We start from the raw sequence: 56,835 nt of genomic DNA, 5'->3' as shown, positions 1-56,835 counted from the left end.
GGCGCGCGTCGTCGGCTTCGCGGATATAATGACCGTTGAGGTTCTCGAGCTTCTTCAGGTCGAAGCGCGAGGGCGACTTGCCGACGCCCGACAGGTCGAACCATTCGACGGCCTGCTCGCGGCTGATGATCTCGTCGTCGCCGTGACCCCAGCCGAGCCGGAACAGGTAATTGTCGAACGCCTCGGGCAGGATCCCCATCTCGTCGCGGTAGGCCTCGATGCCGACCGCGCCGTGACGCTTCGACAGCTTGGCGCCATCGGGACCGTGGATCAGCGGGATGTGCGCGTAGATCGGCTCGGGCCAGTTCATGGCGCGGTAGATCGGCAGCTGGCGGAACGCGTTGTTGAGGTGATCGTCACCGCGGATGACGTGCGTGACGCCCATGTCGTGATCGTCGACGACGACCGCGAGCATGTAGGTCGGCGTGCCGTCGGAGCGGAGCAGGACGAGGTCGTCGATCTCTTCGTTCTTGACCGTGACGGCGCCCTGGACGCGGTCCTCGATCGTGACGGCACCTTCCTGCGGCGCGCGCAGACGGACGACGTGGGGAAGGTTCGGCGCTTCGCTCTCGGGGCGATCGCGCCACGGACTGCGGATGCGGAGCGGCTTCTTCGCGGCCTGTGCCTCGGCGCGCATCGCGGCAATCTCGTCGTTGGTCATGTAGCAGCGATAGGCGTGGCCGTTCGCGACCATCTCGTGCGCAACCTGAGCGTGACGCTCGGCACCCGCGAACTGCATGACGACGTCGCCGTCCCAGTCGAGCCCGAGCCAGCGCATCCCGTCGATGATCGCGTCGATCGCCGGCTGGGTCGAGCGGACCCGGTCGGTATCCTCGATCCGTAGCAGGAATTTACCCCCGTTTGCTTTTGCGAACAGCCAGTTGAACAGCGCGGTGCGCGCGCCGCCAAGATGCAGGAACCCCGTCGGCGACGGAGCGAAACGGGTAACCACGGGTGCGGCCGCATTGGCGGTGCCCGTATCAGATATTGCGCCCAACCGCGGGTGCTCCCAGACTGTAAGAACGATGAAAAAACGATGGCTATGACAGCCGTCGCCGCCCCTAGCATGCGTCCTTGGCGGCGACAAATGGGCGTGCCGCGATGGGGGGCTGTCGTCGGGCTGGCTGTGGAACGCTGGCTCGAGGCGGAGCGCGACCAGCTGGTGCTGTGGCTGCCGGTGATGCTGGGCGGGGGAATCGCGTTGTGGTTTGCGCTGCCGGACCCGGCGGCGTGGTGCGTGACAATATTAGTGTTGGTCGCGGGTGGGCTAGCGTGTCTGGCGGTGGGGCATGGCGGGCGTGCGGCGCGGTCGCTGGCGATCGGGTCGCTGACGGCCGCGCTGGGGCTCGGGCTTATCTGGGCTCGATCAGAGTCGGTGGCCCGGCCGGTGTTGGGCGGACCGACGATCGCGAGTTTCTCGGCCAAGGTGGAGGCGATCGAACCGCTGGTTGCGCGCAAGCTGGTCCGGCTGACGCTGCTGCCGATCGGGAAGGGAGTGGAGACCGACGGGCAACCGGTCGCCCTGCCATACCGTGTCCGCGTCAATCTGGCGGAAGCGGATGCGCCGAAGCTGCTGGGAACGGGAGCGGTCGTGCATCTGCGGGCGCGGCTGATGCCGCCGCCGCTGCCCGCCGTGCCGGGCGCCTATGATTTCGCTCGGGTCGCGTGGTTCAGCGGGATCGGCGCGACTGGGCGGGGCTTCGCACCGGTGGTCGTCACGACGCCGAGCGAGTCGGGTGCCGGCATCCGCGTCGCGCTGTCGCATCACATCGTCTCGCGATTGGACGGTAGCGCGGGCGGTATCGCGGCGGCGCTCGCGACCGGCGACGTCGGTGCGATCAGCGAAGAGGATTCGGAGGCGATGCGCCGCGCGGGACTCGCGCATCTGCTGTCGGTGAGCGGGTTGCATATTACGGCTGCGGTAGCGGCGACGATGCTGATCGTGTTGCGTCTACTGGCGCTAAGTCCTTGGCTGGCGTTGCACGCGCGGTTGCCTCTGATCGCTGCGCTGGCGGGAGCGGCGGCGGCAATCGGCTATACGTTGCTGACGGGCAGTCAGGTTCCGACGATTCGGTCGTGCGTCGCTGCGCTGCTCGTGTTGGCGGCGCTGGCGATGGGGCGCGAGGCGATGACTTTGCGGCTCGTGGCGGCGGGCGCGGCGTGTGTCATGCTCGTGCTGCCCGAATCGGCGGCGGGGCCGAGCTTCCAACTCTCGTTCGCGGCAATCACTGCGATAATGGCGCTGCACGAGCATCCTTCGGTTCGCGCGTTTTTCGGGCCCCACGAGGAGGGACGACCGCCCCGTCTCGCTCGCGGCGTAGCATCGCTGTTGCTCACTGGCCTGCTTGTCGAGTTCGCGCTGATGCCGATCGCGGTCTATCATTTCCACAAGGCCGGGCTGTACGGCGCATTCGCCAACATCGTCGCGATCCCGCTGACGACATTCGTGGTGATGCCGCTGGAAGCGTTGGCGTTGCTGCTCGATGCGGGCGGGCTCGGTGCACCGATCTGGTGGCTTGTCCAGCGGTCGCTGGATGCGCTGCTATGGCTCGCGCATATCGTTGCCAGCGCGCCAGGATCGGTGCGGTCCTTGCCCGCGATGCCGACGGCGGCGTTCGCCTTGATGATCGTCGGGGGCATCTGGATCGCCTTGTGGCGGACGCGGCGGCGGCGACTCGGGGTGGTCCCGCTGGCGATCGGGGCGGTCTGGGCGCTGACGACGCCGGCCCCGGACGTTCTCGTGACCGGTGACGGACGCCATGTCGCGGTACGGACGGCGGCGGGGCTCGCAATGCTGCGCGATAGGGCTGGCGACTATACGCGCGACATGCTGGCGGAGAACGGCGGGGTGGACGGCGAGCCGCTGTTGCTGGCGGATCAACCCGATGCGCGGTGCAGTCGCGACCTGTGCGTCACTGATATCGCCGCCGGGGGACGTACGTGGCGGGTTCTTGCGACACGCAGCGCCTATATGGTGCCGATCGCCGAGTTGATTGCCGCCTGTCGTAAAGCCGACGTCGTCGTTAGCGAACGTGGCCTGCCGAAGCGGTGCGTACCGCGGTGGCTGAAACTGGATCGCCGCGTTTTACGGAGGACGGGCGGCGTCGCGCTGACCTTGGGGACGGGGACGGTCGTGACGATACTGAACGCGGGCGACCGCCACCCCTGGCGCGATCCGCCGATCCTCGAACGCACTCCATATTCTTTCAAGCCGCAGCAAGGCGGGTTTAGGGGCTCAGCATCCGCGTTTCGAGCAAATGGAAGACGCTGATGCGTAAAATTGATCACAAGGCGCTAAGGTGGTGCGATTCGGGAGACCGCGGCCATTCAACAAACGAGAGCGTCATGTCGGCTTCCTCTGTGCCCGGGAAGAAGGGTAGTCTGGTCCAGACACAACCGCTTTGTGCCTTCGCGTGAACACAATCATCCGTAGCCGTAGGCATTGTAGTGAGATGAATGTTCACGCGGAGACGCGGAGAAGTTTTGCAGGGCAGAGTAAATTTGGCGGGCGGTTGTCTGGGTCTCGTTCCGAAGGCATTTGGAACAGCGGCGTTCTTCTCGGAGCGGAACGCCTCTGCGTCTCTGCGCCTCTGCGCGAACCAATCTTCTGTTGCGCCGAGGGTTGTCGATGACATGTTCGCGCAGAGGCGCGGAGGCGCAGAGATTATAGATTTGGGCCGCAAGCGCCGTTTTTTAATGAAATGTAAAATCGTCTTCCGAATACCATGCCGAATTAAAAATAGACGTCCACGCGACTCACGGCATTGTGTGAAGACTGCATCAAAACACTTGCGCTATCTTCAACGCTATTGCGCAAGTTGCCGGGCCTGTTGAACAATTCTATTGCCCGGTAACCGACGCAACGAGGAATCCGTCCTGCCGATCGGCATCCTGCCTCGCCGGTGCGACCGGAGAACGAGGCCGACGGGCCGGGCGACCATATCGGCTACCCCTCCGCGCCTCAGTCGTAGCGGCGGAGGATGCCGGAGAGTTTGCCTTGGACGCGGACTTGGGCGGGGGCGTAGCGTTGGGGGGCGTAGGCTCGGTTTGCCGGGTCGAGGCGGACCATGGCGCCTTCGCGACGGAAGTATTTTAGAGTGGCTTCGCTGTCTTCAATCAGGGCTACCACGATCTCTCCGTCCCGGGCGGTCTCGGTGCGGCGGATCAGGGCGTAATCGCCGTCGAGGATGCCGGCTTCGACCATCGAATCGCCTGAGACTTCCAGCGCGTAGTGTTCGCCGGTGCCGAGGAGTGCGGCGGGGACGGCGAGCATCGTGCTGCCTTCGAATGCCTCGATCGGGACGCCGGCGGCGATGCGGCCGTGGAGGGGAATCTCGATGACGTCGTTGGCCGGTTGCGGGGTCGCGGCGGCGGGGGCTGCCTTGACGTTCGACGGCTTGGATGGGGTCTTCTTTTCCGGGCGCTCGGGCATGCGGAGCACTTCGAGCGCGCGCGCGCGGTTCGGCAGGCGGCGGATGAAGTTGCGCTCCTCGAGCGCGCTGATCAGACGGTGGACGCCCGACTTCGACTTGAGATCGAGTGCGTCCTTCATCTCCTCGAACGACGGCGAGACGCCGGTATCGTTGAGGCGATCGTTGATGAAGCAGACGAGTTCGTGCTGCTTGCGCGTGAGCATGGCGGTTCTCCGTCCGGAACAGACTGGGAACTTCTATGGAACATAATTAACGCCGTCAAGCGCTCGCTTCACGCGATCACGAGGATTTCCGCCGATTCGCCTGTCTTTGCGACGGGGGCGTTACCGGGGCGGACGATCAGGCAGGTCGAACGGGCGAGCGTGAGCAGCATCGAGCTGTCCTGGATCGTCGAGGCATAGGCTTTGCCGTCGCGCAGTTCGGCGCGGAGATAATCGGTGCGGGCGTTGTTCGCAGGCAGGTCTTCGCCGAGCAGCGCGTGGGTCGACTGAGGGAGCGGATCGCGTGCGCCGGCCATGTGCGCGACGACGGGTTTCACGAACAGCGTCGCGGTGACGAACGCGGAGACCGGGTTGCCTGGGAGGCCGAGCACCATCATCTCGCCGATCCGGCCGGCCATCATCGGCTTGCCGGGGCGCAGCGCGATCCGCCAGAAATCGATGGTGCCGCCAGCGGCTTCGATCGCCGGGCGGACGAGGTCGTGATCGCCGACCGACGCGCCGCCGGTGGTGACGAGCAGGTCTGCCTGCACGCTGGCGAAGGCATCGCGGAGGATTTCGAGATTGTCGGGCAGGATGCCGAGGTCGATGATGTCGACGGGCATGTCGGCGAGCATTGCGGCGAGCATGATGCCGTTCGATTCGGGGAGCGCGACGCCGTCGGTGGTCGAGCCGGGGGGGACGAGTTCGTCGCCGGTGGCGGCGACGGCGACGCGGACGCGGCGGTTGACGGTGAGGCTGCCGTGGCCGCCAGTCGCGGCGATGGCGATGCGTGCGGGACTGAGGCGGTCGCCGGCGGCGATCAGGCGGGTGCCGGTGGAGAAGTCGAGGCCCTTGCGGCGGGTGTTGCGGCCGAGCGTCGGGGGGCCTTCGCCGGCTAGGATCAGGGTTTCGCCGTCACGCTCGGCTTCTTCCTGTACCATGACGGTGTCGGCGCCGTCGGGCATTGCTGCGCCGGTGAAGATGCGGGTGGCTTGGCCGGTGGCGACGTGGCCTGCGAAGGGGCGGCCGGCGGCGCTTTCGCCGATGACGGTCCAGGGGCCCGGGAGGTCGGCGTAGCGGATCGCGTAGCCGTCCATGGCCGAGAGGTCGGCCGCGGGCTGCGTGCGGCGGGCGAGGATGTCTTTGGCGGCCCAGCGGCCGGCGGCCTCGCGTAACGTCACGGTGTCGTGGCCGACGCGGGGGGCCATGGTGAAGAGGCGGGACTGGGCTTCGGCTACGGGGACTAGGGTCATGCTTTTGGCTCTGATATTAGGTGGTTTTCCTGCCGGAAGTGCAGGAAGTTCACACGCTGGGAGACTTTTCGCGGGAGTCGTTCTGGGGTTCGGGTTTGGAACGGTTTCGTCCGGTAGAAGGTCCGGCGGGAGGGGGCGAGTTTCGGGTGTGTCTGGCGCTTTGCCATGGGTTTGGGATGTAGGACAGATGTTGTTGGGACTGCGGCCGGTGGCAGGGCGGTTCGTCGCAGCTCCCCCTCCTTGTTCTCCCGCGAAGGCGGGAGCCCAGGCTGGGTCCCCGCCTTCGCGGGGAAACAAGAGTTGGGCGGAGGGCGGTTGCTATAATGTTGGCCTTCCCGATTGGGCCCCGGCCTTCGCCGGGGTGGAGCCAGTTCGCTGGTGTGGTGCTGGTAGGTTGGTGCCGCTGCTTTCTTTCGGGTCGGCGAGGGGATGCGGGTGATCGCCTTCGCGCCCTTCGAACCTCTAGCCAGCGCGGGTTCATCCTTTGCGAGGCTTTGTTTGGGGGAAAGAGACACCAGATCAGCATGATGACACGGAATCAGCCTCGGGCGAGAGACAGGATCGGGGCGGCGGTGGGCGCTGTCCTGTTGCCGGGAGTGCTGGGCTATGCGCTGCTCAACGGGCTGGTGGTGACGATGCCGGCGGCGGTGAGCGATGCGTTGAAGGTGTTCGATGCGGCGCCGCCGCCGCCACCGCCACCTGAGGAGAAGGTCAGGCCTCGGCCTTCGCCTAGCCGCAAGCCTGAGGGGGCTGCGTCGCCGCCTAATTTGAAGTCGAAGGCTACCGAATTGGTGGCGCCGCCTCCGGTGGTGCCGGTCGTGGTGCCGCCGCCGGTCGTGGTTGCGGAGAAGGCGGGGGTGGGGGCGCAGGCGACGGCGGGCGCTTCGGATGTTCGCGGGCCGGGGACCGGAAGTGGCGGAGTCGGGAATGGCACCGGGAGTGGGGGATATGGCGACGGCGATGGCGGCGGGGGCGAGGAGACGCCGCCGCGATGGCGTAGGGGGCGGTTGAAGGACTCGGACTATCCGCGCGAGGCGGCCGAGACGGGGATCCGGGGGCGGGTTTCGGTGCGGTATCTGGTCCAGACCGATGGCCGGGTTTCGCGGTGCCGGGTCACGCGGTCGAGCGGGAGCCGGGAGCTCGATGCGCTGACGTGCCGGTTGATCGAGGAGCGGTTTCGGTATGATCCCTCGCTCGATGCGGCGGGGCGGCCGGTGGAGTCTACGATCGTGGAGGATCACGAGTGGGCTATGGGTGGGGATTGAGTTCAGCTGAGCGCGTTCTGCTTGGCGTGCCCTCACCCTCGCCGCCTTTGGCGTCTTTCCCTCTCCCCGTTGGGGAGAGGGTTTGGTTACGCGGTCCAGTTGCCGGATTTGCCGCCCGACTTTGCGCGGACGCGGATGTCCGAGAGGACCATCGTCTTGTCGATCGCTTTGGCCATGTCGTAGATCGTGAGGAGCGTTACCGTGGCAGCCGTCAGAGCTTCCATTTCGACGCCGGTCTTGCCTTCGGTCGAGGCGGTGGCGGTGGCGGTTACGCCGGTTTCGTCCACCACGAGTTCGATTTCCACCTTCGTCAGCGGGAGCGGGTGGCAGAGGGGGATGAGGTCGCTGGTGCGCTTGGCGGCCATGATGCCCGCGACGCGCGCGACGGCGAGGACATCGCCCTTTTTTGCGGTGCCGGCGCCGATCGCCGCGGCGGCTTCGGCGGACATGGTGATGCGGCCGGAGGCGATGGCTTCGCGGGCGGTGACCGCCTTGCCGCCGACGTCGACCATGCGGGCCGCGCCGGCTTCGTCGATGTGGGTGAGGCCGGTCATCCGACGAGAGCGCGCGTTGCCGCTTCGACGTCGTTCTGGCGCATGAGTGCTTCGCCGATCAGGAAGCAGTGGATGTCGTGTTCGGCCATCGCGTCGAGTTCGGCGCGCGTCGTGAGCCCGCTTTCAGCGACAAAGGTGCAGTCCTTCGGGGCCTTGCCGACGAGGTCGTAGGTGCGCTGGAAGTCGACCGAGAAGTCGCGCAGGTCGCGGTTGTTGACGCCGATCAGGCGCGACTTGAGCCTCAGTGCACGCTCCATCTCGTGCGCGTCGTGGACTTCGACCAGCACGTCCATGCCGCATTCGAGCGCGGACGCTTCGATCTCGGCCATCTGGATATCGTCGAGTGCCGCGACGATGATCAGGATGCAGTCGGCGCCGATCGCGCGTGCCTCGGTCGACTGCCAGGGGTCGACCATGAAGTCCTTCCGCAGGACGGGGATCGAAACGGCGTCGCGCGCCGCCGTCAGGTAGGCGTCGGAGCCCTGGAACCACTTTTCGTCGGTCAGCACCGAGAGGCACGCGGCGCCGCCCGCTTCGTAGGCGCGGGCGTGGGCTACGGGATCGAAATCGGCGCGGATGAGGCCTTTCGACGGACTCGCTTTTTTGACCTCGGCGACCAGCGCGTAGCCGGTCTTGGCGTCGAGCGCGGCGCGGAAGCCACGGGGCTTCGACATGCGGGCGATGCCGGCGTCGATGTCGGCGAGCGAGGTCGTGGCCTTGCGCGCGGCAACTTCGGCGCGCTTGGTCTCGAGGATACGGTCGAGCATGGTCATGTCAGTAGGCGATCCAGCGGGCGAGCAGCGCGTCGGCGCTGCCGGTGTCGAGGGCGGCGGCGGCTTTGGCCGCGCCGTCGACGAGAGTGGGGACGGTGCCGGCGACCATCAAGGCGGCGGCGGCGTTGAGCAGGACGGCGTCGCGGTAGGCGCCGGTCTCGCCCTTGAGCAGGCGGCGGAGCGCGTCGGCGTTGTGGTGCGCGTCGCCGCCGCGGATGTCGGTGATGGCGTGGCGCGTAAGGCCGGCGTCTTCGGGGGCGACGTTGGCGGGCAGCGTTACGGTGCCGACCGAGGCGACGATGCTGGGGCCGGCGCCCGACAGTTCGTCGAGGCCTTCTTCGCCGGAGACGACGAGCGCGGCTTCGGTGCCGAGCTGCTCGAGCGCTTCGGCGTAGAGCGTGACGTAGTCGGGGCGGGCGATGCCGATGAGTTGCCGGGTGGTGCCGGCCGGGTTGGCGAGCGGGCCCATCAGGTTGAAGATCGTGCGCTTGCCGATGCGTTGCCGGATCGGGGTGATGCGCTTCATCGCCGGGTGGTGGTTGGCGGCGAACAGAAAGGCGATGCCGATCTCGTTGAGGCTTGCCTCCGCAGTGGCGCCGGCGCGGTCCATGTCGAGGCCGAGGACTTCGAGCGTGTCGGCGGCGCCGGCCTTGCTGGAGGCGGCGCGGTTGCCGTGCTTGGCGACGGGGACGCCGCACGCTGCGACGACCAGCGCGACGGCGGTCGAGACGTTCAAGGTGTGGTGGCCGTCGCCGCCGGTTCCGCAGACGTCGATCGCGCCGGCGGGGGCGTCGATCGGGATCATCCGGTTGCGGAGCGCGCGCGCGGCTTCGGCGATCTCGATGCTGGTTTCGCCGCGGGTCGCGAGATCGGTGAGGAAGGTGGCGATCGCGTCGTCGCTCGCGCGGGCGTCGAGGATGTCGGCGAACGCCTCGCGGGCGGATTCGCGGGAGAGGGGGGAGCTGGGGTCTGGGAGAACGGTGGTGGTGATCACAGCTCCAGGCCTTCGCGCGGTATCACCGGGATCCCGGCCATCTTCAGGAAATTGGCCAGCATCGCGTGGCCGTGTTCCGTAGCGATGCTTTCGGGGTGGAACTGCACCCCGTGGATCGGCAGCGTCTCGTGGCGGAAGCCCATCACCGTGCCGTCCTGCGCGGTCGCGTTGACGACCAGCGTGTCGGGGACCGCGTTGACGATCAGCGAGTGGTAGCGCGTGGCGATGAACGGCGAGGGCAGGCCAGCGTAGAGCCCGGTGTCGTCGTGGACGACGGGCGAGGTCTTGCCGTGCATCAGGCCACCGCGTTCGACCTTGCCGCCGAAATGCTGGCCGATCGCCTGGTGGCCGAGGCACACGCCCAGCAGTGGCTTGCCGGCATCCGCGCAGGCGGCGACGAGCTCGAGGCTGACGCCCGCCTCGGTCGGCGTGCAGGGGCCGGGGGAAATAAGGAACGCGTCCGCGCCCGACGACAGAGCCTGCCCGGCGGAGATCGCATCGTTGCGGACGACTTCGACCTCGACACCCAGTTCCATCAGATAATGGACGAGGTTCCAGGTGAAGCTGTCGTAATTGTCGACGACGAGGATCATGGCGCCGCCATAGCCGATGCGTCACGCCGCGCAACGGTGTTGCCGCAAACCGAGGCCGTTGGACGGGCCGTCGCAATTCTGTCGTGCTGCAGTCGCGAGAGCCGGGCACCGCTCCTATATGAGCGCTATCATTCAGGGCGGAGCAATGCCGCGTGCTGGACGTTATCCTTTCAAAGGAGCTTAACCGATGTTTCGTACCGCCGTCCTCGCTGCACTGATCGCACTTCCCGCCATGGCCTCGGCGCAGGACGCACAAGTCGACACGCCGCCGCAGCGTATTCGCAGCGTGACGCTGACCGGCGACCAGAAATGTCCGAAGTCGAGCGGCGGCGAGATCGTCGTCTGTTCGACGCTCGACCAGCCCTATCGCATCCCGAAATCGCTGCGCGACGACAAGCCGGTCGCGGCTCAGAACCAGAGCTGGGTCAACCGCGCGGCGACGATGGATCAGGTGGGGCGTGTGGCTGGCGGATTGCCGGATACGTGTTCGGCGGTCGGCACGGGTGGCCAGTCGGGCTGCTTCATGCAGCGCAACCAGGCGTATGCGGCGGAGCGTCGTGCGTCGGCTACCGAGTCGAACCCGCAGCCGTAAGTCTGTCGTTCTCCGGTGAAGGCAGGGACCAAGACTGGTTCCCTGCCTTCACGGGTAGCCACTCTGCCTACTGACCGAAGCCCGGTGCCTTCGCCCGGCTGACCGCTTCGCGTGCGGCGGCGAGGATCGCGCCGGCCTTGGCTTCGCATTCGCGCTGTTCGTATTCGGGGATGCTGTCGGCGACGATGCCGGCCCCCGCCTGCACGTGGATCGTGCCGTCCTTCACCACCGCCGTTCGCAGCACGATGCACGAGTCCATCGAGCCGTCGGGGGAGAAATAGCCGACCCCGCCTGCGTACGCGCCGCGCCGTTCGGGTTCCAACTCGGCGATGATCTGGCAGGCGCGGACTTTCGGTGCGCCGCTGACGGTGCCGGCGGGGAAGCCGGCGAACAACGCGTCGAGCGCGTCCTTGTCGGGCGACAGCGTGCCGACGACGTTCGAGACGATGTGCATGACGTGGCTGTAGAATTCCACGCCGTAGCTGGCGGTCACCTTCACCGAGCCCGGCGACGCGGCGCGACCGACGTCGTTGCGGCCGAGATCGAGCAGCATCAGATGTTCCGCGCGCTCCTTGGGGTCGGCGAGCAGGCTGATGCGGTTCGCTTCGTCCTCGGCGGCGGTCTTGCCGCGCGGGCGGGTGCCGGCGATCGGGCGGATCGTGACTTCGTCGTCGCGGACGCGGACGAGGATCTCGGGGCTCGATCCGATCAGCGCGAAGCCCGGCAGGTCGAGGTGATACAGGAAAGGCGACGGGTTGATGCGGCGTAGCGAGCGGTAGAGCTCGAACGGCGGCAGTGCGAACGGCGTACTGAAGCGTTGCGCGAGCACGACCTGGAAGATGTCGCCGGCGAGGATGTAGTCCTTTGCCGCGGCGACCATCTCGCCGTAGCGGCCCTCGGGAAGCGCGGGCGTGTAAGTCGGTTCGGCGACGTCGGCGCGGATCGGTGCGGGGACGGGCGTGCTGGCGAGCTTGGCGGCGACCGCGTCGAGGCGCTCTTCGGCTTCGGTCACGATCAAGTCGGCATCGCGTGCGGGATCGGGCCAGGCCGGCGCGACGAGGTACAGCGCGTCGGTCAAGCGATCGAACACCAGGATGACGGTCGGTCGTACGAAGATCATGTCGGGCAGGCCGAGCGGATCGACCGGCGGCTGCGGCAGAGTCTCGACCAGGCCGATCGTCTCATAGCCGAAATAGCCGACGAGGCAGGCAAGCGCGCGCGGTAGTTCGGGCGGAACCTCCGCACGGCATTCGGCGACCAACGCGCGCAACGCGTCGAGCGTAGGCACGGGGCACGGCGCGAACGTCTCGCGATCGGTGGCCCAGTGACGGTTGATCTCGGCGCTGTGGCCGTGCGCGCGGAACAGCAGGTCGGGCGCAAGGCCGATCAGGCTGTGGCGACCGCGGATCGCGCCGCCCTCGACCGATTCGAGCAGGAAGTCGCCACGCCCCGGCTCGATCAGCTTCAGCGCCGCGGCGACCGGCGTCTCGGTATCGGCGACCTGACGACGCCAGACGAGCGCGGGACGCCCTTCGGCCAAAGCTTCGCGCGCGCTCTTCATACGATCAGTTCCCGGCAGCGCCCTGGCCGAGCAGGTCGGCACGGACGCGGGCGATCGAGGTTGCGTTGGTCTTCACGCCGACGTCGGCGCGGACCGCCTTGGCGAACTGCTCGACATATTCGCGACCGACCGAGCGGGCGATGTTGCCGCGCGCGGCCTTGATCGCAGCCTGATTGCCGGCTGCGTTGCCGCTGGCGATGCTGTCGAGCTTGATGATGAACCAGCCGCTGTCGTCGGGTGCGGCAAGCGTCTTGGCAGTGTTCGGCGCCATGCTGAACATCAGCGCGAGGGCCGGCGGGGCACCGCGCGGATCGGCGGCGATCTGCGCGCGCGACGCGGTCAGCGGACGCGCGGCGGGAAGCGGTAGCTTGGTCTGCGCGAGCGACTGCTGGATCGGCATCCCCTTGTTGATACGGGCGAGCACGTCAGCGGCGACCTTCCGCGCAGCCTGGCGTGAGCGATCGGTGGTCACGTCGCGGAGCACGTCGGCGCGAACCTGTGCCAGCGGGCGCGGGGTGGCGGGAACGACGCGGCCGAGCGCGACGACCGCGAAGCCGCCATCGGTGCCGAGCTGAACGAGCTGCGGCCCGTCGCCATCGGCGGCCTGGAACGCGGCAGCGACAAGCGGCGCGATCGCGGGATCGGGCTTGCTGGCGGCATCGTCGGGGTTGACGCCGTTGGCGATCAGCGCCGGCGTGGTGACGGCGGCGAGCTTCTGGTCGGCGATCACTTCGTCGAACGTCGCGTTCTTCGAAAGCGAGTCGTCGATCTTATCATGGACGTCGGACAGCGCGGCCGCGGCCTTCTGGATGCCGAGTGCAGCAGCGATCTCGCCACGGACCTCGTCGAGCGAGCGACCGGCGACGTTCTCGATCTTGTCGACCTTGGCGACCGTCCAGCCGAGCTGCGTGCGGACCGGGCCGATCACCGCGCCGCTGGGGGCGGCGAACACGGCATCGGCGACCTGCGCGGAGGCGGTGCCGGCATAGGCAGCCTTCTCGACGCCGGCCTGAGTCGAGGCTTCGAGGCCTGCTGCACGGGCAGCGTCAGCGAGGCTGGTGCCGGCCTTCACCTTGGCGGCAAGCGCGGTGGCACCGGCCTGGTCGGCGATGACGACCTGCGTGATCGTGCGCTTTTCGGTCGCCGCATAGCGGGCGCGGTCCTGCTGGTAGGTCTTGGCGATCTCGGCGTCGGTCGGGACGGCCTGCGCCTTGACCCGGTCAGGCGAGACGATCGCGTAGCGGACGATGCGACGCTCGGGCACGGTGTAGCGTGCGATGTTGCGCTTGTAGAAGGTGGCGAGGTCGGCATCGCTCGGCGCGGGGCCCGCTGGGACGACCGCGGCGGGGATGAAGCCGATCGTGCCGGTGCGCTTTTCGAGCAGCAGCGATGCGTAAGGGAGCGCGAGTTGGCTGGCGACCTGGGTCGCGCCGGTGCTCGGAATGGTAAGCTGTTGCGCGAACGTGTCGCGGACGATGTCGCTGCGAATCTGCGCGTCGGTCAGCTTCCGCTGGGCGAGCACCTGACGGTACAAATTCTCGTCGAACTTGCCGGTCGGTCCCTGCAACGCGGGGATGCTGGCGATCTGGCCGTCGACGGCGCGCTTGCTGACGACCATGCCCTGCGCACGGCCGAACTGTTCGAGCGCCATGCTGGAGACGATCCGGTCGAGCGTGCCGTCGAGCCCGCCCTGGTTGACGAAGGTCGCCATGTCGAGCGTCGGCTGTTCCTGGCGGAAGCCTTCGAGCTGCGTCTGCGCCGGCGTCTTGAGTTCGTTTACGGTGACCTCGGCCTTGCCGACCTTGGCGACGTCGCCACCGGTGATCCCTGCGCCACCGGTCATTGAGCTCAAGCCCGTGATGTCGCCGGCCGCGAACGCGAGTGCGATGACGCCGAGCACGATGAAGGTGATGACCACGCCGACCTTCGAATGGGTAAGGCGACGAAAGAAAGCGAGCATGGACAGCCGATCGACAGGGATGGGAACGCGGTTGCTTTACGGGGGCGAGGGCGGCTCTTCAAGTCGGGCGGTTGCACAGTCCTTCGGGTCGTGTCGTCCCGTGCGGGCTTGTGCAGGGCGGTCGCGTCGCTATCGCTGGGCAAAACATGCGGGAGATCGTGATGCGGCGGAAGCTTGTAGCCGGAAACTGGAAGATGAACGGGTCGCGGGCGATGCTCGTCGAACTCGAGGCGATCGCGGCGGCAGCGCAGGCAGCGCCGGGGATCGACGTGTCGGTCGCGGTGCCGTTCACGCTGATCGATGCGGCGTCGCAACGCGTGCCGGGGTTGGCGATCGGTGCGGAGGACGTGCACGAGGCGGATTCGGGCGCGCATACCGGCTGCGTCTCGGCGGCGATGGTCAAGGAAGTCGGCGCATCGTTCACGATCGTCGGTCATTCGGAGCGACGCGCTGATCAGCACGAGACGAGCCACGACGCGTGGGCGAAGGCGGCGGCGGCGCGGCGGCAGGGTTTGCAGGTCATTCTGTGCTGCGGCGAGACCGAGGCGGAGCGCGATGCGGACCGTGCCGAGCGTGTCGTGCAGGCGCAGATCGAGAAATCGGTGCCGGACAATGCGGACGGGAGCTGGTTCACGCTCGCTTATGAGCCGCGTTGGGCGATCGGCACGGGACGCACGCCGACGCTGGACGAGATCGCGGCGATCCATGCGATTGCGCGCGCCAAGTTGCGGATGCTGATCGGTGACGCGGCGGCGGGCGTGCGGATCCTGTACGGCGGGTCGGTGACGGGGGCGAATGCGGCGGCGATCCTGTCGACGCCGAACGTCGATGGTGCGCTGGTCGGCGGTGCGAGCCTGACCGCGGAGAAGTTCGTGCCTATCATCGAGGCGGCGGCAACACTTTGAGGGCTTGCGCGATTGTTTGTTAAGTCCCGATAAACATTATCGACTTATGCTTAACGGACGATTCGGTGGTCGGATTGGCGTGACGCTGCTTTCGTGCGAGGTTGGTATGACCAGATGGTATTCCGGTTACGTTGGGGCCTCGGCGGCGATTTGCGCCGTCCTTTGCTCGACGCCGGTACGGGCGGAGACGCCGCGCGAGTTGCTGACGCAGGCTGGATTCGTCGACCGCGATCGCAGCGTCGCGCTGGCGCGGATCGACCGGGCGGCGGCAGCGGCGGGGCAGGCGCTGAGCCGATCGCCGAACGATGCCGAGGCCGCGATCATGCAGGCGATGGCGAACGGGTACCGCGCCAAGCTGCTCGGTAACCGGGGTCAGGCGATCGCCGCGCGGAAACAATATGAGGCGCTGGTCGTCCGTTATCCGCGCAACGCCGAGGCGCAGGCTGCGTTGGGCGCCTGGCATGTCGGCGTGATCGCAAAGCTCGGACGGTTCGTCGGGCGTGCGGTTGCGGGGGCGCAGAAGGCAGTCGGGTTCGAGGCTTTGGACAAGTCGGTGGCGTTGGGTGGCAACCGCGCGATGTTTGCCGGGCTGGCCGGGTTGTTGCGGTTGGAGCTGGATCCGAACGATGCGCGGGGACGGGCGCTGGTCGAGACCGCGAGCAGGGCACCGACGCCGACCGCTATCGACGGGTATGTGCGGAAAGCTGCGGTAGCGGTGCTGGTGCCGTTGCGGGCTGGCGATGCGAATGCGACGAAGGCGCTGGCGGACAAGTTGCTGCCGTTTGGGCAGTTCGCGACGGGGTGATCCAGTTACGCCATCACAGCCGTCATTCCCGCGGAGGCGGGAACCCATACTGGCTATCGTATCGGTGTGATCACTGACACCTGAGATTATGGATCCCCGCCTGCGCGGGGATGACGGGGTGTTTGGCGTTCCCTTTATTTAGCGCGAGTACCGCTTGGCCAACATCGCGAACGCGGCGCGGAGGGCATAGGCTTCGCCACCCTTCGGTCGCCCTGGCTTGGCGGACGGGCGCCATGCGAAGACGTCGAGATGCGCCCACGCCGCGGTCTTGGGCACGAACCGGCGGAGGAACAGCGCGGCAGTGATCGCGCCCGCGAATCCACCATCGGGTGCGTTGACCATGTCGGCGATGTCCGACTTCAGCATCTCGTCGTAGCCGTTCCAGAGCGGCAAGCGCCACATCTGGTCGTTCTGTTCCAGTCCGGACGCGAGCAGGTCCGCCGCTAGCGCTTCGTCGTCGGTGAACATTGGCGGCAGGTCGGGGCCGAGCGCAACGCGTGCCGCACCCGTCAGCGTCGCAAAGTCGAGGATCAGTTCGGGGTTGCTCTCGCCCGCCTTGGTCAATGCATCGCCGAGCACGAGGCGGCCTTCGGCATCGGTGTTGGTGTTCTCGACCGTCAGGCCCTTGCGCGTGGCGAGCACGTCGCCGGGGCGGAAGGCGTTGCCGGCGATCGAGTTTTCCACCGCGGGGATCAGGAGATGGAGACGGACCGGGAGCTTGGCGGCCATCACCAGGCTCGCGAGTGCCAACGCATGTGCCGCGCCGCCCATGTCCTTCTTCATCAGTCGCATGCCGGCGGACGGCTTGATGTCGAGCCCGCCGGTGTCGAAGGTGACGCCCTTGCCGACCAGCGCGATGCGCGGGTGAGACAGGTCGCCCCATTCGAGTTCGATCAGCCGTGGCGCGCGGTCCTTACTGGCGGCTTGGCCGACCGCGTGGATCATCGGGTAGCCGGTCGCGAGCGCATCGCCGCGCGTGGTCGTGACGGTCGCGCCGTGGCGTTTGGCGAGCGTCTCGGCGGCCGCTTCGAGATCGGCGGGGCCCATGTCGGAGGCGCCGGCGTTGACGAGGTCGCGGACGAGCGCGGTGGCTTCGGCGAGACGGATCGTCTCGTCGATATGCGCGGCGTCTTCGGTTAGCAGAACGCGAGGGCCGATCGCGTCGGGCTTCACGTACCGCGTGAACTGGTGCTGCGCGAGCATCCAGCCGAGCCCGGCCGCGCCGACCGGGCCTTTCGCGAGACGGTATGTGCCTTCGGGTAGCGACGCGCCGAGCGAGGCGATCCGCCAGGGCGACGTCACCGCTTCGTTGCAGACCAGCAGCATCGACCAGTCGTCCGCGGTCTCGCCGGGCAGCACCGCGCGGTCGCCGGGCTTGCCGGTCAGCCGATGCGCGGCGATGGTCGTGCGGATGCGCTGCGACTGCTTGGCGAGCCAACCCTCATAGGCGTCGGGGTGGACGACGTGGATCGTCCGCGCGGGCTGGCCGCGGTCGGGTTGGAGCATCGAAGCGAAGTCGGTCATTGTGCGGGCGCCACCAAAAGTTGTTCGTATCGGCCGTTCGCGCCGGGCTCGGCATAGGTGCTGAGCGAGAGCGTGCGGTCGGGATAGGTGATGCGGTAGGTGCGGTTGACGAAGCCGCCGCGCAAGCGGGTCTTGCCGGATTGTGCAAACGCGGTGGGTTCACCGAGCGCGCTCAGGCTCGTCTTATAGTCGGCGAGCGCGACCGGCTTGAAGTAGTAGTTCGCGTCTTCCGTGAGCCCCTTGCGGTCGAGCGTGCCGGTGCGGAGCTGGTCGTAGACCGCTCGGGCTCGGGCGAGCGCGGCGGTGTCTTCGGCATTGGCGGAGGCGGGTGGCAGGACGATTTTTGCAACTCCCGCGGCGATGCGGCCCGTTGCGTCGCTGAACCAGCTGTTGGTGAGGACGACGATCGCCGCCTTGTCATCGGGATAGACGGTGTTTTCGGACAGGAAGCCGACCGCTTCGCCGCTGTGCTCGACATAGCGGCGGCCGTTCGCGCTGCCGGTGAAGACGCCGAGGCCGTAGCCGTTGCTTGATCCATCGGCGAGTTTCACCGGGGTTTCCTGCGCGGCCCAGTCGTCGGCGGGGAGCGTGGTGCGGTTGAGGCGGGCGACGTCCCATTTGGCGAGGTCTTCGGCGCTCATCGAGAGTTCGCCGGCGGCGTAGAGCCAGCCGTCCGCGCTGGGTGTCTCCGGGCGGACCGGGCCTAGGGCGAAGCGGCCATAGCCTTGCGGGTAGGCCTTGCCGATCGCCTTGTCCTGGTCGAGCGCGCGGATGTCGAGCGTCTTGAATATGCGTTGCTGAAGGAAAGCGAGCAGGGGTTGGTTTGCAACCTTTTCGACGATCAGGCCGGCGACGACATAGCCGGTGTTGGAATATTGCCACTGCGTGCCGGGGGCGAAATCGAGTGGTTTCTTTGCCCAGCGATCGACGATCTGCTGCGGCGTGACGGGCTTGGCCATCGCCGCGAAACTGTAGTCTTGTGGCCAGTAATCCTGGAGGCCCGAGGTGTGGCTGAGCAACTGGCGGATCGTGATGCGGTCGCCGCCGGTGATGCCGGGGATGTATTTCGCGACGGTGTCGTCGAGGCTGAGCTTGCCCTCGTCCTCGAGCAACAGGATCGCGGCGGCGGTGAACTGCTTCGAGATGGAGGCGATCTGGTAGGGGAGCTTCGGGTCGGCGGTGGCGATCGCCTCGGACGGTTTGCCGTACGCCTTGGCGAACACGATCCGGCCGCCGCGGACGACCGCAATCGAGGCGGAAGGCACGCCGGTATCGCCGAGCGCGCCGGTGACCAGCGTGTCGATCTGCGCGGTTTCGGCGGGGGTAAGCGATTGCGCGATGGCGGGGGCGGGGAGCAGCGCGGCGACGGCGAGGAGGCGTAGGATCATGGCTTGCAACGAAGCAGAACCGGCCTGTGCGCGCAACGCCCGCAATTTTAATTTCGCGCCGGTTGAAGGGGTTACGCTAGGGCAGAAATGTTGACGGAACACGCCGTGTTACACGCACGTTTCATCGTCCGACCGGGAGCCTTTTCACGTCTTAGGGGACACAACCATGCTGTATACCATCGCCGTCATCCTGCTGATCCTCTGGCTGGCAGGCTTTGCCTTCCATGTCGCAGGCGGACTGATCCACATCCTGCTGGTGATCGCGGTCATCGTCGTTCTGGTGAAGCTGTTCACCGGTCGCAACGTCGTCTGAATTTGGTTCTCCTGCGGACGCAGGAGCCCAGGGTTACGGGCGATATCGCTTGGTATCCTGGGCTCCCGCCTTCGCGGGAGAACTGTTAGGCGACGGGACGCCGTAGAGGTCGTGATCGTCGGCGTCTTCGATCGTGACCGGGACGATGTCGCCTACCGTCAGGTGGCCCGCGTCGCGGAGGAAGACTTCGCCGTCGATCTCGGGCGCATCCGCCTTCGAGCGACCCGTCGCGCCTTCCTCGTCGACCGCATCGATGATCACGTCGAGCGTGCGGCCGATCTTGGCCTGCAACTTGGCCGCGGAGATCGCCGCGGTCTTTTCCATGATGCGGGCGTAGCGCTCTTCCTTGAGTTCTTCGGGCACGTGGTCGGGGAGCAGGTTCGCCGCCGCCCCTTCGACAGGCTCGAAGCGGAACGCGCCGACGCGGTCGAGCTGCGCTTCGTCGAGCCAGTCGAGCAGATACTGGAAATCTTCCTCGGTCTCGCCCGGGAAGCCGACGACGAAGGTCGAGCGGATCGTGATGTCGGGTGCGATCGTCCGCCAGTTGTGGATGCGCTGGAGCACTTTCGCATCGTTGCCGGGGCGCTTCATCCGGCGCAGCACCGATGGTGCGGCGTGCTGGAACGGGATGTCGAGATACGGCAGCACGAGGCCCTCCGCCATCAGCGGGATGACGTGGTCGACGTGCGGGTATGGGTAGACGTAGTGCAGGCGGACCCAGGGCGCGATCTTGCCGAGCTCGCGCGAGAGGTCAGTCATGTGCGCGCGGACTTCGCGTGCCTCGCCGCGTGCCATCGGGCCGCCAGTCTTAACCGGCCAGCTGGCGTGGCGCAGGTCTACGCCATATGCAGACGTGTCCTGGCTGATGACCAGCAACTCCTTGGTGCCGGCTTCGACGAGCTTCTCCGCCTCGCGCAGGATCGCGTCGGGGCGGCGGCTGACGAGATCGCCGCGCAAGCTTGGAATGATGCAGAACGAGCAGCGGTGGTTGCAGCCCTCGGAAATCTTCAGATAGCTGTAGTGGCGCGGGGTCAGCTTCAGGCCGGCGTCGGGGATCAGGTTGAGGAACGCGGACGGCGGCATAGGTGCCGCCTCGTGGACCGCGCCGACGACCTGCTCGTATTCGTGCGCGCCGGTGATCGCGAGGACCTGCGGGAAGCGCGCGCGGATCGCGTCGGCTTCCTTGCCCATGCAGCCGGTGACGATGACGCGGCCGTTCTCGGCGATGGCCTCGCCGATCGCCTCGAGGCTTTCCTCCTTGGCGGAGTCGAGGAAGCCGCAGGTGTTGACGAGCACGATGTCGGCGCCGGCGTAATCCGGCGACATCTGATAGCCGTCGCCGCGCAGCTGCGTGAGAATCCGTTCGCTGTCGACGAGGTTTTTCGGACAGCCGAGCGAGACCATGCCGATCTTCGGCGGGGAGGGGAGTGTTGTTGCCATGAAGCCCGCGCACATAGGCGCAAAGTTCGGTTTTTTCTAGGCGGGCGAATTTGCTTCGGCCATGGATGGGCGGATTGCGCGGGAAGGAACCGATATGCTGGCGATTGGACTGATGTCGGGGACGTCGCTCGACGGGATCGATGCCGCGTTGATCGAGACCGACGGCGAGGCGTTCGTGCGGCCGATCGCGTTTCGTGGCGAGCCCTATTCGGATGCGGCGCGGGCGCAGTTGGCGGAAGCCACGCGGATGGCGCTGACGTTCGACAAGCCGCGCGCCAGTCCGCCGGTCGTCGCTGCGGGGGAGCTGATCACGCGCGCACACGTGTTTGCGGTGCACAAGTTGCTGGCGGATGCGGGCGTCGCGGCGGCCGACGTCGATGTGATCGGCTTTCACGGGCAGACGATCGCGCACCGGCCGGATCGGCGCTGGACGTGGCAGATCGGCGACGGGGCGGCGGTCGCGCGGGCGACCGGGATCACGACGGTGTCGGACTTTCGCTCGGCGGACGTGGCCGCGGGCGGGCAGGGGGCGCCGTTGCTGCCGGTGTATCATGCGGCGTTGGCGGCGGGGCTCGAGGGGCCGGTCGCGGTGCTGAACCTTGGTGGGGTGGGGAACATCACCTTCATTCCCGGCGGGCGGGACATGCATGATTCGCGCGAGATGTCGCCGGAGCGGGCGCAGATGAGCGATCGCGATGGGTTGGTGGCGTTCGATACCGGGCCGGCGAACGGGTTGATCGATAGCTGGGTCGAGGCGGAGACTGGCGCGCGGTATGATGCCGGGGGGGCGTTGGCGGCGTCCGGGCGGGTGGACGAGACGGTGTTGACGGCGATGCTGGACCATCCGTTTTTCGATGCGCCTCCGCCGAAGTCGCTCGACCGGAATGATTTTACGATCCAGCCGGCTCGGGGGTTGTCCGCTGCTGATGGGGCGGCGACTTTGACGGCGTTTACCGCGGCGACGGTGGCGGAGGCTTTGCGGCATTTGCCGGCTCGGCCGGTTCGGTTGCTGGTGGCGGGGGGGGGGCGGCATAATCCGACGATGCTGGCGATGATCGCCGCGCGGACCGGGTTGGTGGTGGAGCCTACCGATGTGCTCGGGTGGAACGGCGATGCGCTGGAGGCCGAGGGGTTTGCGTATATGGCGGTTCGGACGCTGAAGGGGCTGACGATCAGCTTTCCGGGGACGACTGGGGTGCCGGTGGCGATGGCTGGTGGGGTTGTGGATCGGGTTTGAGGGGGGGCGGCCAACGCCACCTAAAACCGGCCTAAAGCTTGTTCTCCCGCGAAGGCGGGAGCCCAGTCTGGGCTCCCGCCTTCGCGGGAGAACAAGGAAGTGCAAGCCGTCCAGTGTTGGATCTCTACCCCGGCGGAGGCCGGGGCCCAGTTGGGGGACGTTGCTAACTAAGCGGGCGCTTCACCACCTCGACCTTTCCAACTGGGCCCCGCCTCCGCCGGGGTGGTGCTCAGTGGGGTGAGCGGGTGGGCTTGTATCAGTGCGGCTTCTTCGCCTTGGCCGGCTTCTTCGGCTCGGGCTTCTTTGGCGGGGCCTTCTTCTCCGTCGCGTCCTTCGCACGCAACGCAGGCGCCGCGATCGCCGCTGCGATCCCTGCGATTACCGTCGCACCAACCGCGATCGCGGTTTTAGGGTGCGACTTCACCGCATCCGTTGCCGTCGCGAGGCCAGCCTTCGCCGCATCGGTAGCGTCCTCGACCCAGTCGCTGGTCGCTGCGGTCTTCTTCGCGTCGGGCTTCGGCTTGTGGTCGTCGTCGTGATGGACCTTGGCGTGCGGCATGGCGGAGTTCGGAATCGACGACATAGAGCTTGTCCTTCGGTCAGGGATGATGCCCGATAAACCGATCGCGTCCGTGACGGTTCCGTTACAGTCCGCGGCTTACCGCGCCAAGCTCACCGCTTACGGGTCAGCTCGCGCATTGCGTCGTCGAGCCCGGCGAGGCTCAGCGGGTACATGCGGTCGGTCATCAGTTCGCGGATGATGCGGACCGACTGCGAATAGCCCCATTGCGCCTCGGGTACCGGGTTGAGCCACGCCGCCGCCGGATAGGTGTTGGTCAGCCGCTGCATCCACACCGCGCCCGGTTCCTCGTTGAAATGCTCGACCGAGCCGCCGGGGTGGGTGATTTCGTACGGGCTCATCGACGCGTCGCCGACGAAGATCAGCTTGTAGTCATGGCCGTATTTGTGGAGCAGGTCCCACATCGGCGTGCGCTCGGCGAAGCGGCGCGTGTTGTCCTTCCACACGCCTTCGTACGGGCAATTGTGAAAGTAGAAGAATTCGAGGTTCTTGAACTCGGTGGTCGCGGCTGAGAACAGTTCCTCGCAGAGTTTGACGAACGGGTCCATCGAGCCGCCGACGTCGAGGAACAGCAGCAGTTTCACCGCATTGCGGCGCTCGGCGCGCATGACGATGTCGAGATAGCCCTGCCGCGCGGTGCCGGCGATCGTGCCGTCGATGTCGAGTTCGTCGGCGGCGCCGTCGCGGGCGAAGCGGCGGAGGCGGCGGAGCGCCACCTTGATGTTGCGGGTGCCGAGTTCCTTGGTGTTGTCGAGGTTGCGGAACTCGCGCTGGTCCCAGACTTTCAGCGCGCGCTTGTGCGTGCTTTCGCCGCCGATGCGGACGCCTTCGGGATTGTAGCCGCCGTTGCCGTACGGGCTCGTGCCGCCGGTGCCGACCCATTTGTTGCCGCCCTGATGGCGTTCCTTCTGCTCTTCGAGTCGTTTCTTGAGCGTCTCCATGATCTCGTCCCACGAGCCGAGCGACTTGATCGCGGCCATTTCCTCGGGGGTAAGGAATTTTTCGGCGACCGCCTTCAGCCAGTCCTCGGGCACTTCGCCGGCGGGCGTGCCGTAGCTGGTGGCGAGGCCGCGGAAGACCTTGGCGAAGACCTGGTCGAACTTGTCGAGTAGCCCCTCGTCCTTCACGTACACCGCGCGGGAGAGGTAGTAGAAATCCTCCGGCGTCCGCTCGATCACCTCGGCGTCGAGCGCCTCCAGCAGGATGAGGTGCTCTTTCAGGCTGGCGGGGATGCCGGCGCTGCGGAGTTCGTCGAGGAAGTTCAGGAACATGGGGTCACGTCCTCACTTGGTAGCCGCGATCGGCAGTTCGATGGCGCTGGGCTGCGCGGCGGAGTGGAAGACGCTGATCGTGGCCTTGCGGTAGTCGTCGGGCTTCGCGTCGAAGATGTTGGGGACGTAGGTCTGCGGGTTCCGGTCGTAAAGCGGGAACCAGCTCGACTGGACCTGGACCATGATGCGGTGGCCGGGGAGGAAGACGTGGCTGGCGTTGGGTAGCACGACGCGGAATCGCGTGGGCTGACCGGCAATGATCGGGGTCGGTTTGTCGAAGCCGTCGCGGTAGCGGCCGCGCAGAATGTCCATCGAGACGGCGAGCTGATAGCCGCCCATCTCGGGCTTGTCGGAATATTCGGCGGGGTAGACGTCGATCAGCTTCACGACGAAATCGCCGTCGGTGCCGGTGGTGCTGGCGATCAGGTCCGCGACGGGTGCGCCGGCGATCGCGACCGGGCTGGTCAGCGGCGGTGTCTGGTAGGTCAGGACGTCGGTGCGGTCGGAGAACGGGCGCTGGTCGTCGACGAGCCATTGCCGCCAGGTCGAGCCGGTCGCGTAGGTCGGGCGGATCGGGCGGAGGCGGTAGGGGATCGGCTTGGCGGGATCGGAGATATAGTCGTCGTGGCCGTCCTGCGCGGGGGCGGTGGCGCCGAGGCCGCTGGCGGGCTGGAAGTAGAGTTTCTGCGTGGCGGTCGAGTTCGGCCAGCCGGCGAGTGTCTGCCACTGGTTGGTGCCGGTCTGGAATGCGGTGACGGGGGCGAGCGTGGGCGGCGTCGCGCCGGTCTTCAGCGCGCCGTTGAGGAACGGGAGCAGGACGTTCTTGCGGAACCAGAGCGCGGTGTCGGCATCGAAGCGGATTGCGCCGAGAGTCGAGCCGTCGCCATTCGCGCCGCCATGCGCCCAAGGGCCGAGCGCGAGGTGGTTGACGTGGTTCGGATCGACTTTCGACACGGCTTCGTAGGCCGCGACGGCGCCATAGATGTCCTCCTGGTCCCATTGGCTGGCGACCCAGAGCGTCTGCACGGTCTGCGGTTGCTTCGGCAGGATCGTCTCGAGCGCCTGGCCCTGCCAGAACGCGTCGTACGCCGGGTGATCGTGCATGCGCTGGACGAACGGGAGCTGCGCGAGGCCGCGGCTCTTCACAAAGTCGCTGGCCGACCCGGCGCGCAGGAACGTGTCGTAATCGTCGTAGGCGTCGCGCCACAGGTCGCCGGCTTCGCCCTTGGCGGCGTCCTGGCTGTAGTAATAATCGTAGCCGACTTGGCGGAAGGCGCCGCCGTGGAAGTCGTCGTCGCCCTTCCAGGTGTTGATGACCGGGTTCATCGGCACCGCGGCCTTCAGCGCGGGATGCGGGTTTACCAGCGCCATCGCGGCCATCATGCCGTCGTAGCTGGTACCGATGATGCCGACGCGGCCGTTCGAGTTCTTGAGGTTCTTCACCAGCCAGTCGATCGTGTCGTAGGCGTCGGTGGAGTGATCGACTTTCGTCTTGTTGAGCGGGCCGATCAGCGGGCGTTCGTTGATGTACGCGCCGTTCGAGCCGTTCTTGCCGCGAACGTCCTCGAACACGCGGATGTACCCGGCGTCGAAGAACATCGCGTCGGACGCGCGCAGGTTCATCGCGCCGCTGGAACTCGACGACCGGCTAGCGGCGCTTTCGGCGTTGTAGGGCGTGCGCTGGAGAAGAATGGGGGCGTCGGTGAGGCCCTTGCGCTGGAGGATGACCGCGTGGAGCGTGACGCCATCGCGCATCTTTATGTCGACTTCACGGCGGTCGAAGTCGAAGCTCGCATTGGCAGGGACGAACTTGGTCGGGATGTCGCCACCGGGCTGCGGCGCCTTTTCCTTTTGTGCGGATATCGCGGACGGCGCCGACGTGGCGAGCAGGGCCAGCGTGATCGTCGTTAGAGCCTTGAACCGCATCGTTATCCTCACCGTCTTGTCGAAGACGCAGGTGGCACGGTTCTTGGGGTAACGGCAACTCCACTCGCGCTGTCATCCTGACTTTCGTCAGGATGACAGTGGTGGTCAGGATGACGGGCCGAGCTTACCGCGCGATCGGCTTGCCGCTGACGGGCACGTAGGCGTCGATCAGCGCACCGACATAGTCGGGGTTGCGGCTGGTAAGTTCGGGCGCGGCGTGCGTGTGGCCGTAGATGAAGCCATAGACCGGGTAGACCCCGCCGCCGAGGCCGTCGACGTCCTTGTACCACACCTTCACGTCGCTCCAGTCGTTGCGCGGCGAAACGTCGAACAGCGTAACATCCTGTTCGGCATGCCCGCGTTCGCCGTTCTGGCGCGACCAGTTGGCGTGGGTGAGCATGACGACGCGCTTCTCGACGACCCGGCTGACGACCGCGACATGGCCCATCGGCAGGCGCGCGGTCTTGGCGAAGACGATCACCGCGCCTTCCTTGGGCTTGTGCGTGCGTTCGTATTTGCCGTCCGCCTGCTCCCACCAGGTCCAGGCGTTGCCGTAGATCTGGATCCCCGACGCAGCGCGCGCGAAAGGCACACACTCGCCGACATAATTCAGCAACGACGTGGCATGGCCGCCGGTCGCCGATGCGGCGGCGATGACAAGGCTGAGGAGCGTTCGGGGGAGTCGCTTCATGCCGCTGGTCTACAAAGCACCGAGTGACTGGTCGGTTGCCGGCTTTGGTTAACGCATGGTCCTGCCGCGCTTTTCGGTCGGGTCGGCGTGCGGCCGTCTCGAAACGCTCACCCCTGGTTCTTCTGCCGCTTCGCCATGAACGCGAGGCGTTCGAACAGCATGACGTCCTGTTCGTTCTTCAGCAGCGCACCGTGAAGCGGCGGGATCGCCTTGGTCGGGTCGCGGTTCTGGAGGATGTCGAGCGGCATGTCCTCGTGGAGCAGCAGCTTCAGCCAGTCGAGCAGCTCGCTGGTCGAGGGCTTCTTCTTCAGCCCCGGCACGTCGCGGACGTCGTAGAACAGGTCCATCGCCTTGCTGACGAGGATCTTCTGGATACCGGGAAAGTGCACGTCGACGATCGCCTGCATCGTCGCCCGGTCGGGGAACTTGATGTAGTGGAAAAAACACCGGCGGAGGAACGCGTCGGGCAGTTCCTTCTCGTTGTTGCTGGTGATGATGACGATCGGGCGCTCGACCGCGCGCACCGTCTCTTTGGTCTCGTAGACGTGGAATTCCATCCGATCGAGTTCCTGCAACAGGTCGTTCGGGAACTCGATATCAGCCTTGTCGATCTCGTCGATCAGCAGGACGGGCGGCGCGGGCTGGGTAAACGCCTCCCACAATTTGCCCTTGCGGATATAGTTGCCGATGTCGTGGACGCGTGCATCGCCGAGTTGCCCGTCACGCAGGCGGGCGACCGCGTCATATTCGTACAGGCCCTGCTGCGCCTTGGTGGTCGACTTGATGTTCCACTCGATCAGCGGCGCGCCCAAAGCCTTGGCGATCTCGTAGGCGAGCACGGTCTTGCCGGTGCCGGGTTCGCCCTTAATCAGCAGCGGGCGGCGCAGCGTCACGGCGGCGTTGACCGCGACTTTCAGATCGTCGGTCGCGACGTAGCTCTGGGTGCCCTCGAAGCGCTTCATGCGATGTCCCGTCCGGTTCTGAATACCCGGTATGGATAGAGGGGAAGCGGTCTTCGGCGCAAGCGCGTTACAGATCGCCGCGGGCACTCGCGCGGGCCTCGAGCAGCGACCACAGGCCGCGGTGCTGCGCGAACAATTGCTGCGCGCCGAACAGGATCGCGCGATCGCAACCGGGGGCTGCACCGAGTTCGGCGATCGTCGCAGCCGTGACGGACTCGGCGGGGAAGCCGGTCGCGGGCACGGCGACCGAGAACCGTTCCGCCGCAGCATCGAGGACACGGCGGATCGCGGTCCAGTCGTAAACCAGCGCGGCGGCGGCGCCGGTGGCACAGCCGCGGCGTTCGGACCGGGCCAGCATTTCGAGCGCGTGCCGTTCGTTGACGAGCGCGGTTTCGGTCAGGGCCTGGCCCGGCGTCGACGGCAACGGCCCGACCGCCGCGGTGAGTTGCGCGAGATAGGCGCGTTCCTCGGCAAACCCGACCGCGGCGGCGGCGAGCCATTCGGTCGCCGGCGGCTGCGCTGCCTGAGTCAGGACATCGGCGATCATGCCCGGATGGTCGCCGTGGATCGCGCACAATGCGTGGATCGCGTCGGAGAGCGTGCGCTGCACCGGCGTCCCGAGCACGAGGCGGCGCATATGCGGGTGCGCGGCGCTGCCGTCGGCCTCGCCCAGGCGGACGAGCGCGTCCCACGCACTCGACGTCCCGATCTGTAGTGCCGCGTGGGAAACCATCGTGCTCCGGTCGAACAAGTCGTGCGCTGCGTATGCGTCACGCCGTTGCCATGCGCTGCATCGCCTGTACGAAGCGCGTAGGAACATGGTGTACGTGAAATTAATTATAGCATCTTGGCCACGAGGACGGTCGCAAATCCCGCGTTTTTCGGACAATCACCCGCGGTATGCGATCCGGTCTTTACGCCGTGACGCGCCGTCGCGATAACGCGCCCGGCGCCGGGGTAGGATCGGCGACCTGATCCCACGGAGTCTACAGGATGCGCACATGGTTGCTCGGGCTTGCACTTGCTTCGGTCGGAACCGCCGCGATGGCCGCTGATCAGGTCACGCCCCCGGCCGCGCCCGCTGCACCAGCGCCTGCGCCGGCACCGGCACGGCCGGTCGAAGCCGCCAAGCCCGGCGACCTGACGATGGCGCGCGTGTTCGGTAATCCGGACCTGTCGGGATCGCAGCCGAAAGCGGTCCGACTGTCGCCCGACGGCACGCTGCTGACGAGCTTGCGCAACCGCGACGACGAGAAGGAGCGCTTCGATCTCTGGGCGGTCGATACCGCGACCGGGGCGGCGCGGATGCTGGTCGATTCGAAGAAGGTCGGCAGCGGCGCCGAGCTGACCGAAGCCGAGAAGATGCAGCGCGAGCGCGCGCGGATCGGCGGCCAGAAGGGTATCGTCGCGTATGACTGGGCGCCCGACGGCAAGTCGATCCTCGTGCCGCTCGACGGCGACCTGTATCTCGCCGGGCTCGACGGCAAGGTCACGCGGCTTACCGACACGCCCGGTGGCGAACTGAACCCGGTGGTCAGCCCCAAGGGCGGCTTCGTGTCGTTCGTCCGCGACCAGAACGTCGTCGTCCAACCACTGAGTGGTGGCGCCGCGCGCGCCGTCATGACCGGCGGCGGTGGTACGGTGCATTTCGGCGAGGCGGAGTTCGTCGCGCAGGAGGAAATGCACCGCGATACCGGATACTGGTGGTCGCCCGACGAGCAGCATATCGCGGTCGAGCGGTTCGACGAGGCACCTGTCCATGTCGCGACCCGCGCATCGATCGGCGCGACCGGGACCAAGGTGTACGAACAGCGCTATCCGGCAGCGGGCACGCCCAACGTGCTGGTCGACCTCTACATCATGAAGCCCGACGGTTCGGGCCAGGTGAAGGTCGATCTCGGTACCAACCGCGACATCTATCTCGCGCGCGTCGACTGGACGCCCGATGGCCGGATGCTGTTGGTGCAGCGCCAGAGCCGCGACCAGAAGCTGATGGAGATGCTGCGGGTCGATCCGGCGACGGGCAAGTCGACGATCCTGTTCACCGAGAAATCGGGGGTGAAGAGCTGGCTCAACCTGTCCGACGCGTACCGCGTGCTGAAGGACGGCAGCCTGATCTGGCGCTCGGAGCGGAGTGGCTACGGACATCTGTACCGGTTCGCCTCGGGCAAGTGGACGCAGCTGACCAAGGGCGATTGGGTCGTCACCGACCTGGTCGGCGTCGACGAGGGGAAGGGACGCGTGTTCTTCCTCGGCAACAAGGACGACGTGCTCGAGCAGCAGCTGTATTCAGTCGACGTCGCCAAGCCGAATGCGATCACCCGGCTGACCGAAGCGGGCTGGTGGAACAGCGCGACGATGGATGCGGCCGCGAGCCGCCTGATCATCTCGCGCTCGAACCCGAAGCAGCCGACGCAGGTCTATCTGGCCGACGCGACCGGCAAGCGGCTGTCGTGGATCAACGAGAATGCTGTGGTCGAGGGGCATCCCTATTATCCGTATCTGGCGAGCCATCAGGAGACCAAGTTCGGGACGCTGAAGGCCAAGAACGGCATGACGCTCTATTGGGAGATGATCACGCCGCCGCTCGAGCCCGGCAAGAAATACCCGGTGTTCTTCGAGCATTACGGCGGGCCCGGCACCGGTCAGGTCGTCACGCGCGGCTGGCAGGGCGCGTTGCCGCAATATCTGGTCGATCGCGGATATATCTATTTCAAGATCGACAATCGCGGCTCGTACAACCGCGGCCGCGCGTTCGAGAACCAGATCTATCACGCGATGGGCACGGTCGAGGTCGAGGATCAACTGACCGGCGCGAACTATCTGAAGTCGCTGCCGTTCGTCGAGCCGAGCAAGATCGCGACCTATGGCTGGTCGTATGGCGGCTATATGTCGCTGAAGATGCTGGAGAAGACGCCGGGCGTGTATGCCGCTGCGGTGTCTGGCGCGCCGGTCACCGACTGGCAGCTGTACGACACGCATTATACCGAGCGGTATCTCGGCGATCCGGCGACCGACCCGGCGAGCTATGCGACCTCGGCGGCGGTCGAGGAGGCGAACCGCATCGTCGATCCGCTGCTGCTGATCCACGGCATGGCGGACGACAACGTGTTCCTCGACAATTCGACCAAGGTCGCGGCGAGGATGCAGGCGACCGATACGCCGTTCGAGATGATGTTCTACCCCGGCTACACGCACCGCGTGGCGGGGCCGGGGATCAGCGAGCATGTCTGGGGGACGATCCTGAACTTCCTCGACCGGACGGTGAAGGACAAGCCGGTGCCCGAGGCCACGCCAGCGTCGGCGCCGGTGAAGTAACGTCCGGTGCGGTTCGTCGAGACGTTTCACCTGTGGCCGTTCCTCGACACGCTGGTGAGCTATATCGCCGCGTTCGTGTTCGGGACGCTGATCGGTGCGGAGCGGCAATATCGCCAGCGCACCGCGGGGCTCAGGACCAACACGCTGGTCGCGCTCGGGTCGGCGGCGTTCGTCGATCTCGGCCAGCGGCTCGGCGGCGACGTCGAGTCCATCCGAATCATCGCCTATGTCGTGTCGGGGATCGGCTTCCTCGGCGCGGGCGTGATCATGAAGGAGGGCATGAACGTCCGCGGGCTGAACACCGCCGCGACCTTGTGGTGCTCGGCGGCGGTGGGGTCGTGCGCGGGCAGCGACATGATCGCGGAGGCGGGCTTGCTCACCTTCGTCGTGCTGCTGGCGAACACCGCGCTGCGGCCGCTGGTCGACGGGATCAACCGGATCCCGACCGAGGGGCGGACGATCGAGGCCACCTACAGCGTGATGGTGACGGTTGCGGCGGGGGATGCGGGACCGATCGGCGATCTGGTGGTCGAGCATCTGGAGGCTGCGCAACTGCAGGTGGCGGAGCTGGCTGTGACCGAGCGCGGCGAGGACCGGGTCGAGATAGCCGCGACGCTGGTGGCGACGAACGTGCCGTCGGAGGAACTGGACGCGATCACGGATCACCTGGCGAAGGTGCACGGGATCGAACATGCGACATGGCAGGCTAAGACGCATGACTGACGGGTGCAGGAAGCTGGACGATACCTGAGTTGACGTTGCCAACGTCTGAAATCGCCCAGTTGTGGACGTTCGACAGGCGCGGCATTGTCCGAGTTATGACAAAGATCATCTACCTATCGCCCGGCGAGCAGATGCCGGATCGCGGCGACGACGAGCCGTGGCTGATCGTGGAGGCATCGGACGATGGCCGGTTCTTCGGGACCGGTGCTGCATGGAACCCGAGCGGCGAGTGGGTCGGCTATGGCTCGCTGCCGAAGAATGACGGTGCCTTTGCCGACGCCGTGGCGGCAGCGGAGCGGTGGGCCGCTGAATACAAGTTCCTGCAATATGGGTTCAAACTGCTCCATAGGTCCGCTTTCGCCCAAAACCAGCCACTTAAGCCGTTGCGAGGCTTGCCCGATAACAGCCGTTCCGACAGGTTAATTACATGAAGGTTCTGCTCCCCCTGGCGTTGCTGACTATCGGTGCATCGCCCGTCGACCATCCCCGCACTTATCTACTGTCAATCGGACGAATCCCGCTCATGGATACGGAAAGCATTAGCGCTTTCGCGATTAAGACGTGGGGCGTTCAATTTCGATCGATCTGCCGCATCCCAAGCGGCTGGCGAATCAAAGCCGGGAGCAGCGCCACCCCGAGTGGTGGCCTCGAAGGCAATGGAAGCCAGGGATCCACGTGGTTCAATAAGGGCAGTCCCAGCGACCTTCGCGCATTTGTGCTCGTCACCCTCTCGGCGCCGGTGCAACGTACGGACATTGGGCCTTCTGGCAGCGGTATTCCTGCTACGTTCAAGGGCGCCGCAACGATCAGCACGGACGACGGCGATGTTCAGCGCACGCTCTCGTACCGAAACGTCACTCTGGCACCAGCAAACCGCTGCCCGAACAGCTGACTTCTGTTTCCGCCCATCAACGGACACTCGATTGCGTGAGGCATGCGCCCTTCGGCTTCATCCGCGAGTAGACCACCTCATCCGCCTGTCGAGAGAACGCATAGAACTTACCACTAAATTCGCTTAGGTGCCGAAGGTATCGTGGTTCGCTGTAATGCTCAGGTAGCAGTGGAAGCGACGTTCCATAGGGGGATGCCACGAACGCAAACTGGCCGCCTGTCGTTCGATTTAGGATAATCTTCGCTTTCGTATAAATCGAGTACCCTTGCTTCTCCGCTCTCACTTCATAACCTGTCGGACTAATACCAGAGTTATCGAATGAAATCGATTTTGCATCGATAAGTAGGCGGGGGGCTACTTTGCTCGCGTAGCAGCCATATACGTAGCGAGGTTCAATGGGCTCTGGCCGATAACACAGCTTCAAAAGGAGTAACATCGCCAGCACAGGAGTGAATATTATAGCCCACCCGATTAGCTTATCCCGCATACTAATCGTTGCGAAAAAGTCGTAATCTCGCCCTTCTGGCTTTTGCATCGTTGTCCACTTTTCGTAACCCGCTCGCGCAAGGTCGCACAACTCCGGGGCAGCGAATACCCTTCCCGATCGGTGCAAAAATCAAAGTTTTGCATCATGACACTGGTCAGCTCACGCCCAGAGAGATCCTTACAGGCGATGATACGCGCTATATCATGCGCTGATGCGACCGGTCCCAACCACCTTCAATCACGTCTCACTGAAGCAACCTTTGCCCTGGCTCGTGGCTGGCGGGCTGTTCCTGTTTGCGGTGCTATTCATCGTACCTAGACACGTCCCTGCTAATGATCCTGCCCCATCGCGGCTCGCTTTTAATGGCTCCACGTCAAAGTCCATTGAATGGGTCGAGATGTGCTTGGGAAAGGATTGGGGCAGCCGCTTGCCACTGCGTCACCGGGAGGTACCAAAGGCACCGAAGCCGATCGTGCGACTGGATAATCCTGTCCGCCACTTCGTGATTGACGTTATCGATGAGGGTTCGGGGCGTGTCATAAAGGGCTACTCGCGCAAGGGAGAGCCATTTAGCAAACGAGAGCATGAGGCGTTGGATGGCTGTCTGACCGGCGGCGCCTTCGCTCTAGGCGATCCGCGGAATAGGGACGGTAGCTTACCACCGCTTCCGCGACGTGATGCGAAACTCACGGATTTGGCATCAGCCCGAAATGGGCAGGAAACCGAGGGCCCCGGCGATTCAAAAGACTGATGCATCTGGCACCCGCTCATAGGTCGTTTTTCTGGGGTGTGGCCTCCAAAGCGGAATGTCCGCTTTCCTTCCCAACCCGGTCGTCCCCGCTACGCCGTCGCTGGCGGGGAGGCGCATTGGGCGACCACATTAGTTGGGCGACCACATTAGTTGGGCGATCAACAGCCTACGCCTTCGCAACGATTAATGTATGATGTTGGCCAGATCCTGTCCCCGCAACCAACTTAATTTGCAACGCCTCTTCGGTCACCCCCGCGGGGGCTTTTGTGGGCGCTCGCGACGCGCATAGCGTTAACATCGACACCAGTTCTCCGAGCTGCCAGATGGTGAGATCAGCATTCCCAAGCGATAGCACCACCGCCTCAATGAGCGCGCGTAGCCGCTAGAACGCTTGCGCCTCGAGAGCGTCGTAATTGAACGTCACGGTGAACTGTCCGACGTTCGCGCGATCAACGTAACGCAATTCATGGCTCGTCTCCAAGCACGATTACCGCGTTAGACGACGTGGCAACCTATGTTATCATTACCTTTTATTATTTTTGCGGGCTCGGTGAAGATCAAGCGCCGGATCATCTCGTTTGGTGAGGAAGTAAAAGCTGCCAAGCAAGGCAGGGGTTCGACATTGGTGCAGCCAGCGAGCGAACGGCATATCGGCACCGTTGCCGTCCCGCCTCAAGCGCGGACAGGGTGCGAAATCGCGAGTCCGCTGGCTTGATGAGCTGGTCGACGGATCTCACTGGCCGGTTTTGGTCATTTTAAACCCTTGGCTCGACCGCTTTTGCGAAGGAGCTTGATACGCACGCCTCGCATCGCAGCGTCGCTATCCCGAGATGCTGCACAGCGGCATTGCGGGTCATTCACGGTCCCGCTACCGCTGTGACGACGAGAGGCAGGTATCGCTGCGGGGCGGCGATCCGTAACATTTGCAGTACTCGAGCGGATCTCGAATGCGCTGCAGGTAGTTTTCGAGATCGACGATAACGATACTGTCGTGCGCTACGCGAACGCGGCGCGCTATTTTGCGGAATGCTTCGTCCGACGTCGCGCGCGGGATAGACGCGATGTCGCCAAGCGCAAACCGAACGCCAGTCGATGCCCTATTTCTTCGCCCTCGGCATCGAACCAGTGCTCGTCGAACTCGAGCATTTTAACGCCCGTCGTGAACCTCATAGCCGAACCGAACCCCCCAGACGCGTTGGCAAGCGCATCCTGGCTATCGCTGGGCCTGCGCGATCTCCGCTCAAGAGAGGGCGCAAATCGCGCACCAGTGCTTAGGCCTTGTCACGGTTCGATACCTGCGGAATGGCCACCACGCCCGTGCATCTTCAACGATACCCATCGGCATTGTGGAAGCAGCCCGGCCGCTATCGCGCAGCGATCGTCGTAAACAGCCGTTCGTTCGGGGGGCAGGGCAGGGCAAGGGTCCGAAGGTACGCAATCCGCGTGCTTTTGCGAAGCGATCGGAAGCCGTTAAACAACCATCGCATAATTTTGAAGAGCACCTCAGAGACGAGAATGTGCCAGCTACGGGAAGAATCCCTCGCTTAAATCAGGTTCAGCGCCCGTGTCCGGGCCTGTATCAAACGCGAGCGTCCATCGGTCTCCTACCCGCGTTGCCGCCTGCTCGGCGGTACGGGTGCGATTCAGTTCCTTCACCAAGAAAGGGAACGCTTCCCGGATGTCTGCACGACTTGTCCAAGACGGTGTTTGTACAATACGGTAGTCGTATCGGCCAACCTCTGTCGGCTTGGAAGGGCCGGTTTCCGAGCCGCTGTCGTGCCGACCAGTACGCACAGCCACCACATGTTTTCGACCGTAGCACAGCATAGGTTCGGGGCCGCTGGCCGGATCAAGCCGACGGAGCCATATATCCTGCATGCCGGCTGATGTCGGTTCAATGCGCACTCGGGGGCGATCGCCTCCCGCGTCGGCGCGGTCGAGAAGCACTCGCCGTACAAGGCCAGCGGCCACCAAAGCGTCTACGTGTGGCCCGGCGAGAGCTTCTGCGCTAAACTCGATGGGGTATGTGCCAGACAATAGCGGTGCGCATTGACGTTGCCCCTCCACCTGCTCGCGTATCTGCTGTATCGCATCGTCGGGTGTCGATTGCGGCTTCGCGGCGTTTAGATGACAACCTGCCAGCAGCGCGAGCGAGCAGGCAGCGACCATGCACGAAATGCGCATAGTCACGCCCTCAGGCCTAGCGGTGCCAAGGGCTGCGTCACGTTCGAGAGCCAAGAAAGTACTTGCTCCGCAGCAGCGACCTCCTTCACCCGTGCCTGATTGGCGTCGCTTTTCCCGAATAGCCCCCCGGTATCATAAAAAGCTTTTCCCCGTAATTGTTTGTTCAGCGTATCGATTCGATCCTCGACGTTACCGCCCGGCCGCGTGACCCCGACCCACTGTACCGGTCCTCGACTCCGATCAGCGTTTCCCCGAGGATAGTCTTTGTCGCTTGGCATTTTTTGTATTGGCGCGCTGCTATAACGGCCGTCGCCATATGGTCCTGCGGGGCTGATCTCAGTCACCAGTTCATCGGAATCCAAAAGCCAGATCATATAGAACCCGAGCTCGATCTTTGGCGCCAAGCGTGCAGGGTCGAGTTTTCCGATCGGCCTGTTTGCAATCGGCGCTGATCGCAATTGCGCGTATGCTTGTTCCTTGGCCTCAGCGCTTATCGTCCGGCTCTCCTCGACGGCGGCAGCGGCATCGTAGGCAAGCAGCTTGTGATTAATTAGCCAGGAATTAAGTTGCTTGTCCCGGTTGATGGGATCGGTTGCAAGGAGGTCCTGACTGTTGGACATCGCCTTCACGACCGCGTCTTTTATTTTCTTCCCGGCCTCGTCCTTCACGATATCCAGAGTCTTTCTGATCGCGAACGTCGCTGTGGCATTCGCCCCTACCGCATTATAGACGGCCAAAGTACGGGTCGCGCTGCAGGAGGCCAGCAGACGTAGTGCCGCGCGGTTGGCAATCACACGGAGCGACGCCGTTGCAGCACTCGCCATCAGAATGGATCCTGGGATTAGGGCGACGATGGAAACGAAAAGTTTCGCGTTTGCTTTATCGTTCTCCTTTTGCTTATTAAAACTATCTTGGTAGCTGCGTATTATACGCGATGATGTATGGATTGTATGCGTTTGCCTGCCAGGGATCCACTGAGTCACTAACTTGGTTACGATAGGCTTGAAGTCTATCCGACACATACCCTCCAATTACCACGTTAGTGGAGGTTCTGGTCTAAAACAATGTTTCAATTGGGCGACACGCTACGATAACAAATGCGTCCAAGGCAAGCCTTGGGTCCACCGGCGGAAACCCTTCAGTCGATTGCGAAACAGAATTTTCGCGATGGCCATTATGGCCGTGTCAGGCGTCCTCGAGACGGTTCGAACGTGTCATGAAGGACGCCCGTCTAAATTATAAACTTTCCATGGAGCATTCACGCGACTTTGAACGACTGTCCAGGATGCTTGGCATATCCGGCAGGATCATGGTGGTGGCCGTTTTGCCTGCGCGTTGTAGGCTTCCCGGAATTCCTTGGCGAACACGTCCATGAACGCCTCGTCTGAACCGTGCGCGACGCCGCCGAACTCGCGTTCGTACGCTTGCCATAGCGCGGCGTCTCGGGCTGCGGGTAGGATCCGCTCGAGCAGCCCTTTCGACTCGGCTCGCGTGCGGATCGCGGTCGGGGAGAAACGGTCGAGCGTCGCCCGCAAGGCGCCCTGCATGGCGCGGATCGTCGCCATCTGGTGCGATTGCAGGTCGACATATGCGTCTTCGATGGCGTTTTCGGCGTCCATGAAGCCGCGTTGGGGCGGATTGAGCAGCATCGCCATCGCTTCTTCGGGTGTGCGGGCGAACTTGATCGGATTGTTGCCCTCGGGTGTGAAAGCAGTCATCTCCGCGCCTAACTGCGCCTTCGCACGGGCGCGGGCCTCGACCATGACGACCAGCCCGGCGACGAGCCGACGCAGCAGGCGGCCGCTTCGTGCCAGTACAACGCTGGGCTCGTCGGTCACCTGCTCCTTACGCAATCCCATTTGGGTCAGGAAAGCGTCGATGTCTCCTCGCGGCTGCGGTGCAGGCGATGCAGATGGCGCGGACGGTGCGGAAGGGGCCGGGGCGGGGCTCGACGGCGGTGTGTCCCAGCCCGACGGAGTCATTTGCGGCGTCGCCGCAGGGAGCGCATCACGCGCCGCGGGACGCGACAGGCCGAGCGGGTCGGACGGTGCCTCCACGGGCTGGCCAAAGCCGCCCCTTGCCCAATCGACTACATTGCCTTCCGCAATCCGACCCCAGACATCGTCTGGCGACGGCGTTGCAGGGCGGTCGGGCGCTGCGCTAGACCAGCCCGATGCAGGGTCCGGTGCGGGAACGTGCGCGGTCCAAGCCGACGCGACCGGTACGTCGGGTGCGGCTTGCGTTGCATGCCAGCCACCGCCCGTGGCGGTTGGCGGCGCAAGGGGTGGCGGCGCAAGGGGCGTCGGCGACCGGTGCGGTTCCTGTCGTGCGAGGCCAGGGCCGATCTGCGGCTGCCACCGTCCGCTCGACCCTGCCGCCGCCGGCATCGGCGTGCTGTCCCAATGTTGCGCGGCACCGTAGCCCGACGCGCCATAGGGATCAGGCGTCGAAGAAGCTTCAGGTGCCCCTGCGAGACCATCGTCCCAGCCACGCCATTCAGCCGACTTTGGCAGTTCGGCGGTCTCCGCCGCGATCGACGCGCTGTCGCCGGTGAGCCGCGCGGCAATCTCGTAATGGCCGATCTGCACCACGTCGCCGTGCATGATCCGATGCGGCGCCGGCAGCCGCGTCGATGCGCCGTTCAGATATGTACCATTGGTGCTGACATCGGTCAGGATATAGCCGTTGCCGTCGAACATGATCTCGAAATGGCGCGAGGAAATGTGATTGCGCGGATCGGGCAGGCTCCAGTCGCAGGAAGCGGCGCGACCGACGACGGCACCGCGACGGCTGAGCACGAACTCGGTCGGCATGCCATTGTCGAGTCTTGCGACATTCCCGATCGTCAACGTGAGCGTCATGGTTTCGCCAGCGCCTGAACCCCGCGATCCGCAACCTGTTCGGCAAGCGCGAGTGCCTCGGTCAGCGTGGTACCGGGCGTGCCGCTGCGATAGGCCGATGCCTTCACCGCGCTAGCGGCATAGCGCAGGCAGGCTTCGGGCGGCGCCAGGACGGGGGCGGCATTTATGGGCGCGATCGATCCGCCTGAATAGAAAACGGCCATCCCCAGCAGACGTTCCGGGCTGCGTTGTCCGGCGGCCTCTGCGGCGGCGTGGGTCGCGCGACGATTGGTGTCGCTCGGCTCGTCGATCCAGCGCATCGCATGATCCAGCGCGAGTTGATCGCGGATCGGCAGGCTGCGATCGCGTGCATGATCGTGCAGGCATCGTGCGGCCCAGGCGACCGCCTCCTGACGCGGCAGCGCGTGCGCGATATAGTCCAGCGCATCGGCCGGGGCGTCGCCGCGGCGAAGCGAGTCATAGCGCGCATGGAGATCGTCTGCAGCGGGCGGAAGATCGTCCTCGTCGACGTCCATCAGCGCGAACACCTGGCGCGCCTGGGTCAGTTTCACGATGGGCCAGCGGGTCATGGATTGATGAACGTCTGTGCGCCCTTAAGGATCAGATTCGCACCCGCTTTTACCAGCGTATCCATGCCGCGGAAGATCGCGTTCACCTTGCCGTGGATCGATACGGTGTCGGCGGTCATGCTGATGCCCGTCGGCGTGATGAAAACGTGCGACTGGCCGACCTTCAGCAGGATGCTGTCGGTCGCGCTGATTTCGAGTGTCTTGCCGACGATCAGCTTGTCGTGATCGCCGATCGTGGTCTTGCGATTGTGGACGACCCTGACCGTCTCGTTGTTGCCGACCTCGGCAGTGCGATCGTACCCAACGACCTCGCCCTGGTTGTGGCCGACGTGATGCGTTTCGTCGAAACGCACGCGCGTGTTCATGTCGCGCTCGGCGTGGACGAAGATCTCCTCCTGGCCGCCCTTGTCCTCGAACCGCATCTCGTTGGCGCCCGGCGCGCCCGTGTCGAGCGGCCGAGCATTGGGATACGCCCCCGCCTGACCGTAGCGCAGCGTGCGCCACAGCACGCGCGTCTTGTTCGCGGGCAGCGGATAGACCGGCATGTTCGATTTGTTGAACACGCGCCCGACCACTAGCGGGCGGTCGGGGTCACCGTTGAGAAAATCGACGAGAACCTCGTGCCCGACGCGCGGCAGGATCAGATTGCCGAGCCCGCCGGTCTGCGAGACGCGGATCCAGCAGGTCGATTTCTCGCCCGGCGTATCCTTGCGATCCCAGTGGAAGCGCACCTTCACCCGGCCATATTCGTCGGTGTAGATCGTCTCGCCGGACGGCCCCGTGACCACCGCAGATTCGAGCCCTTGGACGACCGGGCGCGGCGTCGATTGGATCGCCTGATAGGTCGTGTCCGCCGGGATCGCGTCGAAGCGGACGTTGAACGACAGCTCGTCGCCCTGCTTGCCCGATCGATAGGTCTCGGCGGCGATGCTGTGATAGGTCGAGGTGACCATGTACGCGGCATTCATCCGCGCCGCCGGATGCTTGGTGACGTTGACCAGCGTACCGCAGGCGAGCCCGGCCGCCTGCGACGTGCCGGTGAACACGCGACGCCCGGCGCGCAACCCGTCGAGCACGGTCTGGCTGCGCTCCTGCCCGGTCTTCTGCTGATCCTCGCGGCCCGTCTTCTCGCGCGTGTAGCGGCCGGGATAGTGGAACACCTCGCGGTCGTCGCGCGGGTGTGCGCCTTCCGAATCATGCACCGCAACCAAGGGCTGATCGGGCGATTCGAAATCGAAGTCGCGGTAGGTGACGCGCGATTCCGCCCCGGTCGAGACGCGCTCGGTCCAGGCCTGGAGATGCGACGCGGGTTTCGCGAATCGCTCCTTCGATTCTGAGGCGAACACCGACACGGCGTTCTGGTTGAATTCGAGTGTCGCGGGATCACCGGCCAAGTGGCATTTCGGCCCCTCGCACAAGATCATCACATGACGCTCGGCATCGTGACGGAAGAAGTAGTAGATCCCTTCCTCTTCCATCAGTCGCGAGATGAACGCGAAGTCGCTTTCCTTGTACTGCACGCAATAGGCGCGAGGAATGCGTGTCCGCGACAGTCGCGAATACTCGATGTCGGAAATGCCCGCGGCTTCGGTAACCTGCTTGATGATCTGGATCACCGTCAGATCCTGGAAGATCGCCATGTCGCGGTTCTGCGCGAGAAAATACGTCCAGGGCTGCAACGTCAGCCGGTAATGATGCCCGCTCGTACTCTCGCGATCGTACGCCGCCGACGTGATCAGGCCGTGAAAACGACGCACGACCTGATTGTCTTCCAGCACGGCTAGCGCGGTCGGCTTGCCGAGGTGGGGCTGCAGATCGATTTCGAGCGGCGATATAATATCCGCCGTGATCGAAAAGGGTCGACTGAGCGTCTCGACGCTGTCGATGCGTTCGAGCACGACCTGTTCGTCGCCGACATCGATCGACATCTGAGTTAAACGGGATGGAGCGCCCGACGCCATCGGTCTTCCTCGCCTTTTGAACGGCCCGTAGCAGGCGGCAGGCCGATAAATAGCCGGATCGTCGGACGGATCAATCCCAAGAAATCCTTCCGGATCTGCAATTCAGCAACTTGGATGTTACATCGAAAATGGACGTAGATATGCGACAGCAGTGTTAACCATCGCGCCTTGCGATACTGGATCTTTGTACGTAAACCGCGACTAGAAATTCAGTAGACGCACGTCCGGACGCGACTTCTCGGGAGAGTTTAGCAATGCGGTTTCATCGAGTTGGCGTAACGGCTGTCCTGATCGGGATGGTGACCACGCCATTGGTTGCGCAGGACACGGCCAAGCGCGCGCCTAGCGTCGAAGGCTATCTTTGCACGTTCGCGGGCAAATGCGGCGGGGCGCAGACGGACGCCGGGCAGGCAACGCGCGATGCGCCCGCGACAAAGGGTTTCCGTCTGGCTCGTCCGGCGGGCGAGGCCGGTTCGGCTCAGAAGGCATCGCCGGTTTCCGCCTCATCCAATGGGTATGTCCGTCCTTCCACCTCGAAGCAGCCCCGCCCCGGACGTCGCCAGGCATGGCGCGGTGCGCAAAGCCCGGCGGCTGCGGGTTCGCGTGCTGACGGTGTCACGGCGACGGCCGCGGCGAACGTGGAATCGCTGGGACAGCGTCGTGCCGACCTTATGATCGGGTTCGATCTCAACTCCGCACGGATCAGTCGCCAAGGGCTCGCCTCCGCGAGGGTTTTCGCACAGTCGCTGGTTCGCCCCGAACTTTCCGGAACACGCTTCCGAATCGAAGGTCATACCGACTCGCGTGGCAGCCAGGCGTTGAATACGTCGTTGTCGGCGCGGCGGGCGCAGGCCGTCGCGGACTTCCTGGCGTCGCAGGGGGTCGATCGGTCGCGCCTCGTTACGCGCGGGTTTGGCGCGAGCGTGCCGTTGCCAGGGCATAAGCCGGGGGATCCGGCAAACCGCCGTGTCGAAGCCGAGTTGGTGCCGTAAGGCGCTGATCATGGTGCGTTTCGTCGAAACTCATGCCGGCGCCCATGCCGGTAATCGCATTGGCGCGGAGGCGTAGGTGACGGTCGAGGATCTTCTCGAACCCGTTTCCGCGGACGCGCCGGCGGGCGAGGACCTGTCCTATGACGCCGAGCGTCAGCGGATCGAGGAGGCATTCGAGGTCGCCTCGCTTGCGGCCGACGTGTCGGAGGCGGTCGACTGGCGTGAGACGATCGCGCTGATCGAGGCGCAGAGTCGGCGTACCAAGGATGTGTGGCTGGCGGTCTATCTGGCACGTGCGGGAACGCGGACGGGGTCGCTGGAAATCGTCGAGACGGGCTGTGCAATGCTGGCCGGTCTGTTCGATCGTTACTGGGACAGCGTCCATCCGACGCTGGACGAATATGGTATCCAAGGGCGCAAGGGGCCGTGTGAATCGCTGACGCGGATCGCCGAATTCCTTGGGCCGTTGCAGCGGACCGTGCTGCTCACGCATCCGCGACTGGGCAGTTATTCGAGCGACGATTTTGCGCGGTTCGCACGTGATGGCGATGCTGCGGAGGGCTATGGCCTGTTTCGCGCTGCGCTGAACGACACGCCGCTCGACGTAATGGAGACGGTACTTGGCAGGATCGACCAGATCGAAGCGTCGTTGCGCCAGGCCGATGCGATCCTGACCCGCGAGGCAGCGGCCGCCGACGAAACGGGCACCAATTTCGCGCCGACATTTGAAGTGCTGTCGGCGATCCGTCGAGCCGTCGCGCCGCATGCCGGTGTCGAGGTGGAGGCGGTTGCGGATCGTATGGAAGAGCCCACCAGCGATATCGAGGCACCGTCTTCGAAGGGCGCAGCCGTCGGTCGGGTCGACAGCCGCGAAGACGTGATGCGCGCGCTCGATGCGATCAGCGACTATTACCAGCGTCGCGAGCCTTCGAGCCCGATTCCGGTGGCGTTGCGGCGCGTCCGCGGCTGGATCGGGCTGGATTTCATGGCAATTATTAAGGATATTGCGCCCAACAGCGTCGCCGATGCCGGAACGGTATTGTTGACGAGAGTAGAGGAAGACGGCGCAACGAATTGGTAACGCTGTATAATCGAATTTACTTCATGCCTTTTTCGTTTCGGTTGGAGCGAAACAGGGGGTCAAAGCTTTCTAAGCTGCTAGTCTGAGTTGAAAAGGACGGGGAATGGCGATCAAGAGCGGACAGCGGTTCATTCGCGAAAACAGGGCGCCGCGCGTCCATATCGAATATGAAGTCGAGACCTATGGCGCGCGCCAGAAGGTCGAATTGCCGTTCGTGATGGGCGTTATGTCCGACCTGTCGGGCAAGAGCCATGTCGAGCGCAAGGCGACCGACCAGCGCGACTTCGTCGATTTCGACATGGATAATTTCGACCAGCGTATGGAGGCTATCGCACCGCGGGCTGCGTTCGCGGTGGACAATTCGCTCAGCGGCGACGGCAAGCTCGCAGTCGACCTGACGTTCCGCAGCATGGAGGATTTCTCGCCGGGTCAGGTGGCGCGCAACGTCGAGCCGCTCGCCAAGCTGCTCGAAGCACGGACCCAGCTCGAGGATCTGCTGTCGTACATGGACGGCAAGAACGGCGCGCAGGAGTTGCTCGACAAGGTGCTGAAGGATCCCGACCTTCTCGCCGCGCTGTCGGCAGCGAAGCAGGCTAAGGCGGCCGAGGCTGATGCCGCGCCGGACGTGCCGACCAACGGCGCTGCATAAGCACAAACCCAGAGCGGATTGGAACGAGGATATGGCGCAAGACGCGCTTCAGCAGACCCCATCTCAGCCGCAGGGCGAAGAGGTCGCGCTAGACGAATTTTCGGCGCTTCTGCAAAAGGAGTTCAAGCCGACCGATGCCGCGCGGCAGACGCGGATCGAGCAGGCGGTGCAGACGCTGGCGCAGCAGGCGCTGTCGAATGCGGCGATCATCGGCGGCGACGTGTTCGCCACAGTCGACGCGATGCGCGCGGCGATCGACGCCAAGCTCAGCGAACAGATCAACGCGATCATCCACAACCCGGAATTCCAGAAGCTGGAATCGGCGTGGCGCGGTCTTCACTATCTCGTCATGAACACGTCGACGGGCAAGGACATGAAGATCCGCGTGATGAACATGTCGAAGGAGGAATGTCGCAAGATGTTCCGCCAGTTCCGCGATGCCGCGTGGGACCAGAGCCCGCTGTTCAAGAAGATCTACGAGTCCGAATTCGGCCAGCTCGGTGGTCAGCCCTACGGTGCGTTCGTGTGCGACTACACGTTCGACCATAGTGCGCCCGATCTCGAGGTGATGAAGGGGCTAGCGCGGATCGGCTCGGCGGCGCACTCGCCGTTCATTGCCGCGGCCGCGCCGTCGCTGCTCGGGATGGAAAGCTGGACCGAACTGTCCAATCCGCGTGATCTCGGCAAGCTGTTCGACGCGACCGACTATGCCGCATGGCGGACGTTCCGCGCGTCGGAAGACAGCCGCTACATGGCGCTGGCGATGCCGCGTTTCCTCGGCCGTCCGCTGTATGGCGCGAAGACCGAACCGGTCGACGAGTTCGACTTCGAGGAAAGCTCGACGGGGTCGCACGACAAGCATCTGTGGCTCAATGCGGCCTATGCGATGGGCACGCGGATCACCGAGGCATTCAGCACTTATGGCTGGTGCACGCGGATCCGCGGCGTCGAATCGGGTGGGACGGTGCAGGATCTGCCGACCGCGACCTTCCCGACCGACGATGGCGGCATCGACCTGAAGTGCCCGACGGAGATCGCGATCTCGGACCGGCGCGAGGCTGAGCTGTCGAGCGCCGGCCTGATGGCGCTGATCCACCGCAAGAACACCGACCAGGCGACGTTCATCGGCGCGCAGACGCTGCACCGTCCGAAGAACTACGAACTGGCTGATGCGACCGCGAACGCCAATCTGTCGGCGCGACTGCCGTACATCTTCGCCAGCTGCCGCTTCGCCCATTATCTGAAGTGCATGGTGCGCGACTGGGTCGGCGGTACGCGCGAGGCGGATCAGCTCAAGCGCGACCTGAACAACTGGGTCCTGCAATATGTCGACGGCTCGCCGTCGACGTCGAGCGAAGAGACGAAGGCGCGGCTGCCACTCAAGAATGCCGCGATCGACGTGATCCCGGACGAAAGCAATCCGGGCTATTATCTTGGGAAGTTCATGTTCGTGCCGCATTATCAGCTGGAAGGCATGGACATCGCACTCAGCATGGTTTCCAGGCTTCCCAAGACTTCCGGCTGAGCCAAATCCTGCCATCGTAACGTCTCGTGACGATGGCTGTTTTCATGATGTGGGAGAAGTATCATGGCAGTAGATCTGTTCTTGAAGATTGACGGCGTTAACGGCGAATCGCGCAAGAAGGGCCATCAGGACGAGATCGATATCATCTCGTTCGATTTCGGTGCGGTCCAGCAGGGCTCGTTCCACACCGGCGGCGCCGGCGGCGGCTCGGGCAAGGCCGAGATCTCCGACATCCGCATCCAGAAGCAGGTCGACAAGTCGTCGCCGATGCTGTTCAAATCCTGTGCCTCGGGCAAGCACATCAAGGAAGCGATCATCTACTCGCAGAAGGCGGGCGATGGCTCCAATCCGCTGACCTATTACAAGATCAAGCTCGAAGACATCATCGTCTCCGACATCCACAATTCGGGTTCGTCGGGCGGCGATTCGATCATGGAATCGGTGACGTTCAACTGTGCCAAGGTCACGTTCGACTACCAGGCGCAGAACGCGCAGGGCGGCAAGGACGGCGGCGTCGTCACGGCGTATTACGACATCCGGCAGAACGAAGCCGGTTGATCTTGAAGACCGAGGGGAAGTCCGTGGAGCGGATGATGCGCGATGCGGACCAACTCCTGAAATCGAGCGATCTCGGCGGGGCGCGACGCGCACTCGTCGAGGCCGTTCGGTCGTCCCCCGGCGATGCGTCGGCGCGGATGTTCCTGTTCCAGGTGCTGGCGCTGGCCGGCGAGTGGGACAAGGCGAGAATTCAACTCGATGCGCTGGCGAAGATCTCGCCTGAGGCGCAGATGCTGTCGGTCGTGTACGGGCAGGCGATAGCCGCCGAGCGCGAGCGCGCCGATGTGATCGCTGGACGGGCGCTGGCTGTGCAGCACGTCGCGTCGGACTGGATGCCGGGCGTGATCGAGGCACTTCAGCATTTTGGCCAGGGTCGCGTCGCCGAGGGCGAAGCGGCGCGGGATGCCGCCTTCGACGCAGCGCCCGACACCGCCGGGACGCTCGACGGGGCGGCGTTCGACTGGATTGCGGATGCCGATGGCCGGTTCGGGCCGTGCTTCGAGGCCATCATCGGCGGGCGATACGGATTGCAGGCGTTCGACCAGATCGAGCGGATCGTCAGCGAGGGACCACTCGATCTTCGCGACGTCATTTGGTATCCGGTTCAGATTACATTCCGCACCGGCCAATCGGTCGCGGCGCTGTTGCCGGCGCGGTATCCGGGGACCGAGGCTGAAGGCGATTCCGCCGAACGGCTTGGGCGGTCGACCAGTTGGCGGGACGGCGCGGCGGGATCGGTCGGATCGGGGCAGCATCTCTGGTCGCTGTCGAACGGCGATGAGCACGGCCTGTTGTCGCTGCGCGCGCTCGTCTTCGCCTGATTCGTCATGGCCGTAACGCAGCGCCTGACGCCGACCCTGTTCGACAAGCTGGTGGCGGACATCGAGATTTCGGGGATGCGCGACATGAGCGACGACGCGCCCGATATCGCGCGGGAGAAATTTCGGCATTATTCGGTGCCCAAGCTCGAACGCTTCAACGAGACGGCACTGCGCGCGACCATTCGCCGCGATCTCGCCTGGTTGCTGAACACGACGAACCTCGAGTCGCTGGTCGATCTGGAGGCGTATCCGCACGTGCGTGCCTCCGTGCTGAATTACGGGCTGACCGATCTGGCTGGGCGCACGCTCAACCGGCGCGCGGTGCTAGCGCGGGCGCGCGAGACGCGGAAGGCGATCCGCGTGTTCGAGCCGCGTATCCGGCATGACAGCCTGACGGTCGAGCCGGTCGAGGATCCGGATCAGCCGCATTCGCTGACATTCGTGATCCAGGGCGACATCACGTCCGCGGCGCAACTGATGCCAGTGAAGTTCCGCACCGAGGTCGAGGCGGAGACGACGGCGGTGAACGTCCGTGAATAATATTCGGGGGCGGCGCCGATGAGCGGCGGGATCGATCCGCGGCTGCTGCGTTTCTACAACGACGAACTCGCGTATCTGCGCGAGGAGGCGGTCGCGTTCGGGCAGGAGCATGAGGCCGTCGCCGGGCGTCTCGGGCTGAAGACGCCGACCGATCCCGATCCGTATGTCGAGCGGTTGCTGGAGGGCGTCGCGTTCCTGGGCGCGCGCGTTCAGCTGAAGCTGGCGGATCAATATCCCGAATTCACCCAGCATCTGCTCCACGCGATCCAGCCGCATTATCTCGCGCCGATGCCGTCGATCTGCATCGCCGGGTTCGAACCGCGCGATGGCGATCCGATCCTGCTCGACGGCTACAAGGTGCCGCGGGGAACCGAGATGACCGCGACCGCGGCGGATCATGCGAACGCGCCGGTGCAGTTCCGGACCGGGCACGACGTGACGCTGTGGCCGTTGAAGATCACGCAGGTCGAATATCTGTCGAGCCGCGCGGCGGTGGCGCCGTTCGTGTCGGCAACCGGCGTGCGCGCCGAAGCGGGCCTGCGGTTGCGGTTCGAGTCGACCGGCGGCTTCGACCTGCCGACCGTGCTGCCCACGTCGCTGCCGATCTATCTCGCCGGATCGGAAGCGGTGCCAGCCGAGCTGTACCGCCAGATCATCGGCGAGACCTTGGCGGTGATCGGCCGGTCGGCGGACGCCGCGGCGGGGCCGGAGGGATGGCTGCGACTGCCGCAACCCGAGCAGGTCGGGTTCGGCGACAGCGAGTCACTGTTGCCGTCGGAGCAGCGGTCGTTTCGCGGCTACCGGTTGCTCGCCGAGTATTTCGCCTGCCCTGAACGCTTTTTGTTCGTCGATCTGAAAGACTTGGCCCGCGCGTTCAAACAGTCGCCGCGCGCGTGCGACATCGTGATCCTGTTCGGGCGGTCGTCGCCAGTGCTAAACAACGCGCTCGAACCCGCCAACTTCAAGCTGTTCGCGACCCCGGCGATCAACCTCTTCGAAAAGCAGCTCGGCCGCGTCCAGGTGTCGCGGTTCGATCATGAGCATCACGTCATCCCCGACCGCACCCGGCCGCTCGATTTCGAGGTTTTCCGGATCCTCGACGTAAAGGCGTATGCGCGTGACAAGGTGGATTCGCGCACCGTCGCGCCGCTCTATGCGTTCGGTGCGCTGCTCTACGACTGGCAGGAGGCGTTGTTCTACACGACGCAGTTGCGCCCGCGCCGGCTGTCGACGCGCGAGCAGCGGTTGCGGCGACGGCATGAATATACCGGCACCGAAACCTGGGTCAGCCTGACAGCGCCGGGCGATGCGACGCGGCTCGACGAGGTGCATGAACTTGGCGTCCGCGCGCTGGTCACCAACCGCGAGCTGCCCGAACTGCTGACGTTCCGTGGGGATTCGAACTTCGTGGTGTCGGGCGTGCCGGCGCGTGCGGTCACGGTGTTGCGCGCGCCGACCCGGCCGCGGCCACCGCTCGGGCTCGGCGATGCGGCGTGGCGCGTCATCGGGCATCTGACGCCCAATTACATGACGCTCGCGCCCGAGGATGGCGACGATCCGCACGTGTTGCGCGATCACCTCGCGCTGTACGGCTGGCAGGACGATGCGGGTCTGCGGCGGCAGATCGACGGCGTGCTCGGCATCCATTCGACCAAGGTGGCGCGGCGCGTGCCGGGGCTCGACCGGATGGCGATCGCGCGTGGCCACCGCATCACGATCAGGCTCGACGATGCGGCGTTCGACAAGGGCCGGATGTTCCTGTTCGGCGCGGTGCTCGAACGCTTCCTGGCCGAATTCGCGAGCATCAATGCGTTTACCGAGACTCATTTCACCAGTGCCACCGAGGGGGAGTTCGCCAAATGGCCGCCGAGGATAGGCCGCCAACACACCATCTGAGTTTCCTTCGGGATGCGGCGGTGGATGCGCGACGGTTTGGGTTGTTCCCGATCGCGCGTGGGGCGGAGGCGCGCGCGCCGCATCTGCCGCGGATCGGCCACGCACGCCGTCCGTCGCAGAGCATCGCCGACCTGGCGCAGGTGCCGACGCTGGCGTTTCCCGATGCGACGCTGGATTCGGTCGAGGTCACCGGGGATCGTGCGCGCGTGTCCGGATTCTGGCTTGGGCTGACCGGGCCGATGGGGCCGCTGCCCGCACATCTGACCGAATTCGCAGTGTTCGAAAGCCGCTATGCCAAGACGCAGCCGTTTGGGCGGTGGCTCGATCTGCTCGCCAACCGGATGTTGCAGCTCTTCTATCGGGTATGGGCGGATTCGCAGCCGGCGGCGCAGGCGGATCGGCCGCTCGACGATCGGTTCGCGCGCTATCTCGCGCAGTTGACCGGGGCGGGCGAAGGCGTGGCGGAGGATGCGGCGTTCCCGGCGCGCGCGCGGCTGCATTATGCCGGGCTGTTCGCGTCGCGGCGCAGTGCGGTCGGGATCGAGGACGCGCTCAGCCATCTGTTGCGCCAGCGCGTCAACGTTCTCGAATATCAGCCGCGTTGGCGCGACGTCGAGCGCGACGACCAGAGCCGGCTCGGGCGTGGGTTCAGCGGGCTCGGCACCGACATGATGATCGGTCAGCGGGTGCGGGTGGCGTCGGATGCGTTCCGCGTCGTGGTGCGCGCCAATTCGTTGCACGAATTCGAGGCGTTGCTCCCGGGCGGCGACCGCTTCCGGATCGCGTCCGAGGCCCTCGATGCGTTCGCGCCGAGCCATCTCGAATGGGATATCATGATCGAGATGGAGGAGCGCCACGCGCGGCCCGCCCGTCTCGACGGACGCGCGCGGCTCGGCTGGACCGGGTGGCTGGCGCCAGGGCAGGGTGACCGGGTCCGTGCCGACGCCCGGCTTACGCGCCGCGCCGCATCACGCAGACAGACTGCTCAATCGACTACGGGGGATATGTAATGACCGAGATCAGCCGCACCGCGTTGTTCGGCCGCCTCGATACCGCGACGCGGAAGGCGATCGAGACCGCGACGAGTTTCTGCAAGATGCGCGGCAATCCGTATGTCGAGCTGGTCCACTGGGTGCACGTCCTGCTCCAGGATCCGCGCAACGACGTGGCGGCGATCCGGGCGGCGTTCGCGATCGACGATGCGCGGCTGGCCGCCGACGTCACCGCGGCACTGGATTCGTTGCCACGCGGTGCGAGCGCGATCTCCGACTTCGCGCCGCAGATCGAGGAGGCGATCGAGCGCGGCTGGGTCTATGCCTCGCTGCAGTTCGGCGCCGGGCGCGTGCGGAGCGGGCATCTGCTGTACGCGATGGTGCGCACGCCGACGCTCCGCAACGCGCTGTTCGCGATCAGCGGCGAGTGGCGCAAGGTGCAGGCCGACCGGCTGGGTGAAGACTTCGCGACGATCGTCGGCGCCTCGGCGGAGACCGACGAAGCGCCGGTGGCTGCGGAGGCTGGCGACGGTTCTCCTCACGCGGGCGGCAAGGTCGGCGAAGCGCTGGCGGCGTATTCGATCGATCTGACCGCGCGCGCGCGCGCGGGCGAGATCGATGCGATCGTCGGGCGTGATGCCGAAATCCGTCAGGTCGTCGACGTGCTGCTGCGGCGGCGGCAGAACAACCCGATCCTGGTCGGCGAGGCAGGGGTCGGCAAGACCGCGGTGGTCGAGGGCTTTGCGCGGCGGATCGTCGACGGCGACGTGCCGCCCGCGTTGCAGGGCGTGACGCTGCGCTCGCTCGACATCGCGTTGATGCAGGCGGGCGCCGGCGTGAAAGGCGAGTTCGAGAAACGCCTGCGCGCGGTGATCGACGAGGTCGAGACATCCGAGACGCCGGTGATCCTGTTCATCGACGAGGCGCACAGCCTGATCGGGGCGGGCGGGCAGGCCGGGACGGGCGATGCCGCGAACCTGCTGAAACCAGCGCTCGCGCGGGGGCGGCTGCGGACGATCGCGGCGACGACCTATGCGGAGTATCGCCAGTATTTCGAGAAGGACCCGGCGCTGACCCGGCGCTTCCAGACGGTCGATGTCGGCGAGCCCGAGATCGATACCGCGATCGCGATGCTGCGTTCGGTCGCGCCGATGATGGAGGCGCATCACGAGGTCGTGGTGCTCGACGAGGCGGTCGCGGCGGCGGTGACGCTGTCGCAGCGCTATGTTCCCGCGCGGCAATTGCCCGACAAGGCGGTGAGCCTGCTCGACACGGCGTGCGCGCGCGTGGCGGTGTCGCAGCACGCGACGCCGGCGCCGGTCGAGGATCGCAGGCGGCGGTTCGAATTGCTCGAGGTCGAGCGCGGCGTGGTCGAGCGCGAGGCGACCGGCCGCTACCGCGAGGATGATCGGCTGGGCGAACTCGACGAGGCGATCGTCGCGGCCCGCGCCGACGTCGAGGCGGTCGAGGCGAAATGGGCGGCGGAGAAGGACGCGCTCGACGCCGTGCGCGCGGCCCGTGATGCGCTGACCGAGGAGGCGTCTTCGGATCCGCTCGATGCGGCGCTGGTGGCGATGCGCGCGGTGCAGGGCGATGCGCCGATGGTGTTCGGCGTGGTCGATGGCGACGCGATCGCCGCGGTGGTCGGCGACTGGACCGGCATCCCGATCGGCCGGATGGTCAAGGACGAGATCGCCAGCGTGCTGACGATCGCCGACAAGCTGAAGGCGCGCGTGGTCGGACAGGATCATGCGATGGACGCGATCGCCAAGCGTATCCAGACCAGCCGCGCCAAGCTCGACAATCCGTCGAAGCCGGTCGGCGTCTTCATGCTCTGCGGCCCGTCGGGGGTCGGCAAGACCGAAACCGCGCATGCGCTTTCCGAGCTGTTGTTCTCGGGTGACGAATCGATGATCGTCATCAACATGAGCGAGTTCCAGGAGGCACATACCGTCTCGACGCTGAAGGGCGCGCCGGCGGGGTATGTCGGCTATGGCCAGGGTGGCGTGCTGACCGAGGCGGTGCGGCGGCGGCCCTATTCCGTCGTTCTGCTCGACGAGGTCGAGAAGGCGCATCCGGATGTCCACGAGATGTTCTTCCAGGTGTTCGACAAGGGGTTCATGAACGACAGCGAGGGGCGGCATATCGATTTCCGCAACACGGTGATCCTGCTGACCTCGAACGTCGGCACCGACCTGATCATGAGCCTGACCGAGGACGAGGAGATGGCGCCCGAGGCCGACGGCCTCGCCACCGCGTTGCGGCCCGAACTGCTGAAGGTGTTTCCGCCTGCGCTGCTCGGGCGGTTGCTGGTGCTGCCCTATTATCCGCTCAGCCCGGCGATGCTGACGGGGATCGTCGGGTTGCAGCTCGACCGGATCGTCCGGCGAGTGCGCGACAATCACGATATCGCGCTCGATTACGACCAGGCTGTGGTCGAGCATATCGTCGCGCGCTGTACCGAAGTGGCGTCGGGCGGGCGGATGATCGATGCGATCCTGACCAACACGATGCTGCCGGCGATGTCGGTGGCGCTGCTCGAGCGGCAGATGCGTGGCGAGCGGGTGGCGGCGATCACGGTGCGGGTCGAGGACGGCGACTTCGTCTACGGCTTCCGCGCACGCGAGCCTGTGAAACGCGCGATCGCGGCCGAGCCGGCGGTGGAGGCGGTATGATCCGGGCGCCGCTCCTGCCGGGAATCGTCGCGGCGGCGGTCTTCGCCACGGGGTGCAGCGCGCAGCCTCGCGCGGCGTCCGCGGGAATGCCTGCCGACGTTCGCGCATTCGTCGCCAAGCGGACGCAATGCGATCACTTCAGAGGCGAGGAGCCTTATGATGCGGCCCGCGCGGCGGACCTCGATCGGCGGATGCGCGCCACGTGCACGGGCACCGATGCGACGCTCGCCCGGTTGAAGCGCGCCCACCACCGCGACCGCACGGCGATGCAGGCGCTCTCCGCCTATGACGCGCGGATCGAGTAGGTCATGGCCAGGGAACCCGCCGCCACGCCTGCGCAGACCGCCGAGCTCCAACGGCTGCTCAACCTGCGCGCGAGTACGCTTGGGATGATTCCGCTCAGGACCGATGGCGTGCTCGACGGTGCGACCACGCGGGCGATGCGGACCTATGCGGCGCGCGTGATGGGGCGTAGCGCAAGCCGCGGCGATCTGGCGACCGCGCTTGCGCAACAATCGCCGTCCGACCTGTTGCGCGAACAGGCGCGGGCGCGCGAGGCTGCGGCGAAGCTGAGCGGGGCGGACTGGTTTCGCCGCAACCAGGCGCGGTTTCCCAACAGCGACCGGGTCGCCGACCTCGCCCCGGCCTTCGCCGCGCAGGTGACGCAATTCCTCACCGCGCTGGCGAACGCGGGGACGATCGTGCGGATATCCTCGACACGGCGCAACCGCATCCGCGCGTGGCTGATGCATTATGCGTGGCAGGTCTCGCACGGGGCGGTCGCGCCCGCGGACGTTCCCGACGAGCCGACGGCGGGGATCATCTGGGATCACGGCGACGACACCCGCTCGATCGCCGCGGCGGCCGAGATGGTCGCGCTGTTCGCGATCCGCTTCAAGCCGTCGCTGACCTCGAACCATATCGCCGGGCTGGCGATCGACATGACGATCAGCTGGTCGGGCCCGATCGAGATCGTCGACGCCGCTGGTGCGAAACAGCCGATCGACCAGCCGCGCAATGGTAACGACAACGCGACGTTGCACACTGTAGGCGCGAGCTACGGCGTCAAGAAACTGCTGTCGGATCCGCCGCATTGGTCGGTCGACGGGCGGTGATACGCCGGTACCGCGCCGCGATCAGGTCATCCGGTGCACAGGTTCGGCGATCGCCGAGAACACCTATTCCGCTACGCCATGCGAAAACTCCGGAGCATGGCGTGAAAGACGGGTTCGACGGCGGCAAAATCGGTTCTGCCGGCTGTTCCGGTCGCGATCACGACTGTTCCGTCGCTGGCCTGATTGTACCCAATCCACTGGGTCAGCGGAATGCTATCCGCGGTCCAGTCGATTCGCAGTTCCGGCAGCGCCGAAGCATCCGCCGCTTGCCGTCGCGCAATGCTCACCGGGGCGGGCAGCGTTGTCCGCATTTGCGCGATCTGCCGTTCGACGAATGCGTCGAGCGCGTCCTCGGCGAGGGCGCGTAGATCTTCCGGCATGAGTTCGCGCGTTACTACGAAGTTCGGCGAAACGCCGCTCGCTCCAGGCTTCGCGGCCGAGAGTACCAGCATCGATTTATCGAGCCAGCCGTCGGGGCAGGCCATCGTCATACTTTGCACCTGCGTCATCGTGCTGCCCCCAATGGTGGCCATTTGCCGTCTTTCTCAAGCGCTAGTATCTCGGCGCGACCCGGTGGCGGGAAAGGATAACCACGCGCCTTGAGCTTTTCTATCACTCGCAACCGAGCCTTGTCTTCATCCGAGCCGGGTAGAATACGGCTTGTGACAGCCATTTGTGGCATCGTGGTACCGAACTGGTCATGCGCCCAGATGTTGGCGCCATGGTCGACGAGGATCTCGACCACGGGCCATTGGTCGCTGCCGGAGGCCATGATCATCGGCGTGGCTTGGTTTGCAGGATAGCGTTCGTCCAGACCGGTTCCTTGGTTGGCCAGGCGCAATACCTCCTCCGTCTCGGAATGCATGACGGCTCCGAGCATCGGCATGATCGCGGCTTTGTTCACGGAGTCGTCCTCGTTGGAGCAGGCGGCCAGCAGAGCGAACCCGACCAGCGCGGTAATGGGGAACAGTCGAATCATGAGCACCCATTCGTAGACAACGCACGCTCGGTTTCAACGCGCTTCTGGGCAAGGGCGGCGTCGGCCGCCGTCATCATGTGCAGCGGTCCAGCGAGCACGATATCGCCTGCCGCGACATAGGTGCGGGACTGGCATGTCGCACCGGCGGCGGGGCGTCCTGAATCGGTATCCCGGACGAAACGAATCGGCGGCGGTTCGGATCAGGGCTTACCACTCAGGTGGCTCGGATATGTCGATAAAAGCCCTGGGTTCCTGTCACGGCTTCTTCGAGCACGTCTCCGCAAGAACTATGAAGCCGCCTTCGACGCGGGCGAAGGCGTTGCCCATCGGCTCGGGTTGGGGTTTTGTCGGTACGGATACGACGCTGGTTTCGTGCCCGTCATTCAGTTCGATTATTGTCCGCTCATTCTCATCGCGCGCGGCCCAGTCCTGCACTTTCGACCAGTTCACCGTCTTGGTGCTATCCATGGTCGTGATCTTAGAGATGCATGGCGCAGACAGCGTAAAATCGGTGATCGATTTTCCATCGCTTTGTCCGACTTCCGTGAGAATGGTCTTCAGGATCGGTATGCCCGCCTGGTCGGTGTTGCTCGATCCGACATCGTCCGGCGGGCTATTGTCAGCGAAAGGCGCAGTAGCAGCGGCGTTGTCAGCTGTATGCGTGTCAAAGGAAGAATTTTCGCCATTTGATGAAATTGTGGGCGATGCGGATGCATTATTATTGCTGCACCCGCCAAGCAAAAGCATTGCGAGTGCTATTGGGATTCGTACCGTTCTCATTGATATTCTCTGTATAGGAAAATACTAGCCTCAGCGTCTCTTCTGACGACCAGGCTGCGGACCTTCTCCCCTTTGGAAAATACACGGCGTTTAATTACTATCATCGCCTCGTGGTGCTTTCCATCGTTGACCCGCTTGGTTGTCTTCGCCCAGCCGTCGCCCGGATTGTAGGCGTAGGATACCAAGCATAGCATTCCTGCTGATGGAGCGGAATCTTGATCGCGATCTTCACCTTCGCTTCATAGCCCGGGGTGAAATGGATCAGAATACCACTTCCTGCTGGCGGATGAGATCAATCGCGTGCTTGTTTTAAACGACGAACGCCGTCTTGTATTTGCGCGTGCCACGGGTAACCGATGTCAGGTCGGGCAGGCACGAATATACGAGAATTTATTTCTCGCTTTCGCAGGCATCGGCGAGATGTCCCATCGTACCGTTGACCCGCCGAAAACCATCGCCTTCGGGCAAAACGAAATTGTGAACGCCAGCACCGTCATCGATCGTAATTGTCGCCGATCCGTGATCTACGGTTGCTGCAAAATTGCCCACCTTATTCCAGCGCACCGTAACAACGGCATTGGATTTGGTGATGAACACCATCTGGCAACGCGACACTGACTTGACGTCGGTGATGGGGTGGCCATCCAGCGTTGCGGCCGCCCCGATCAGTTCGCGACGTAGCGACGCCACTCCGGTCGCGTTCGTCTGGTCTTCGGTATATTGTGAATTAGCAGTAGCGGTCGGATCACTCACGCCTTCTGCATTGATCGCTGCCTCGGTCGTCGCTGCGTTAGCATTGCTCCCGCCAGCGCAAAGTATCAGCACTGAGGCGGCGAGTGGTATCCCAAATCCAGTCATGCATAGGTGCCATACAGTTCGGGGTTCAGCTGTCCGTCTTGTGGCAGAATCCATATGCCGGTCTGGTAGGTTCTGTCCGGAACCGACGTGGTCAATTTTTCGTATCAAGTGTTTGCCAACGGTCCGCGGCGCGTGCCCCATGACTGTACGGGCGATCGCACCGATCAACTGGCGTAGCGGGATCACGGCAGAGCTCTCGTCCATAGCCTGCATCGCCTATCGAGGCGTACAGTAGCGGTGGGAACCCTTGCCGTGCCGCGGCGCAGCATCAGTTCGGTGCGCAGCCATCGGCGATGCCGGACAGTCCCATGTTCACCAGCGCCGCCACATCGCCGACGGTGGCGGTCTTCGTATCCTTGGGGAGGGACAAATCGTGCGATCCGTGACCGTCGTCGATCGGCGTCACGA

51 protein-coding genes (2 of these 51 running past the window's edge) are annotated in these 56,835 nt (G+C 65.0%); 24 read left to right on the top strand and 27 right to left on the bottom strand.

Going from position 1 to position 56,835, the window contains the following annotated elements:
• Positions 1–997, bottom strand: the 5' portion of a protein-coding gene (gltX, locus tag C8J43_RS13410; RefSeq protein WP_243645569.1) for a glutamate--tRNA ligase. It extends 434 nt beyond the left edge of the window; only the first 997 of its 1,431 coding nucleotides appear in the window; its start codon is at positions 995–997; its stop codon lies off the left edge, out of view.
• Between the two features lie 90 nt (positions 998–1,087).
• On the opposite strand from gltX, the gene C8J43_RS13405 reads away from it, so the two are divergent.
• On the top strand, positions 1,088–3,271 hold the full coding sequence (locus C8J43_RS13405; protein ID WP_207893404.1) for a ComEC/Rec2 family competence protein: 2,184 nt from the start codon (positions 1,088–1,090) through the stop codon (positions 3,269–3,271).
• Positions 3,272–3,961: 690 nt separating this feature from the next.
• Here the strand turns inward: C8J43_RS13405 and lexA are convergent.
• Positions 3,962–4,636: a transcriptional repressor LexA gene (gene lexA, locus C8J43_RS13400; protein WP_133031312.1), complete on the bottom strand. Its 675-nt coding sequence runs from the start codon at positions 4,634–4,636 to the stop codon at positions 3,962–3,964.
• 68 nt (positions 4,637–4,704) lie between these two features.
• Positions 4,705–5,886, bottom strand: a complete 1,182-nt coding sequence (locus C8J43_RS13395) for a molybdopterin molybdotransferase MoeA (protein WP_133031311.1) — start codon at positions 5,884–5,886, stop codon at positions 4,705–4,707.
• A gap of 572 nt (positions 5,887–6,458) precedes the next feature.
• Here C8J43_RS13395 and C8J43_RS13390 point away from each other — a divergent pair.
• Positions 6,459–7,151, top strand: coding sequence for an energy transducer TonB (locus C8J43_RS13390; RefSeq protein WP_243645568.1), 693 nt, complete (start codon positions 6,459–6,461; stop codon positions 7,149–7,151).
• Between the two features lie 86 nt (positions 7,152–7,237).
• Here C8J43_RS13390 and moaC read toward each other — a convergent pair whose 3' ends face one another.
• The 4 genes from moaC to C8J43_RS13370 are packed head-to-tail and all read right to left on the bottom strand — an operon-like array spanning position 7,238 to position 10,065.
• Positions 7,238–7,705 carry a cyclic pyranopterin monophosphate synthase MoaC gene (gene moaC, locus C8J43_RS13385; RefSeq protein ID WP_133031309.1) on the bottom strand — a complete coding sequence of 156 codons (468 nt, stop codon included), beginning with the start codon at positions 7,703–7,705 and terminating at the stop codon, positions 7,238–7,240.
• A complete protein-coding gene (trpC, locus tag C8J43_RS13380; RefSeq protein ID WP_133031308.1) occupies positions 7,702–8,478 on the bottom strand; it encodes an indole-3-glycerol phosphate synthase TrpC in 777 nt (258 codons plus the stop codon). The genes moaC and trpC overlap by 4 nt, the downstream gene beginning before the upstream one ends.
• A 1-nt stretch (position 8,479) precedes the next feature.
• A complete protein-coding gene (gene trpD / locus C8J43_RS13375; protein ID WP_133031307.1) occupies positions 8,480–9,472 on the bottom strand; it encodes an anthranilate phosphoribosyltransferase in 993 nt (330 codons plus the stop codon).
• Entirely contained in the window at positions 9,469–10,065 is a 597-nt protein-coding gene (locus tag C8J43_RS13370) for an aminodeoxychorismate/anthranilate synthase component II (protein ID WP_133031306.1), read from the bottom strand. Before C8J43_RS13370 ends, trpD begins: the two co-directional genes overlap by 4 nt.
• 187 nt (positions 10,066–10,252) lie before the next feature.
• Here C8J43_RS13370 and C8J43_RS13365 point away from each other — a divergent pair, with 187 nt between their 5' ends.
• Complete coding sequence (locus C8J43_RS13365; protein ID WP_133031305.1) at positions 10,253–10,657, top strand: hypothetical protein; 405 nt, start codon at positions 10,253–10,255, stop codon at positions 10,655–10,657.
• A gap of 67 nt (positions 10,658–10,724) precedes the next feature.
• Here the strand turns inward: C8J43_RS13365 and trpE are convergent, their stop codons facing one another.
• Together trpE and C8J43_RS13355 are read right to left on the bottom strand one after the other, a co-directional pair.
• Positions 10,725–12,218 (bottom strand): anthranilate synthase component I, encoded by a 1,494-nt coding sequence (trpE, locus tag C8J43_RS13360; RefSeq protein WP_133031304.1) that lies wholly within the window; start codon positions 12,216–12,218, stop codon positions 10,725–10,727.
• A gap of 4 nt (positions 12,219–12,222) precedes the next feature.
• Positions 12,223–14,178, bottom strand: coding sequence for a peptidylprolyl isomerase (locus C8J43_RS13355; RefSeq protein WP_133031303.1), 1,956 nt, complete (start codon positions 14,176–14,178; stop codon positions 12,223–12,225).
• Between the two features lie 158 nt (positions 14,179–14,336).
• On the opposite strand from C8J43_RS13355, the gene tpiA reads away from it, so the two are divergent.
• Entirely contained in the window at positions 14,337–15,083 is a 747-nt protein-coding gene (gene tpiA / locus C8J43_RS13350; RefSeq protein ID WP_133031467.1) for a triose-phosphate isomerase, read from the top strand.
• Positions 15,084–15,189: 106 nt separating this feature from the next.
• On the top strand, positions 15,190–15,888 hold the full coding sequence (locus C8J43_RS13345; protein WP_133031302.1) for a hypothetical protein: 699 nt from the start codon (positions 15,190–15,192) through the stop codon (positions 15,886–15,888).
• 138 nt (positions 15,889–16,026) lie between these two features.
• Here the strand turns inward: C8J43_RS13345 and C8J43_RS13340 are convergent, their stop codons facing one another.
• Both C8J43_RS13340 and C8J43_RS13335 read right to left on the bottom strand, forming a co-directional pair.
• Positions 16,027–17,412 (bottom strand): leucyl aminopeptidase family protein, encoded by a 1,386-nt coding sequence (locus C8J43_RS13340; RefSeq protein ID WP_133031301.1) that lies wholly within the window; start codon positions 17,410–17,412, stop codon positions 16,027–16,029.
• A complete protein-coding gene (locus tag C8J43_RS13335; RefSeq protein ID WP_133031300.1) occupies positions 17,409–18,800 on the bottom strand; it encodes a serine hydrolase domain-containing protein in 1,392 nt (463 codons plus the stop codon). The genes C8J43_RS13340 and C8J43_RS13335 overlap by 4 nt, the downstream gene beginning before the upstream one ends.
• A 166-nt stretch (positions 18,801–18,966) precedes the next feature.
• Between C8J43_RS13335 and C8J43_RS13330 the strand changes: the two genes are divergently transcribed.
• Complete coding sequence (locus C8J43_RS13330) at positions 18,967–19,113, top strand: lmo0937 family membrane protein (protein ID WP_107954842.1); 147 nt, start codon at positions 18,967–18,969, stop codon at positions 19,111–19,113.
• A 33-nt stretch (positions 19,114–19,146) separates the two neighbouring features.
• Here C8J43_RS13330 and rimO read toward each other — a convergent pair whose 3' ends face one another.
• Positions 19,147–20,553: a 30S ribosomal protein S12 methylthiotransferase RimO gene (gene rimO / locus C8J43_RS13325; protein ID WP_133031299.1), complete on the bottom strand. Its 1,407-nt coding sequence runs from the start codon at positions 20,551–20,553 to the stop codon at positions 19,147–19,149.
• A 94-nt stretch (positions 20,554–20,647) separates the two neighbouring features.
• On the opposite strand from rimO, the gene C8J43_RS13320 reads away from it, so the two are divergent.
• The gene (locus C8J43_RS13320) at positions 20,648–21,790 is read left to right on the top strand and encodes an anhydro-N-acetylmuramic acid kinase (protein ID WP_133031298.1); all 1,143 of its coding nucleotides are present in this window, start codon (positions 20,648–20,650) and stop codon (positions 21,788–21,790) included.
• A gap of 256 nt (positions 21,791–22,046) precedes the next feature.
• On the opposite strand, the gene C8J43_RS13315 is transcribed toward C8J43_RS13320, so the two are convergent.
• The 6 genes from C8J43_RS13315 to C8J43_RS13290 form a co-directional block, all read right to left on the bottom strand.
• Complete coding sequence (locus tag C8J43_RS13315) at positions 22,047–22,373, bottom strand: hypothetical protein (protein WP_133031297.1); 327 nt, start codon at positions 22,371–22,373, stop codon at positions 22,047–22,049.
• An 89-nt stretch (positions 22,374–22,462) separates the two neighbouring features.
• Positions 22,463–23,641: a VWA domain-containing protein gene (locus tag C8J43_RS13310; RefSeq protein WP_060525609.1), complete on the bottom strand. Its 1,179-nt coding sequence runs from the start codon at positions 23,639–23,641 to the stop codon at positions 22,463–22,465.
• A 12-nt stretch (positions 23,642–23,653) separates the two neighbouring features.
• On the bottom strand, positions 23,654–25,567 hold the full coding sequence (locus C8J43_RS13305; RefSeq protein WP_133031296.1) for a CocE/NonD family hydrolase: 1,914 nt from the start codon (positions 25,565–25,567) through the stop codon (positions 23,654–23,656).
• A gap of 124 nt (positions 25,568–25,691) precedes the next feature.
• Complete coding sequence (locus tag C8J43_RS13300; protein ID WP_121885168.1) at positions 25,692–26,258, bottom strand: CHAP domain-containing protein; 567 nt, start codon at positions 26,256–26,258, stop codon at positions 25,692–25,694.
• 107 nt (positions 26,259–26,365) lie between these two features.
• The gene (locus tag C8J43_RS13295) at positions 26,366–27,220 is read right to left on the bottom strand and encodes a MoxR family ATPase (protein WP_133031295.1); all 855 of its coding nucleotides are present in this window, start codon (positions 27,218–27,220) and stop codon (positions 26,366–26,368) included.
• Between the two features lie 67 nt (positions 27,221–27,287).
• The gene (locus C8J43_RS13290; RefSeq protein WP_133031294.1) at positions 27,288–27,953 is read right to left on the bottom strand and encodes a hypothetical protein; all 666 of its coding nucleotides are present in this window, start codon (positions 27,951–27,953) and stop codon (positions 27,288–27,290) included.
• A 260-nt stretch (positions 27,954–28,213) separates the two neighbouring features.
• Between C8J43_RS13290 and C8J43_RS13285 the strand changes: the two genes are divergently transcribed.
• The 5 genes from C8J43_RS13285 (at position 28,214) to C8J43_RS13265 (ending at position 34,106) form a co-directional block, all read left to right on the top strand.
• Positions 28,214–30,538: a S9 family peptidase gene (locus C8J43_RS13285; RefSeq protein ID WP_133031293.1), complete on the top strand. Its 2,325-nt coding sequence runs from the start codon at positions 28,214–28,216 to the stop codon at positions 30,536–30,538.
• A 6-nt stretch (positions 30,539–30,544) separates the two neighbouring features.
• Positions 30,545–31,261 (top strand): MgtC/SapB family protein, encoded by a 717-nt coding sequence (locus C8J43_RS13280; protein ID WP_133031292.1) that lies wholly within the window; start codon positions 30,545–30,547, stop codon positions 31,259–31,261.
• Between the two features lie 95 nt (positions 31,262–31,356).
• A complete protein-coding gene (locus tag C8J43_RS13275; protein WP_133031291.1) occupies positions 31,357–31,692 on the top strand; it encodes a hypothetical protein in 336 nt (111 codons plus the stop codon).
• Positions 31,689–32,153 (top strand): hypothetical protein, encoded by a 465-nt coding sequence (locus tag C8J43_RS13270; RefSeq protein WP_133031290.1) that lies wholly within the window; start codon positions 31,689–31,691, stop codon positions 32,151–32,153. The genes C8J43_RS13275 and C8J43_RS13270 overlap by 4 nt, the downstream gene beginning before the upstream one ends.
• Positions 32,154–33,905: 1,752 nt before the next feature.
• Complete coding sequence (locus tag C8J43_RS13265) at positions 33,906–34,106, top strand: hypothetical protein (RefSeq protein ID WP_133031289.1); 201 nt, start codon at positions 33,906–33,908, stop codon at positions 34,104–34,106.
• A gap of 1,471 nt (positions 34,107–35,577) precedes the next feature.
• Here C8J43_RS13265 and C8J43_RS13260 read toward each other — a convergent pair.
• From C8J43_RS13260 to tssI, 4 genes are all read right to left on the bottom strand, one after another.
• Positions 35,578–36,399 carry a hypothetical protein gene (locus C8J43_RS13260; protein WP_133031288.1) on the bottom strand — a complete coding sequence of 274 codons (822 nt, stop codon included), beginning with the start codon at positions 36,397–36,399 and terminating at the stop codon, positions 35,578–35,580.
• A 483-nt stretch (positions 36,400–36,882) separates the two neighbouring features.
• The gene (gene tagH, locus C8J43_RS13255) at positions 36,883–38,436 is read right to left on the bottom strand and encodes a type VI secretion system-associated FHA domain protein TagH (RefSeq protein ID WP_133031287.1); all 1,554 of its coding nucleotides are present in this window, start codon (positions 38,434–38,436) and stop codon (positions 36,883–36,885) included.
• Positions 38,433–39,005 (bottom strand): hypothetical protein, encoded by a 573-nt coding sequence (locus C8J43_RS13250; RefSeq protein WP_133031286.1) that lies wholly within the window; start codon positions 39,003–39,005, stop codon positions 38,433–38,435. The genes tagH and C8J43_RS13250 overlap by 4 nt, the downstream gene beginning before the upstream one ends.
• Positions 39,002–40,933, bottom strand: coding sequence for a type VI secretion system tip protein TssI/VgrG (gene tssI, locus C8J43_RS13245; protein WP_165899628.1), 1,932 nt, complete (start codon positions 40,931–40,933; stop codon positions 39,002–39,004). The genes C8J43_RS13250 and tssI overlap by 4 nt, the downstream gene beginning before the upstream one ends.
• Before the next feature lie 287 nt (positions 40,934–41,220).
• Between tssI and C8J43_RS22345 the strand changes: the two genes are divergently transcribed.
• From C8J43_RS22345 to C8J43_RS13185, 12 genes are all read left to right on the top strand, one after another.
• Positions 41,221–41,958 carry an OmpA family protein gene (locus tag C8J43_RS22345; protein WP_133031284.1) on the top strand — a complete coding sequence of 246 codons (738 nt, stop codon included), beginning with the start codon at positions 41,221–41,223 and terminating at the stop codon, positions 41,956–41,958.
• A 76-nt stretch (positions 41,959–42,034) separates the two neighbouring features.
• Positions 42,035–43,039 (top strand): type VI secretion system protein TssA, encoded by a 1,005-nt coding sequence (gene tssA / locus C8J43_RS13235; RefSeq protein WP_133031283.1) that lies wholly within the window; start codon positions 42,035–42,037, stop codon positions 43,037–43,039.
• A gap of 103 nt (positions 43,040–43,142) precedes the next feature.
• Positions 43,143–43,688, top strand: a complete 546-nt coding sequence (gene tssB / locus C8J43_RS13230; RefSeq protein WP_133031282.1) for a type VI secretion system contractile sheath small subunit — start codon at positions 43,143–43,145, stop codon at positions 43,686–43,688.
• Positions 43,689–43,719: 31 nt separating this feature from the next.
• On the top strand, positions 43,720–45,213 hold the full coding sequence (tssC, locus tag C8J43_RS13225; protein ID WP_133031281.1) for a type VI secretion system contractile sheath large subunit: 1,494 nt from the start codon (positions 43,720–43,722) through the stop codon (positions 45,211–45,213).
• A gap of 63 nt (positions 45,214–45,276) precedes the next feature.
• Complete coding sequence (locus C8J43_RS13220; RefSeq protein ID WP_133031280.1) at positions 45,277–45,771, top strand: type VI secretion system tube protein Hcp; 495 nt, start codon at positions 45,277–45,279, stop codon at positions 45,769–45,771.
• Positions 45,768–46,592 carry a type VI secretion system accessory protein TagJ gene (locus C8J43_RS13215; RefSeq protein ID WP_243645567.1) on the top strand — a complete coding sequence of 275 codons (825 nt, stop codon included), beginning with the start codon at positions 45,768–45,770 and terminating at the stop codon, positions 46,590–46,592. The genes C8J43_RS13220 and C8J43_RS13215 overlap by 4 nt, the downstream gene beginning before the upstream one ends.
• A gap of 6 nt (positions 46,593–46,598) precedes the next feature.
• On the top strand, positions 46,599–47,132 hold the full coding sequence (gene tssE, locus C8J43_RS13210; protein WP_060525593.1) for a type VI secretion system baseplate subunit TssE: 534 nt from the start codon (positions 46,599–46,601) through the stop codon (positions 47,130–47,132).
• 18 nt (positions 47,133–47,150) lie between these two features.
• Positions 47,151–49,028, top strand: coding sequence for a type VI secretion system baseplate subunit TssF (gene tssF, locus C8J43_RS13205; protein ID WP_133031279.1), 1,878 nt, complete (start codon positions 47,151–47,153; stop codon positions 49,026–49,028).
• Positions 48,992–50,038 (top strand): type VI secretion system baseplate subunit TssG, encoded by a 1,047-nt coding sequence (gene tssG, locus C8J43_RS13200; RefSeq protein ID WP_133031278.1) that lies wholly within the window; start codon positions 48,992–48,994, stop codon positions 50,036–50,038. Before tssF ends, tssG begins: the two co-directional genes overlap by 37 nt.
• Positions 50,038–52,695: a type VI secretion system ATPase TssH gene (gene tssH, locus C8J43_RS13195; RefSeq protein ID WP_133031277.1), complete on the top strand. Its 2,658-nt coding sequence runs from the start codon at positions 50,038–50,040 to the stop codon at positions 52,693–52,695. Before tssG ends, tssH begins: the two co-directional genes overlap by 1 nt.
• The gene (locus C8J43_RS13190; RefSeq protein WP_133031276.1) at positions 52,692–53,000 is read left to right on the top strand and encodes a hypothetical protein; all 309 of its coding nucleotides are present in this window, start codon (positions 52,692–52,694) and stop codon (positions 52,998–53,000) included. Before tssH ends, C8J43_RS13190 begins: the two co-directional genes overlap by 4 nt.
• Positions 53,001–53,003: 3 nt before the next feature.
• The gene (locus C8J43_RS13185) at positions 53,004–53,810 is read left to right on the top strand and encodes a hypothetical protein (RefSeq protein WP_133031275.1); all 807 of its coding nucleotides are present in this window, start codon (positions 53,004–53,006) and stop codon (positions 53,808–53,810) included.
• Between the two features lie 71 nt (positions 53,811–53,881).
• Here C8J43_RS13185 and C8J43_RS13180 read toward each other — a convergent pair whose 3' ends face one another.
• The 5 genes from C8J43_RS13180 to C8J43_RS13160 all read right to left on the bottom strand — a co-directional run.
• Positions 53,882–54,319: a DcrB-related protein gene (locus tag C8J43_RS13180; RefSeq protein WP_165899627.1), complete on the bottom strand. Its 438-nt coding sequence runs from the start codon at positions 54,317–54,319 to the stop codon at positions 53,882–53,884.
• Positions 54,316–54,789, bottom strand: coding sequence for an ankyrin repeat domain-containing protein (locus C8J43_RS13175; protein ID WP_133031273.1), 474 nt, complete (start codon positions 54,787–54,789; stop codon positions 54,316–54,318). The genes C8J43_RS13180 and C8J43_RS13175 overlap by 4 nt, the downstream gene beginning before the upstream one ends.
• 255 nt (positions 54,790–55,044) lie before the next feature.
• Positions 55,045–55,536, bottom strand: a complete 492-nt coding sequence (locus C8J43_RS13170; protein WP_133031272.1) for a hypothetical protein — start codon at positions 55,534–55,536, stop codon at positions 55,045–55,047.
• 423 nt (positions 55,537–55,959) lie between these two features.
• Positions 55,960–56,322 (bottom strand): hypothetical protein, encoded by a 363-nt coding sequence (locus C8J43_RS13165; protein ID WP_133031271.1) that lies wholly within the window; start codon positions 56,320–56,322, stop codon positions 55,960–55,962.
• A 373-nt stretch (positions 56,323–56,695) separates the two neighbouring features.
• A protein-coding gene (locus tag C8J43_RS13160) for a hypothetical protein (RefSeq protein WP_133031270.1) crosses the window boundary here: on the bottom strand, positions 56,696–56,835 show its final stretch. The gene runs 424 nt beyond the window's last position; only the last 140 of its 564 coding nucleotides appear in the window; its start codon lies off the right edge, out of view; the stop codon is at positions 56,696–56,698.

The sequence above is a fragment of the Sphingomonas sp. PP-CE-1G-424 genome, from assembly GCF_004341085.1.
Classification (GTDB): Bacteria; Pseudomonadota; Alphaproteobacteria; order Sphingomonadales; family Sphingomonadaceae; genus Sphingomonas.
The sequence above is the reverse complement of the archived record's forward strand: the minus strand, read 5'-3'. Positions and strand labels throughout refer to the sequence as shown.

Excerpts from the sequence above, each read along its gene's own strand:
- C8J43_RS13405 (WP_207893404.1), top strand. The coding sequence starts at position 1,088 with ATGGGCGTGCCGCGATGGGGGGCTGTCGTCGGGCTGGCTGTGGAACGC.
- lexA (WP_133031312.1), bottom strand. The coding sequence starts at position 4,636 with ATGCTCACGCGCAAGCAGCACGAACTCGTCTGCTTCATCAACGATCGC.
- C8J43_RS13395 (WP_133031311.1), bottom strand. The coding sequence starts at position 5,886 with ATGACCCTAGTCCCCGTAGCCGAAGCCCAGTCCCGCCTCTTCACCATG.
- moaC (WP_133031309.1), bottom strand. The coding sequence starts at position 7,705 with ATGACCGGCCTCACCCACATCGACGAAGCCGGCGCGGCCCGCATGGTC.
- trpC (WP_133031308.1), bottom strand. The coding sequence starts at position 8,478 with ATGACCATGCTCGACCGTATCCTCGAGACCAAGCGCGCCGAAGTTGCC.
- C8J43_RS13370 (WP_133031306.1), bottom strand. The coding sequence starts at position 10,065 with ATGATCCTCGTCGTCGACAATTACGACAGCTTCACCTGGAACCTCGTC.
- C8J43_RS13365 (WP_133031305.1), top strand. The coding sequence starts at position 10,253 with ATGTTTCGTACCGCCGTCCTCGCTGCACTGATCGCACTTCCCGCCATG.
- trpE (WP_133031304.1), bottom strand. The coding sequence starts at position 12,218 with ATGAAGAGCGCGCGCGAAGCTTTGGCCGAAGGGCGTCCCGCGCTCGTC.
- C8J43_RS13355 (WP_133031303.1), bottom strand. The coding sequence starts at position 14,178 with ATGCTCGCTTTCTTTCGTCGCCTTACCCATTCGAAGGTCGGCGTGGTC.
- C8J43_RS13345 (WP_133031302.1), top strand. The coding sequence starts at position 15,190 with ATGACCAGATGGTATTCCGGTTACGTTGGGGCCTCGGCGGCGATTTGC.
- C8J43_RS13340 (WP_133031301.1), bottom strand. The coding sequence starts at position 17,412 with ATGACCGACTTCGCTTCGATGCTCCAACCCGACCGCGGCCAGCCCGCG.
- C8J43_RS13335 (WP_133031300.1), bottom strand. The coding sequence starts at position 18,800 with ATGATCCTACGCCTCCTCGCCGTCGCCGCGCTGCTCCCCGCCCCCGCC.
- C8J43_RS13330 (WP_107954842.1), top strand. The coding sequence starts at position 18,967 with ATGCTGTATACCATCGCCGTCATCCTGCTGATCCTCTGGCTGGCAGGC.
- rimO (WP_133031299.1), bottom strand. The coding sequence starts at position 20,553 with ATGGCAACAACACTCCCCTCCCCGCCGAAGATCGGCATGGTCTCGCTC.
- C8J43_RS13320 (WP_133031298.1), top strand. The coding sequence starts at position 20,648 with ATGCTGGCGATTGGACTGATGTCGGGGACGTCGCTCGACGGGATCGAT.
- C8J43_RS13315 (WP_133031297.1), bottom strand. The coding sequence starts at position 22,373 with ATGTCGTCGATTCCGAACTCCGCCATGCCGCACGCCAAGGTCCATCAC.
- C8J43_RS13310 (WP_060525609.1), bottom strand. The coding sequence starts at position 23,641 with ATGTTCCTGAACTTCCTCGACGAACTCCGCAGCGCCGGCATCCCCGCC.
- C8J43_RS13305 (WP_133031296.1), bottom strand. The coding sequence starts at position 25,567 with ATGCGGTTCAAGGCTCTAACGACGATCACGCTGGCCCTGCTCGCCACG.
- C8J43_RS13300 (WP_121885168.1), bottom strand. The coding sequence starts at position 26,258 with ATGAAGCGACTCCCCCGAACGCTCCTCAGCCTTGTCATCGCCGCCGCA.
- C8J43_RS13295 (WP_133031295.1), bottom strand. The coding sequence starts at position 27,220 with ATGAAGCGCTTCGAGGGCACCCAGAGCTACGTCGCGACCGACGATCTG.
- C8J43_RS13290 (WP_133031294.1), bottom strand. The coding sequence starts at position 27,953 with ATGGTTTCCCACGCGGCACTACAGATCGGGACGTCGAGTGCGTGGGAC.
- C8J43_RS13285 (WP_133031293.1), top strand. The coding sequence starts at position 28,214 with ATGCGCACATGGTTGCTCGGGCTTGCACTTGCTTCGGTCGGAACCGCC.
- C8J43_RS13275 (WP_133031291.1), top strand. The coding sequence starts at position 31,357 with ATGACAAAGATCATCTACCTATCGCCCGGCGAGCAGATGCCGGATCGC.
- C8J43_RS13270 (WP_133031290.1), top strand. The coding sequence starts at position 31,689 with ATGAAGGTTCTGCTCCCCCTGGCGTTGCTGACTATCGGTGCATCGCCC.
- C8J43_RS13265 (WP_133031289.1), top strand. The coding sequence starts at position 33,906 with ATGTTATCATTACCTTTTATTATTTTTGCGGGCTCGGTGAAGATCAAG.
- C8J43_RS13260 (WP_133031288.1), bottom strand. The coding sequence starts at position 36,399 with ATGGCGAGTGCTGCAACGGCGTCGCTCCGTGTGATTGCCAACCGCGCG.
- tagH (WP_133031287.1), bottom strand. The coding sequence starts at position 38,436 with ATGACGCTCACGTTGACGATCGGGAATGTCGCAAGACTCGACAATGGC.
- C8J43_RS13250 (WP_133031286.1), bottom strand. The coding sequence starts at position 39,005 with ATGACCCGCTGGCCCATCGTGAAACTGACCCAGGCGCGCCAGGTGTTC.
- tssI (WP_165899628.1), bottom strand. The coding sequence starts at position 40,933 with ATGTCGATCGATGTCGGCGACGAACAGGTCGTGCTCGAACGCATCGAC.
- C8J43_RS22345 (WP_133031284.1), top strand. The coding sequence starts at position 41,221 with ATGCGGTTTCATCGAGTTGGCGTAACGGCTGTCCTGATCGGGATGGTG.
- tssB (WP_133031282.1), top strand. The coding sequence starts at position 43,143 with ATGGCGATCAAGAGCGGACAGCGGTTCATTCGCGAAAACAGGGCGCCG.
- tssC (WP_133031281.1), top strand. The coding sequence starts at position 43,720 with ATGGCGCAAGACGCGCTTCAGCAGACCCCATCTCAGCCGCAGGGCGAA.
- C8J43_RS13220 (WP_133031280.1), top strand. The coding sequence starts at position 45,277 with ATGGCAGTAGATCTGTTCTTGAAGATTGACGGCGTTAACGGCGAATCG.
- tssE (WP_060525593.1), top strand. The coding sequence starts at position 46,599 with ATGGCCGTAACGCAGCGCCTGACGCCGACCCTGTTCGACAAGCTGGTG.
- tssF (WP_133031279.1), top strand. The coding sequence starts at position 47,151 with ATGAGCGGCGGGATCGATCCGCGGCTGCTGCGTTTCTACAACGACGAA.
- tssG (WP_133031278.1), top strand. The coding sequence starts at position 48,992 with ATGGCCGCCGAGGATAGGCCGCCAACACACCATCTGAGTTTCCTTCGG.
- tssH (WP_133031277.1), top strand. The coding sequence starts at position 50,038 with ATGACCGAGATCAGCCGCACCGCGTTGTTCGGCCGCCTCGATACCGCG.
- C8J43_RS13190 (WP_133031276.1), top strand. The coding sequence starts at position 52,692 with ATGATCCGGGCGCCGCTCCTGCCGGGAATCGTCGCGGCGGCGGTCTTC.
- C8J43_RS13185 (WP_133031275.1), top strand. The coding sequence starts at position 53,004 with ATGGCCAGGGAACCCGCCGCCACGCCTGCGCAGACCGCCGAGCTCCAA.
- C8J43_RS13180 (WP_165899627.1), bottom strand. The coding sequence starts at position 54,319 with ATGACGCAGGTGCAAAGTATGACGATGGCCTGCCCCGACGGCTGGCTC.
- C8J43_RS13175 (WP_133031273.1), bottom strand. The coding sequence starts at position 54,789 with ATGATTCGACTGTTCCCCATTACCGCGCTGGTCGGGTTCGCTCTGCTG.
- C8J43_RS13170 (WP_133031272.1), bottom strand. The coding sequence starts at position 55,536 with ATGCTTTTGCTTGGCGGGTGCAGCAATAATAATGCATCCGCATCGCCC.